At 68.0% G+C, this 53299-nt stretch carries 45 protein-coding genes and 1 tRNA gene; 18 read left to right on the top strand and 28 right to left on the bottom strand.

From position 1 onward, the window contains the following. Both G6045_RS09680 and G6045_RS41360 read right to left on the bottom strand, forming a co-directional pair. On the bottom strand, positions 1 to 1223 hold a 1223-nt coding region (locus G6045_RS09680), incomplete at its 3' end, for a hypothetical protein (protein ID WP_165331449.1). A gap of 269 nt (positions 1224 to 1492) precedes the next feature. Then, on the bottom strand, positions 1493 to 1621 hold the full coding sequence (locus G6045_RS41360; RefSeq protein ID WP_003999697.1) for a DLW-39 family protein: 129 nt from the start codon (positions 1619 to 1621) through the stop codon (positions 1493 to 1495). 395 nt (positions 1622 to 2016) lie between these two features. Between G6045_RS41360 and G6045_RS09670 the strand changes: the two genes are divergently transcribed. Continuing rightward, on the top strand, positions 2017 to 2415 hold the full coding sequence (locus tag G6045_RS09670) for a DUF6344 domain-containing protein (protein WP_165331447.1): 399 nt from the start codon (positions 2017 to 2019) through the stop codon (positions 2413 to 2415). An 893-nt stretch (positions 2416 to 3308) separates the two neighbouring features. On the opposite strand, the gene G6045_RS09665 is transcribed toward G6045_RS09670, so the two are convergent. The 9 genes from G6045_RS09665 to dnaA all read right to left on the bottom strand — a co-directional run bounded on the left by G6045_RS09665 (position 3309) and on the right by dnaA (position 16151). Beyond that, a tRNA-Ile gene (locus G6045_RS09665) sits at positions 3309 to 3382 on the bottom strand. Between the two features lie 100 nt (positions 3383 to 3482). After that, on the bottom strand, positions 3483 to 4130 hold the full coding sequence (locus G6045_RS09660; RefSeq protein ID WP_165331446.1) for a DUF3566 domain-containing protein: 648 nt from the start codon (positions 4128 to 4130) through the stop codon (positions 3483 to 3485). Between the two features lie 17 nt (positions 4131 to 4147). After that, on the bottom strand, positions 4148 to 6766 hold the full coding sequence (gene gyrA / locus G6045_RS09655; RefSeq protein ID WP_165331445.1) for a DNA gyrase subunit A: 2619 nt from the start codon (positions 6764 to 6766) through the stop codon (positions 4148 to 4150). Between the two features lie 38 nt (positions 6767 to 6804). Further along, on the bottom strand, positions 6805 to 8859 hold the full coding sequence (gene gyrB, locus G6045_RS09650; RefSeq protein ID WP_165331444.1) for a DNA topoisomerase (ATP-hydrolyzing) subunit B: 2055 nt from the start codon (positions 8857 to 8859) through the stop codon (positions 6805 to 6807). Between the two features lie 346 nt (positions 8860 to 9205). Beyond that, a complete protein-coding gene (locus G6045_RS09645; protein ID WP_165331443.1) occupies positions 9206 to 9772 on the bottom strand; it encodes a DUF721 domain-containing protein in 567 nt (188 codons plus the stop codon). Next, complete coding sequence (gene recF / locus G6045_RS09640) at positions 9769 to 10890, bottom strand: DNA replication/repair protein RecF (protein WP_165331442.1); 1122 nt, start codon at positions 10888 to 10890, stop codon at positions 9769 to 9771. The genes G6045_RS09645 and recF overlap by 4 nt, the downstream gene beginning before the upstream one ends. A 72-nt stretch (positions 10891 to 10962) precedes the next feature. Continuing rightward, positions 10963 to 11847 (bottom strand): phosphogluconate dehydrogenase (NAD(+)-dependent, decarboxylating), encoded by an 885-nt coding sequence (gene gnd, locus G6045_RS09635; protein ID WP_165331441.1) that lies wholly within the window; start codon positions 11845 to 11847, stop codon positions 10963 to 10965. A 116-nt stretch (positions 11848 to 11963) separates the two neighbouring features. Next, positions 11964 to 13094 (bottom strand): DNA polymerase III subunit beta, encoded by a 1131-nt coding sequence (gene dnaN / locus G6045_RS09630; RefSeq protein ID WP_165331440.1) that lies wholly within the window; start codon positions 13092 to 13094, stop codon positions 11964 to 11966. A gap of 906 nt (positions 13095 to 14000) precedes the next feature. Further along, complete coding sequence (gene dnaA / locus G6045_RS09625) at positions 14001 to 16151, bottom strand: chromosomal replication initiator protein DnaA (protein WP_165331439.1); 2151 nt, start codon at positions 16149 to 16151, stop codon at positions 14001 to 14003. A gap of 469 nt (positions 16152 to 16620) precedes the next feature. Here dnaA and rpmH point away from each other — a divergent pair, with 469 nt between their 5' ends. From rpmH to G6045_RS09580, 9 genes are all read left to right on the top strand, one after another. Further along, positions 16621 to 16758 (top strand): 50S ribosomal protein L34, encoded by a 138-nt coding sequence (gene rpmH, locus G6045_RS09620; protein WP_165331438.1) that lies wholly within the window; start codon positions 16621 to 16623, stop codon positions 16756 to 16758. A 19-nt stretch (positions 16759 to 16777) separates the two neighbouring features. Further along, a complete protein-coding gene (rnpA, locus tag G6045_RS09615) occupies positions 16778 to 17164 on the top strand; it encodes a ribonuclease P protein component (protein WP_165331437.1) in 387 nt (128 codons plus the stop codon). After that, a complete protein-coding gene (gene yidD / locus G6045_RS09610) occupies positions 17161 to 17469 on the top strand; it encodes a membrane protein insertion efficiency factor YidD (protein ID WP_052578308.1) in 309 nt (102 codons plus the stop codon). The genes rnpA and yidD overlap by 4 nt, the downstream gene beginning before the upstream one ends. Before the next feature lie 3 nt (positions 17470 to 17472). Beyond that, complete coding sequence (gene yidC / locus G6045_RS09605; protein WP_165331436.1) at positions 17473 to 18765, top strand: membrane protein insertase YidC; 1293 nt, start codon at positions 17473 to 17475, stop codon at positions 18763 to 18765. 14 nt (positions 18766 to 18779) lie between these two features. Beyond that, the gene (locus G6045_RS09600; protein WP_165331435.1) at positions 18780 to 19295 is read left to right on the top strand and encodes a Jag family protein; all 516 of its coding nucleotides are present in this window, start codon (positions 18780 to 18782) and stop codon (positions 19293 to 19295) included. Between the two features lie 118 nt (positions 19296 to 19413). After that, on the top strand, positions 19414 to 20169 hold the full coding sequence (gene rsmG / locus G6045_RS09595) for a 16S rRNA (guanine(527)-N(7))-methyltransferase RsmG (protein WP_165331434.1): 756 nt from the start codon (positions 19414 to 19416) through the stop codon (positions 20167 to 20169). A 302-nt stretch (positions 20170 to 20471) separates the two neighbouring features. Further along, the gene (locus G6045_RS09590; RefSeq protein WP_235967747.1) at positions 20472 to 21515 is read left to right on the top strand and encodes a ParA family protein; all 1044 of its coding nucleotides are present in this window, start codon (positions 20472 to 20474) and stop codon (positions 21513 to 21515) included. Then, on the top strand, positions 21515 to 22606 hold the full coding sequence (locus tag G6045_RS09585) for a ParB/RepB/Spo0J family partition protein (RefSeq protein WP_165331432.1): 1092 nt from the start codon (positions 21515 to 21517) through the stop codon (positions 22604 to 22606). Before G6045_RS09590 ends, G6045_RS09585 begins: the two co-directional genes overlap by 1 nt. 304 nt (positions 22607 to 22910) lie before the next feature. Next, positions 22911 to 23528: a GNAT family N-acetyltransferase gene (locus G6045_RS09580; RefSeq protein WP_165331431.1), complete on the top strand. Its 618-nt coding sequence runs from the start codon at positions 22911 to 22913 to the stop codon at positions 23526 to 23528. A gap of 99 nt (positions 23529 to 23627) precedes the next feature. Here G6045_RS09580 and trxA read toward each other — a convergent pair whose 3' ends face one another. From trxA to G6045_RS09545, 7 genes are all read right to left on the bottom strand, one after another. Continuing rightward, positions 23628 to 23975: a thioredoxin gene (trxA, locus tag G6045_RS09575; protein ID WP_165331430.1), complete on the bottom strand. Its 348-nt coding sequence runs from the start codon at positions 23973 to 23975 to the stop codon at positions 23628 to 23630. Between the two features lie 43 nt (positions 23976 to 24018). Beyond that, positions 24019 to 24981, bottom strand: coding sequence for a thioredoxin-disulfide reductase (trxB, locus tag G6045_RS09570; RefSeq protein WP_165331429.1), 963 nt, complete (start codon positions 24979 to 24981; stop codon positions 24019 to 24021). 184 nt (positions 24982 to 25165) lie between these two features. Next, positions 25166 to 26047: an anti-sigma factor family protein gene (locus G6045_RS09565; RefSeq protein ID WP_165331428.1), complete on the bottom strand. Its 882-nt coding sequence runs from the start codon at positions 26045 to 26047 to the stop codon at positions 25166 to 25168. Next, a complete protein-coding gene (sigM, locus tag G6045_RS09560) occupies positions 26044 to 26766 on the bottom strand; it encodes an RNA polymerase sigma factor SigM (protein WP_165331450.1) in 723 nt (240 codons plus the stop codon). Before sigM ends, G6045_RS09565 begins: the two co-directional genes overlap by 4 nt. Before the next feature lie 50 nt (positions 26767 to 26816). Continuing rightward, the gene (locus G6045_RS09555; RefSeq protein WP_165331427.1) at positions 26817 to 28523 is read right to left on the bottom strand and encodes a protein kinase family protein; all 1707 of its coding nucleotides are present in this window, start codon (positions 28521 to 28523) and stop codon (positions 26817 to 26819) included. A gap of 130 nt (positions 28524 to 28653) precedes the next feature. Further along, complete coding sequence (gene murJ / locus G6045_RS09550; RefSeq protein ID WP_165331426.1) at positions 28654 to 30978, bottom strand: murein biosynthesis integral membrane protein MurJ; 2325 nt, start codon at positions 30976 to 30978, stop codon at positions 28654 to 28656. 47 nt (positions 30979 to 31025) lie between these two features. Then, positions 31026 to 33410, bottom strand: a complete 2385-nt coding sequence (locus tag G6045_RS09545) for a DUF6049 family protein (RefSeq protein WP_165331425.1) — start codon at positions 33408 to 33410, stop codon at positions 31026 to 31028. Positions 33411 to 33554: 144 nt separating this feature from the next. On the opposite strand from G6045_RS09545, the gene G6045_RS09540 reads away from it, so the two are divergent. Next, complete coding sequence (locus G6045_RS09540) at positions 33555 to 35021, top strand: CCA tRNA nucleotidyltransferase (RefSeq protein WP_165331424.1); 1467 nt, start codon at positions 33555 to 33557, stop codon at positions 35019 to 35021. Positions 35022 to 35138: 117 nt separating this feature from the next. Here G6045_RS09540 and G6045_RS09535 read toward each other — a convergent pair whose 3' ends face one another. The 4 genes from G6045_RS09535 to G6045_RS09520 all read right to left on the bottom strand — a co-directional run bounded on the left by G6045_RS09535 (position 35139) and on the right by G6045_RS09520 (position 38962). Further along, on the bottom strand, positions 35139 to 35642 hold the full coding sequence (locus tag G6045_RS09535) for an LppU/SCO3897 family protein (protein ID WP_165331423.1): 504 nt from the start codon (positions 35640 to 35642) through the stop codon (positions 35139 to 35141). Between the two features lie 114 nt (positions 35643 to 35756). Next, entirely contained in the window at positions 35757 to 37019 is a 1263-nt protein-coding gene (locus tag G6045_RS09530; RefSeq protein ID WP_165331422.1) for an MFS transporter, read from the bottom strand. Between the two features lie 137 nt (positions 37020 to 37156). Then, entirely contained in the window at positions 37157 to 38239 is a 1083-nt protein-coding gene (locus G6045_RS09525) for an inositol-3-phosphate synthase (protein ID WP_165331421.1), read from the bottom strand. A gap of 45 nt (positions 38240 to 38284) precedes the next feature. Beyond that, positions 38285 to 38962, bottom strand: a complete 678-nt coding sequence (locus tag G6045_RS09520) for a PadR family transcriptional regulator (protein WP_165331420.1) — start codon at positions 38960 to 38962, stop codon at positions 38285 to 38287. A gap of 393 nt (positions 38963 to 39355) precedes the next feature. Here G6045_RS09520 and G6045_RS09515 point away from each other — a divergent pair, with 393 nt between their 5' ends. Together G6045_RS09515 and G6045_RS09510 are read left to right on the top strand one after the other, a co-directional pair. After that, a complete protein-coding gene (locus G6045_RS09515) occupies positions 39356 to 42025 on the top strand; it encodes a transglycosylase domain-containing protein (RefSeq protein ID WP_165331419.1) in 2670 nt (889 codons plus the stop codon). Positions 42026 to 42154: 129 nt separating this feature from the next. Further along, the gene (locus G6045_RS09510) at positions 42155 to 43717 is read left to right on the top strand and encodes a glycosyltransferase family 87 protein (RefSeq protein WP_165331418.1); all 1563 of its coding nucleotides are present in this window, start codon (positions 42155 to 42157) and stop codon (positions 43715 to 43717) included. An 83-nt stretch (positions 43718 to 43800) separates the two neighbouring features. Here the strand turns inward: G6045_RS09510 and G6045_RS09505 are convergent, their stop codons facing one another. The 3 genes from G6045_RS09505 to G6045_RS09495 form a co-directional block, all read right to left on the bottom strand. Then, on the bottom strand, positions 43801 to 44832 hold the full coding sequence (locus G6045_RS09505) for an alanine racemase (protein ID WP_165331417.1): 1032 nt from the start codon (positions 44830 to 44832) through the stop codon (positions 43801 to 43803). Between the two features lie 141 nt (positions 44833 to 44973). Continuing rightward, complete coding sequence (locus G6045_RS09500; RefSeq protein WP_165331416.1) at positions 44974 to 46095, bottom strand: lipid II:glycine glycyltransferase FemX; 1122 nt, start codon at positions 46093 to 46095, stop codon at positions 44974 to 44976. Between the two features lie 161 nt (positions 46096 to 46256). Further along, the gene (locus G6045_RS09495) at positions 46257 to 46574 is read right to left on the bottom strand and encodes a hypothetical protein (protein ID WP_165331415.1); all 318 of its coding nucleotides are present in this window, start codon (positions 46572 to 46574) and stop codon (positions 46257 to 46259) included. A gap of 293 nt (positions 46575 to 46867) precedes the next feature. On the opposite strand from G6045_RS09495, the gene rpsF reads away from it, so the two are divergent. The 4 genes from rpsF to rplI all read left to right on the top strand — a co-directional run bounded on the left by rpsF (position 46868) and on the right by rplI (position 48600). Continuing rightward, positions 46868 to 47158: a 30S ribosomal protein S6 gene (rpsF, locus tag G6045_RS09490; protein ID WP_006604399.1), complete on the top strand. Its 291-nt coding sequence runs from the start codon at positions 46868 to 46870 to the stop codon at positions 47156 to 47158. 73 nt (positions 47159 to 47231) lie between these two features. Continuing rightward, entirely contained in the window at positions 47232 to 47840 is a 609-nt protein-coding gene (locus G6045_RS09485; RefSeq protein WP_165331414.1) for a single-stranded DNA-binding protein, read from the top strand. A 58-nt stretch (positions 47841 to 47898) separates the two neighbouring features. Beyond that, the gene (gene rpsR, locus G6045_RS09480; protein WP_006381652.1) at positions 47899 to 48135 is read left to right on the top strand and encodes a 30S ribosomal protein S18; all 237 of its coding nucleotides are present in this window, start codon (positions 47899 to 47901) and stop codon (positions 48133 to 48135) included. Positions 48136 to 48153: 18 nt separating this feature from the next. Next, positions 48154 to 48600 carry a 50S ribosomal protein L9 gene (gene rplI, locus G6045_RS09475; protein WP_165331413.1) on the top strand — a complete coding sequence of 149 codons (447 nt, stop codon included), beginning with the start codon at positions 48154 to 48156 and terminating at the stop codon, positions 48598 to 48600. Between the two features lie 175 nt (positions 48601 to 48775). On the opposite strand, the gene G6045_RS09470 is transcribed toward rplI, so the two are convergent. Then, positions 48776 to 50113 carry an MATE family efflux transporter gene (locus tag G6045_RS09470; RefSeq protein ID WP_165331412.1) on the bottom strand — a complete coding sequence of 446 codons (1338 nt, stop codon included), beginning with the start codon at positions 50111 to 50113 and terminating at the stop codon, positions 48776 to 48778. 459 nt (positions 50114 to 50572) lie between these two features. Between G6045_RS09470 and dnaB the strand changes: the two genes are divergently transcribed. Beyond that, complete coding sequence (dnaB, locus tag G6045_RS09465) at positions 50573 to 52045, top strand: replicative DNA helicase (protein WP_165331411.1); 1473 nt, start codon at positions 50573 to 50575, stop codon at positions 52043 to 52045. Positions 52046 to 52066: 21 nt separating this feature from the next. On the opposite strand, the gene G6045_RS09460 is transcribed toward dnaB, so the two are convergent. Then, positions 52067 to 52432 carry a VOC family protein gene (locus tag G6045_RS09460; protein WP_165331410.1) on the bottom strand — a complete coding sequence of 122 codons (366 nt, stop codon included), beginning with the start codon at positions 52430 to 52432 and terminating at the stop codon, positions 52067 to 52069. Position 52433: 1 nt separating this feature from the next. Continuing rightward, entirely contained in the window at positions 52434 to 53018 is a 585-nt protein-coding gene (locus G6045_RS09455; RefSeq protein ID WP_165331409.1) for a TetR/AcrR family transcriptional regulator, read from the bottom strand. Positions 53019 to 53299 lie beyond the last annotated feature (281 nt).

Raw genomic sequence — 53299 nt, 5'->3', positions numbered from 1 at the left:
TAAGAGACAGGCACCAGCGCCGTGCCCAGACCGATCCCCACCGCGGCCACGGCCTGCATCCCGCCGTCCCGCCCGGTGCCCTGCCCGACGCCTCCGGCCTGTCCGTCCTGGCCCTCGACCTGGAAGATCCCCGGATCACCGGCGTACGGCGGCCCGTCCGAGGCCGCCCCTTCCACGCCGACCCGCAGCGTCACATCCAGCGGCTTGTCCCCGTACTTCTCCGCAAGCTCCGGACTCAGCGTCACCTGCAGGTAGTACGCCCCCGCAAAACGCATCCCCTTGACCTTGGGAGCGGACGCAAGCCGGTTCTCGTACGCCACCGCCGGCACCCCCTCGAGCGCGGCCGTGACCCCCGTACCGCTCAAAGTGGGCTGCTCGGCGGTCACTTCCGCCCGGGCGGGATTGTGCAGCCCGAGCCGCAGCGCCGCCCCGACCGCCCCCTTGCCGCCCGTCCCGGTGAGCTCCGCTTCGGCCGCGAGCCGCTGCCCCCAGTCGACAGGCACCTTGTAGAAGAGCGTCCGCCCGGGCTCGACCCGCCCCCGCCAGGCACCCGCCCCGATGGCGGCCGCGTCATGGAAGCTCGTACCGCCCTGCCGCTCCTTCGCCGTCCCCTCCGGCAGCGAACCGGCCCCCGGCGCGGCCGCCGAAGGCGTGGCGCTCGGTGACGCGCCTTTCAGCGCGGGCTCGTTGACGAAGTCCAGCTCCAGGTCCCAGGACTCGCGCGAGGCCGCTCTGCCACCCTCCTCGCGCCCGACGACCACGGTGTACGTCCCGGCCGCCTGGCACCGCGTACTGCCCTGCTCGACCAGCCGCTCCACGGAGGCCACCAGCGGCCGCGGATAGTCGGCGGACCCGAACCCACTGGAGTCGGACCCGCACCGCCCGCCGTCCGCGTTCTCGAGCCACAGCTCGAGGCCGTCCCCGAAGGCCACCCGGTCATCGAGCCGGGGCAGCGCCACCGCCGAGACATACGCGGCCGAGCCGGCATCGAGCTCAACGCGGTAGTGCAGCTTCTGCCCGGCGGCGATGGTGCTGCGATACGTCTCGTCGGCGGCCAGCGTCGGAGCCCCGCCCGGCCCGCTCGCGCCCTCGACGTTCCGCGTCCCGTCCGGGAAGCCGTACGGATAGGGTTCCGCGGCTGCCGTCTGCGTGTGCAGCACCACCGCGGCGCCCAAGGCCACCGCCACTACCGCCGTACGTCTGCTGCCACGCCGCATCGTCACCGTGCTCCTCGTCTTCGCCCGGGCCGGTCTCATCCTGCCGCGACGCCCACGGCACTGTCAGCGCATGCCGAAGCACCGCCGGCAGATCGGCCCTGCACCCGGCCCGTTCACATGCGCAACCGAAAGATTCACTCAAGCGAACAAAAGGGACAGTCAGTGACCACGAGAGAACGGCTCGTAGTCACACTGAGCACACAACTGCACACCACGCAACACAAAGCCCCGGCCGCAAGCTGCGACCGGGGCAAGTGCAAAGAGACGTATATGGCTCACGAACCGGTGGGCACGGAGTCAGTCGCCTCCGTCCACAGATCCTGCTCGGCGCGATCCGCCTGGATCTGGCGGTACACGAGGAGCCCGCCGATGGCGGCCAGTGCGACCAGGAGAAGCTTCTTCACCGCGCTACCTCGTCTTTCCTTGACGTAGGGGACCTTCTGGCGCCCGACTATACACACCGGGGATGGCCGCCCGACGCCCTCATGGCGCACCCAACTCCCGCCCTCCACACCGCAGTCGACCTGCGAAAGAGCCCTGCCGAAGCCGGCGGGGACACCCCCGCGCCACCTTGTGACGTTCGCCGCTTTCACCCCTCGCGGGGGCAAAAGCGCACTCTCGGGGACCAAAAGGGCCCGCATGACTCCGAACGGGTGGTGTTAATCCGAAGATCGGCGAATCACGGCGGCGGCTCCCCCACTCCGAGTCCTGCGTACACATCATGAGGAAAGTACGCAAATCGTCCGACCCGAACGGGGACGGACGACCGCTCGACCGACCGATCCGAAAGGGAAAAATCATGGCTGCCACCAAGGCCACGCGTCTGTGGTCCGCGCTCGTCAGCGCGCTTCTCGCGTTCTTCGCCTCCCTGGGGCTCATCACCACCCAGGCCGCCGCGGCCGTACCGCAGCAGACCGACGCCGGCAACCCGGCGACGAGCACCCCGGCCGCGCACCCCGTGCCGGCCCCGCTCGCCGCGCGACCGTACGACCTGTCGCTACCGCCGACGATGAAGCAGCGCATCCGCGCCGAAGCACACGGCAGCTCGCCCTCGTCCCGCAGCTTCAAGATCCCCCGCGCCGAAGCCCGCCACCGGGCCGACACCCGTGAGCCGCACCTGCTGAACGAAGAGACTGCGGCCGGCACGTACGAGACGAACTCGGCAGCCGGCCACCTGCAGCACCACAGCAGTGACTGACGACTGAAGCTCGAATCGCTGCCGTTGACGTCAGCTACTGATGTCGGCCGTAGCCGAGGGACTTGACGGCGAGAAATGGGGAAGGAAAGTCACTTCCCCTGAGAAGTGCAAAGAAGTACAAAGAGGACGGCTCAGCAGAACGAGCCCCCGGCCCTCGGGCCGGCGCGGACCTTGTTCAGCAGCCTGGTGAACCACTTGGCAACAACTGGCCGGACCGCGGGTGGCCTTCACCCTCGTAGCAGTACCGGCCCTGATCTTCGTCACCGCTCGCGAAGCTCAAGAACGCAGAGCGATACGAAGCGCCGCCCCAGAGAACGTACGCAGGCAGGGAGAAGCAAGACCTGAACGACCGACCCCCGTTGTGCCGACATCCGCTCACCAGAGCAATGCGCCAAGCGGTACGCAGCCCTTCCAGCTCATTACGAGGAAAGGGCCGCCCCACCGCTCCCGGTAGCCCGGCCTCACCGAGGCTGCGCTCCACCTGATCGAAGGCGCTTGTAGCAGCACGGCACAGCACGCTGCCCGGCTGACGACCGGACCACAGCACGGTCCCCGAGACCGTCCGTCACCTCGGAACCCGACGCGCGCCTCCGTTTCCGCCGGCACCAGCCCGGCGACGCCACGGAGGAAGCCCTCGGGCGCACCGGTGACGCACGACGCGACGTCAACGTCCGCTGATCGGCTAGCGCCTGCGCCTCCTCTGGACCCAGACGACTGCCAGAGCGACTACGGCGACCGCGGTCAACAGGATCGCTTCAAGGACCACGGTGCTTCCGGCTGAGAACACGAGCATTCACCACCTCGGCGCAGTGTCTTGGTTCCAGACGGCCACTGATGTCAGCCGTAGACGTCAAAGACCCCCAGTCATGATCGACTGAGGGTCTTCTCGTATGTGGGGCTAACAGGATTTGAACCTGTGGCCTCATCCTTATCAGGGATGCGCTCTAACCAACTGAGCTATAGCCCCGCCGCGCTTTGCGGGGGTGTGTCCCGCGCGCTGACCTCTGAAGATTAGCGCACGACGCGCCCAGTCCCAAAATCGATAGAACCGGCCCAGCTGGAGGCGACTACTCGTCCTCCGCGAGCGTGAGCTCGATGCCGCCCACGAAACCGGCGGAGAGGTTGTAGATGAACGCTCCGAGCGTGGCGAGCGCCGTGGCGAGGACCACATCGATCACCGCGATGATCGAGGTGAACATCAGAACCCGGGGCAGGGAGAGGAACGCCTGAAGGTCGAAGCCGTTCGACTCGTTGGACCCCGTGGCCTCCGAGATCGTCCCGCCGACCGTGGAGAAGACGCCCATGGCGTCCATGACCATCCACAGGACGGCCGCAGCGACGATCGTGCAGATGCCCAGGGCGATGGAGAGCAGGAAGCTGACCTTCATCACCGACCACGGATCGGCCTTCGCGACCCGCAGCCGCGCCTTGCGCGTGCGCGGCGTCGTACGTGCGCCGGTCCGCGCACGGCGTACGGCACCCTCGGGAGGCGCCGGGTAGGCCTGCGGCGGGTGATAGGGACCGGCCGGCCCGTTCGGCTGACGCTCACCGGGCAGGGGCCCGGCGGCGTACTCGGACTGAGGCTCGGAGGCGTATGCCTGGGGCCCTCGCGTATCCGTCACTGTCCCCCCCTGCGCTGCGTGCTCAGACTCGGCGGGGCCACGGCCGCCTTCCGGTCCGGGTCCGTTCTTTCCGGCGCCCGTGGCTCCACTCACGTCCTGCACTCCTCGCGCTACTCGGTCTCGGGCGCCGTGCCCTCGTCCGTGCCGGCGGCCGTCTCACCCTCGGCCGACTCGGCCGACACAGCCGACTCGTCGTCGGCCCCGTCGACTTCCTCCGCCTCGCGCCCGGCCTCGGCGTTACGAGCGATACCGACCACGGCATCGCGCTTGCCCAGGTTGATCAGTTGGACGCCCATGGTGTCACGGCCCGTCTCCCTGACCTCGTTGACTCGCGTACGAATCACACCGCCGCCCAGGGTGATGGCGAGGATCTCATCGAGCTCCTCGACCACCAGCGCGCCGACGAGCGAGCCACGGTCCTCCACGATCTTGGCGGCCTTGATACCCAGGCCGCCGCGACCCTGGACGCGGTACTCGTCGACGGCGGTCCGCTTCGCGTACCCACCATCGGTTGCGGTGAACACGAACGTACCGGGCCGGACGACATTCATCGAGAGGAGTTCATCGCCTTCGCGGAAGCTCATTCCCTTGACGCCCGAGGTCGCGCGGCCCATCGGGCGCAGCGCATCGTCCGTTGCGGTGAACCTGATCGACTGGGCCTTCTTGCTGATGAGCAGCAGATCGTCCTCGGCGGAGATCAGCTCGGCGCCGATCAGCTCGTCGTCCGAACCGTCGTCCGTCTCACGCAAGTTGATGGCGATGACACCGCCCGAACGAGGCGAGTCGTAGTCCTTGAGCGAGGTCTTCTTGACCAGGCCCGACTTGGTCGCGAGGACCAGGTAGGGGACCGCGTCGTAGTCCCGGATCGCCAGGATCTCGGCGATCTGCTCGTCCGGCTGGAAGGCCAGAAGATTTGCCACGTGCTGACCGCGCGCGTCACGGCCCGCATCGGGCAGTTCGTACGCCTTCGCCCGGTACACCCGGCCCTTGTTGGTGAAGAACAGCAGCCAGTGGTGCGTGGTGGAGACGAAGAAGTGGTCGACGATGTCGTCTTCCTTGAGCTTCGTCCCGCGTACGCCCTTGCCGCCGCGCTTCTGCGAGCGGTAGTCCTCGGTCTTGGTCCGCTTGATGTAGCCGCCGCGGGTGATCGTGACGACGATGTCGTCCTCGGCGATCAGGTCCTCCATGGACATGTCGCCGTCGAAGGGCACCAGGGCGGAGCGGCGGTCGTCGCCGAACTTGTCGACGATCGCGGCCAGTTCCTCGCTGATGATCTGGCGCTGGCGCTCGGGCGAGGCGAGGATCGCGTTGTACTCGTTGATCTTCGCCTGGAGCTCGTCGTGCTCGGCGACGATCTTCTGGCGCTCCAGGGCGGCGAGCCGGCGCAGCTGCATCTCGAGGATGGCGTTGGCCTGGATCTCGTCGATCGAGAGCAGTTCCATCAGGCCCGTACGCGCGATGTCGACCGTGTCGCTGCGCCGGATCAGCGCGATGACCTCGTCGATGGCGTCCAGGGCCTTCAGCAGGCCGCGCAGGATGTGGGCGCGCTCCTCGGCCTTGCGCAGCCGGAACTTGGTGCGCCGGACGATGACCTCGACCTGGTGCGTCACCCAGTGGCGGATGAACGCGTCCAGGGAGAGGGTGCGCGGGACGCCGTCGACCAGGGCCAGCATGTTGGCGCCGAAGTTGGTCTGCAGGTCCGTGTGCTTGTACAGGTTGTTCAGGACGACCTTGGCGACCGCGTCGCGCTTGAGCACGATCACGAGGCGCTGGCCCGTACGCGAAGAGGTCTCGTCGCGGACGTCGGCGATGCCGCCGACCTTGCCGTCCTTCACGAGGTCGGCGATCTTCTGCGCGAGGTTGTCCGGGTTGACCTGGTACGGAAGCTCCGTGACCACCAGGCACTGGCGGGCCTGGATCTCCTCGACCGCGACGACCGCGCGCATCGTGATGGAGCCACGGCCCGTGCGGTACGCCTCCTCGATGCCCTTGCGGCCGACGACGAGGGCGCCGCTCGGGAAGTCGGGGCCCTTGATGCGCTCGATCAGCGCGTCCAGGAGCTCCTCGTGGGAGGCCTCGGGGTTCTCCAGGTACCACTGGGCACCGGCCGCGACCTCGCGCAGGTTGTGCGGCGGGATGTTGGTGGCCATACCGACCGCGATACCGGCGGAGCCGTTGATCAGCAGGTTCGGGAAGCGGGCCGGCAGGACGGTCGGCTCCTGGGAGCGCCCGTCGTAGTTGTCCGTGAAGTCGACGGTCTCCTCGTCGATGTCGCGGACCATCTCCATCGACAGCGGCGCCATCTTGCACTCGGTGTAGCGCATGGCGGCCGCCGGGTCGTTGCCCGGGGAGCCGAAGTTGCCGTTGGAGTCCACCAGCGGCATCCGCATCGACCACGGCTGCGCGAGGCGGACCAGCGCGTCGTAGATCGAGGTGTCGCCGTGCGGGTGGTAGTTGCCCATGACGTCGCCGACGACGCGGGCGCACTTGTAGAAGCCCTTCTCGGGCCGGTACCCGCCGTCGTACATCGCGTACAGGACGCGGCGGTGGACGGGCTTCAGACCGTCCCGTACGTCCGGCAGCGCGCGGGACACGATGACGGACATCGCGTAGTCGAGGTAGGAGCGCTGCATCTCCGTCTCGAGCCCGACGGGCTCGATGCGCATCGCGACTTCGCCCTCACCGGGGAGGCCGGAATCAGAAGAAATGGGAGCTGTCTCGTCGGCCATGGCCGTTCAAGATCCTTTCGAAGCGGTACGTGACCGACTCAGATGTCGAGGAAGCGGACGTCCTTGGCATTGCGCTGGATGAACGAGCGGCGTGCTTCCACGTCCTCGCCCATCAGGACCGAGAACAGGTCGTCGGCCTGCGCGGCGTCGTCCAGCGTGACCAGGCCGAGCACGCGGTGCTCCTGGTCCATGGTCGTGATGCGCAGCTCCTCGGCGTTCATCTCACCGAGACCCTTGAAGCGCTGGACCGAGTCGTCCTTGATGCGCTTGCCGGCCTGGCGGCCGAGCTCGATCAGGGCGTCGCGCTCGCGGTCCGAGTACGCGTACTGGAAGTCGTCCCGGGTCCACTTGATCTTGTAGAGCGGCGGGCGCGACAGGTAGACGTGACCCGCCTCGACCAGCGGCCGCATGAAGCGGAACAGGAAGGTCAGCAGCAGGGTGTTGATGTGCTGGCCGTCGACGTCGGCGTCCGCCATCAGGATGATCTTGTGATAGCGGAGCTTCTCGATGTCGAAGTCCTCGTGGACTCCGGTGCCGAAGGCCGAGATCAGCGCCTGGATCTCCTGGTTCTGCAGGATCTTGTCGATCCGCGCCTTCTCGACGTTGAGGATCTTGCCTCGGATCGGGAGGATCGCCTGGTACTGCGGGTTACGGCCGGACTTGGCCGAACCGCCGGCGGAGTCACCCTCGACGATGAAGATCTCGCACTTGGCGGGGTCGTTCGACTGGCAGTCGGAGAGCTTGCCCGGCAGCGAGGCGGACTCGAGCAGCCCCTTGCGGCGGGTGAGGTCACGCGCCTTGCGGGCCGCCACGCGCGCGGTGGCCGCGGCGATGGACTTGCGGACGATGTCCGCGCCCTCGTTGGGGTTGCGGTCCAGCCAGTCGGCCAGGTGCTCGTAGACCGCCTTCTGTACGAAGGTCTTGGCCTCGGTGTTGCCCAGCTTGGTCTTGGTCTGGCCCTCGAACTGCGGCTCGGCCAGCTTGACCGAGATGATCGCGGTCAGACCCTCGCGGATGTCGTCACCCGTGAGGTTGTCGTCCTTCTCACGGAGCAGCTTCTTGTCGCGCGCGTACTTGTTGATCAGCGAGGTCATCGCGGCCCGGAAGCCCTCTTCGTGGGTACCGCCCTCGTGCGTGTGGATGATGTTCGCGAACGAGTAGACACCCTCGCTGTACTGCGAGTTCCACTGCATCGCCACTTCGAGCGACAGCGCCTTGTCCGAGTCCTCTGCCTCGAGGGAGATGATCGTGGGGTGGATCATCTCGCCCTTGCGCGAGTTGAGGTACTTCACGAAGTCGACGATGCCGCCTTCGTAGTGGTACGTGACCGACATGGCCTGGCCGTCGTCCGCGGCGTCGGCGGTGTCCGCGCCGGTCACGGCCTTCGCCGACTCGCGCTCGTCGGTGAGCTTGATCGTCAGGCCCTTGTTGAGGAAGGCCATCTCCTGGAAGCGCCGCGACAGCGTCTCGAAGGAGTACTCGGTGGTCTCGAAGATGTCGGGGTCGGCCCAGAACGTGACCGCGGTGCCGGTGTCCGTCGTGGCCTCGTGGCGCTCGAGCGGCGCGGTCGGGGCACCCGCCTTGTACTCCTGCGTCCAGCGGTAACCGTCCGTCTTGATCTCGACGGCGAGCTTGTGCGACAGCGCGTTCACCACGGAGACGCCGACACCGTGCAGACCGCCGGAGACGGAGTAGCCGCCGCCGCCGAACTTGCCGCCCGCGTGCAGCACGGTCAGTACGACCTCGACGGCCGGCTTCTTCTCGACGGGGTGGATGCCCACGGGGATGCCACGGCCGTTGTCGATCACGCGCACCGCGCCATCGGCGAGGATCGTGACGTCGATGGTGTCCGCGTGGCCGGCGAGCGCCTCGTCGACCGCGTTGTCGACGACCTCGTACACAAGGTGGTGCAGACCGCGCTCACCGGTCGAGCCGATGTACATACCCGGTCGCTTGCGGACCGCGTCCAGACCCTCGAGGACGGTGATGGCGCTGGCGTCGTACACATTCGCGTTCGCGCCGGCGTCGGTGAGGGGGATGTTCTCGTTGGGGTTGCCGGAATCGGCCACGAAGCGCCCTTTCTGGCACAGCACAAGCCAAGCTCCCGGCACATTGTCGGGAGCGGCTGCGTCGTTCGTATAAGACGGCGTTCCTCCCGCGCGCGCGTCGCGTGTGGTGCGCGTGCCGCGAGAAGACGTGAAGCAGCGTTCTGGCCCCGGACCCCCGAAGGGGCGGGATTGTCTCCCAGTCTACCGGTAGCGCGGACAGTGATGGGGGTTTGCTGGCCCTTGAGTCCGCATGTGCCGCCCTGAACCGGTCTCGCCCGACTCCCCATATGCGGAACGGGGCTCCAAGAGGCTCACGCGGGCGCTCAGCGCTTCGGGCTGTCAACCCTCCACTACGGTGAGGGACGGGTCGGGTGTACGGCATGCGTACGACCTAGCCGTACGTATCGCCGGGGCCCGTGCTGCCGGGGGCGCGCAAGGGTCCGTAGCGCCGCGGGGGGCCGCCGGGACCGAGCACTTTGATGAGGCGGACGGTGCCCTGGCCGAGGTCCTGGTTGAGCCGCGCGACCAGCTGCGGGGCGAGCAGACGCAGCTGCGTGGCCCAGGCGGTCGAGTCGCACTGGACGGTCAGGACGCGCTCGGCGTCATCGTCGTCATACTTCAGCGGAACACAGTGCTTGGCGAGGTCGTCGCCGACGATCTGCGGCCAGCGGCCCATCACCCCGCCGACAGCGGCCGGGGTCTCCCAGCCGCGCTCGGTGATCAGGCGATTGATCGCGGCGCCGAGGGGGAGCGGGTCGCGGCCGTCGGCCCGGGCGCCGGACCTCAGCCCGCCGCCCCGCCTGGCCTGCTTCTTCTGCTGCGCCTCGGCGCCGCGCGCGCGGGCCTGCTCCTTGGCGGCGCGCAGGGCGACGCGGGCGAGGTCGATGCCGCTGGGTTCGGCGGGCTTCTTCGGCTCGGGGGCCTCGGAGCCTGAATCGGCGCCCGATTCGGAGGTCATACGCGGGTCACCTCACCCTGCGATACGGCGTAGCGCACGCCGGCCAGCACATCCGGTACGTCGTCCTCGACCGCGGCCGTCACCAGGACCTGCTCACCGGGGGCGACCAGCTCGGCGAGCCGTTCGCGGCGCCGGGTGTCCAGCTCGGCGAAGACGTCGTCGAGCACGAGCACCGGCTCGTTGCCCTCGGCGCGCAGCAGGTCGTACGAGGCCAGGCGCAACGCAAGGGCATACGACCAGGACTCGCCGTGGCTCGCGTACCCCTTCGCGGGCAGCTCGCCGAGTCCGAGCAGCAGATCGTCGCGGTGCGGTCCGACGAGGGTCACGCCGCGCTCGATCTCCTGCTTACGGACGCCGACGAGCGCGGCGAGCAGCTGCTCGTACAGCTCCTCGCGGCCGGTCCCCGAGCCTTCGGCGGACGGCTTGTACTCGAGCACCAACGGGCCGCCGCCGGGCGCCAGTTGCTCGTACGCCTTGTCGGCGAGCGGCTGCAATGCGGCGATCAGGTCGAGCCGCTGGGCCAGCAACTCGGCGCCCGCGCGGGCCAGATGCTGGTCCCATACGTCGAGTGTGGACAGGTCCATGGAGCGGCCGCCGTGCCGGCGGGCCATGGCGGCGGACTTGAGCAGGGTGTTGCGCTGCTTGAGCACCCGGTCGTAGTCGGAGCGCACTGCGGCCATACGCGGGGAGCGGGCCGTGACCAGCTCGTCCAGGAAGCGGCGGCGCTCACCGGGGTCGCCCTTCACCAGGGCGAGGTCCTCGGGAGCGAACAGGACCGTGCGTACTATCCCCAGCACATCGCGCGGTCTGACCTGCGAAGACCTGTTGATACGCGCCCGGTTGGACCTGCCGGGGTTCAGCTCGAGCTCGACCAGCTGCTGCCGCTCGCCCTGACGGACCTGGGCGCGGATGACGGCGCGCTCGGCCCCCATCCGTACGAGCGGGGCGTCCGAGGAGACTCGGTGGCTGCCGAGAGTCGCCAGGTACCCGACGGCCTCCACCAGGTTGGTCTTGCCCTGCCCGTTGGGGCCCACGAACGCGGTGACGCCCGGGTCGAGCGGAACCTCGACCCGGGCGTAGGAACGGAAGTCGGCCAGCGACAGATGCGTGACGTGCATGGTGTGTGCCGACCTCCCCCGGCTGCCTCACTCGGCTGCCTCAGTCCCGGACAGCCGTGCACAGGCTGTGGATCAGTGCTCGCTCTTGGACTCGACGGCGTGGCCGCCGAACTGGTTGCGCAGCGCCGCGATCATCTTCATCTGCGGCGAGTCGTCCTGGCGCGAGGCGAAGCGGGCGAAGAGCGACGCGGTGATCGCGGGCAGCGGTACGGCGTTGTCGATGGCGGCTTCCACCGTCCAGCGGCCCTCGCCGGAGTCCTGCGCGAAACCGCGCAGCTTCTCCAGGTGCTCGTCGTCGTCCAGCGCATTGACGGCGAGGTCGAGCAGCCAGGAACGGATGACCGTGCCCTCCTGCCACGAGCGGAAGACCTCACGTACGTCGGTGACCGAGTCGACCTTCTCCAGGAGCTCCCAGCCCTCGGCGTAGGCCTGCATCATCGCGTACTCGATACCGTTGTGAACCATCTTCGAGAAGTGGCCGGCACCGACCTTGCCCGCGTGCACCGAGCCGAAGTCGCCCTCGGGCTTGAGCGCGTCGAACACCGGCTGGACCTTCGCGATGTCCGCGGCGTCGCCGCCGTACATCAGCGCATAGCCGTTCTGCAGACCCCAGACGCCGCCCGAGACACCGCAGTCGACGAAGCCGATGCCCTTGGCCGCGAGCTCCTCGGCGTGCTTCTCGTCGTCCGTCCAGCGCGAGTTGCCGCCGTCGACGACGACGTCGCCCGGCTCGAGCAGCTCGCCGAGCTCGTCGATGGTGGACTGGGTCGCGGCCCCGGCCGGGACCATCACCCAGACCACGCGCGGACCCTTCAGCTTGCCCACAAGCTCCCGCAGGCTGTGGACATCCGCGACGTCCGGGTTGCGGTCGTATCCGATGACGGTGTGGCCTGCGCGGCGGATGCGCTCGCGCATGTTGCCGCCCATCTTGCCGAGACCGACGAGACCGAGCTCCATCAGGTGTTCCTTTTAAGTCGCGTGGTGGGTTTTCGTGCTTTCGTACCTACGTCCGAGCTTAAGCCCGGACGTAGGTACCCACCTGCGGGGCCCCTGGGGCGCCCGATTCCCGTACGTCAGCCGCTGAGGCGGACCGGCATGATCAGGTACTTGTACGCGTCGTCCGCCTCGGCGTCCACGGCCGGCTTGCCGCTGAGCAGCGCGGGCTTGGTGGACGTGGTGAAGCTCAGCTGCGCGGCCGGCGAGTCGATGGCGCTGAGGCCGTCGAGCAGGAACGTCGGGTTGAACGCGATGGAGATGTCGTCGCCGTCGAGCTGGGCGTCGACCCTTTCCACAGCCTGTGCGTCGTCGCTGGAGCCGGCCTCCAGGATCAGCACGCCCTGCTCGAAGCTGAGACGCACCGGGGTGTTGCGCTCGGCGACCAGGGCCACGCGCTTGACGGCCTCGACGAACGGGGCGGTCTCGATGATCGCGACCGAGTTGAACTCCGTCGGGAAGAGCGTCTTGTACTTCGGCAGATCGCCTTCGAGCAGCCGGGTCGTGGTGCGCCGTCCTGCGCCCTCGAAACCGATCAGACCCTCGCCCGAGCCCGAGCCGGACAGCGCGATGGTGACGCTGTCGCCGCTGGTGAGCGCCTTGGCGGTGTCCAGGAGGGTCTTGGCGGGCACCAGGGCGACCGCGGAGGCGTCCGGCACCTCGGGCTTCCACAGGAACTCGCGGACCGCGAAGCGGTAGCGGTCGGTGGACGCCAGCGTGACGGTGTCGCCCTCGATCTCGATCCGCACACCGGTGAGCACCGGCAGCGTGTCGTCACGGCCGGCGGCGATGGCCACCTGGGCCGCGGCGGAGGCGAAGACCTCACCGGGGACGGTGCCGGTCGCCGAGGGCATCTGCGGCAGCGCCGGGTACTCCTCGACGGGGAGGGTGTGCAGCGTGAACCGCGAGGATCCACAGACCACCGTCGCCCGTACACCGTCTGTGGAAATCTCCACCGGCCGGTTGGGCAGTGCCCTCGTGATGTCGGCGAGCAGCCGGCCCGAGACCAGGACCGTGCCCTCCTCGTCGACCTCCGCGTCCACCGAGACGCGGGCCGAGACCTCGTAGTCGAAGCCGGAGAGGCTCAGCGCGCCTTCCTCCGCCTTCAGCAGAAGGCCCGCCAGGACCGGCGCCGGCGGACGGGCAGGGAGGCTGCGTGCCGCCCAGGCCACCGCCTCCGCGAGTACGTCGCGCTCTACCCGGATCTTCACCGTAAGCCGCCTCCTGCTGACGCCTGGCTGCTCGCCCTGCTGGTCTGTCGTCGCTGTCTGAGTGGTTGGCCCGTCCCCAAGGTGGGGAGAACGCCGGGGACCAGTCTGACGCACCGCACTGACAGCTGGTGCCTGTCGGGGTCAAGTCGTGACGGGCGGGCAGAGGTCGACGCGCCTCGAGTTGTGCACAGCCCCCACTTCAAATCGATTCCAGCCCTCTCTCTACTTGGTCGTAGTAGTAGGGGCTGTGGAAACCGTGGATAACCTCGTTTTCGCAGGTCAGGGCCCAAATTTTGTCCACCGTGCCTGTGTACGGCGCCCGTGGATAACCCCGGTGAACTGTGGACGGCGGAAAGTTCTGCACACCTGATGCACAGCCAAGGGCCACTTCTCCCCAGCGTCGTCCCCAGCTTTACCCAGGTTGCCCACAGGCCAACCTGGCACCTTTGTGTGACGCCTTTCACTCGACCCGGTGAGATGGCGCGTTGCGTTGCCGAACAGTGGACAGGCGTGTGGAGAAGCTGGGGACAAGTGCCCGATCCCTGTGGGCAGCCGGTGGACAACTTCATCAACAGCCTGTGGGCAGAGGATTCATCCACAGTCTGTGGAGATCCGTTGTCCACGAATCCACAGGCCCCTGACCTGGGTTGATGACCTGTCACCAGCCTGGCCTGTGGACACAATCTGGACAACTCGGCAGTCCCCAGGGTGTGGACGGGCATTTCTTCGCACTTCTGTGGAGAAACAGTCCTGCACAAGGGCTATTCGAACAGCTGCGAGCGGCCGGGGAGTTCGCGTCGGCGCCTGTGGCGTGCCGATTGCGTACGGGAAGAGGCCCGCAGACGACGAGAAGCGCCCCGGGAACCGTGTCCCGGGGCGCTTCTGAGGGCCGTAACTCTGGCGCTGTCAGCCGTTCTTGATGCGGTTGGTGAGCTCGGTGACCTGGTTGTAGATGGAGCGGCGCTCAGCCATCAGCGCGCGGATCTTGCGGTCCGCGTGCATCACGGTCGTGTGGTCGCGGCCGCCGAACTGCGCGCCGATCTTCGGCAGCGAGAGATCGGTGAGCTCGCGGCACAGATACATGGCGATCTGCCGCGCGGTCACCAGGACCCGGCTGCGCGACGAGCCGCACAGGTCGTCCACGGTGAGCCCGAAGTAGTCGGCGGTGGCGGCCATGATGGCCGTCGCCGTGATCTCCGGAGCCGAGTCCTCGCCGCCGGGGATCAGGTCCTTGAGCACGATCTCGGTCAGGCCGAGGTCCACCGGCTGCCGGTTCAGCGAGGCGAAGGCGGTGACGCGGATCAGCGCGCCCTCGAGCTCACGGATATTGCGCGAGATCCGCGAGGCGATGAACTCGAGCACCTCCGGCGGGGCGTTGAGCTGCTCCTGCACCGCCTTCTTGCGCAGGATCGCGATACGGGTCTCCAGCTCGGGCGGCTGGACGTCCGTGATCAGGCCCCACTCGAAGCGGTTGCGCAGCCGGTCCTCCAGGGTGACCAGCTGCTTGGGCGGCCGGTCGCTGGAGAGCACGATCTGCTTGTTCGCGTTGTGCAGCGTATTGAAGGTGTGGAAGAACTCCTCCTGCGTCGACTCCTTGTCCGCGAGGAACTGGATGTCATCGACGAGCAGGATGTCCATCTCGCGGTACCGCTTGCGGAAGCTGTCGCCCTTGCCGTCGCGGATCGAGTTGATGAACTCGTTGGTGAACTCCTCCGAGCTCACGTACCGCACCCGCGTACCGGGATAGAGGCTGCGCGCGTAGTGCCCGATGGCGTGCAGCAGGTGCGTCTTGCCGAGGCCCGACTCCCCATAGATGAACAGGGGGTTGTACGCCTTGGCCGGCGCCTCGGCGACGGCGACCGCGGCCGCGTGCGCGAAGCGGTTCGAGGCACCGATGACGAAGGTGTCGAAGAGGTACTTCGGGTTCAGGCGCGCGGTCGGCTCACCGGGCCCGGTGGCCGGCGCGGGCTGCGCGGCGAGCGGGCCGGGGGCGCCGCTGGGTGCCGAACCGCCTCGGCCGCCCGAGTTGTTCCCCATGCCGGGGCGCTGCTGCTCGTATCCCTGCTGGCGCTGCTTCTCGTACAGGCCGCGGTCGCTGTCGTACGAAGGGCGGTCGGAGTCGTACGACGGGCGTTCGGAACGGTAGCCGCGCGGCGGCTGCGGGGAGCCGTAGGGATCGCGTTCGGGGTAGCCGTCGCGCTCCGGGTAGCCGTCCCGGTCGGGGGCCTTGTAGCTGTCCCGGTCCTGGGAGTTGTACGGCTCGCGCTCCGGCGATCCGTACGTGTCGCGTTCGGGGAAGCCGAGGCGCGGCTGCTGCCAGCCGTAGTCGTCCTGCTGTCCTGGCCGCGGCCAGGCGCCGGGCTCGCGGCGCTGGTAGTCGGGGTAGGCCGGGCGGACCGTGGGAAGCGGGTCGTTCTGCTGTTCGTCGTGGCGGGGGCCCTGGTCGGGGCCTTCGTGCCGGGCGCCTTCGTGCCGTCCCTCGTCGCGACGGCCGTCGTCGCGGTGTCCTTCATCCCGGTGGCCGTCATCCCGGTTGTCACGGCTATCCCGGTTGTCACGGTTATCCCGGCTGTCCCGGTTGTCGCGGGCGTCACGACGTCCGTCGTCCCGGCGGCTTTCGTCGCGCCGACCGTAGTTCTCGTACGGCGGGGTGTTCGGGCCGTTCTGCCCGCGCGGGCCCATCCCGGGGAAAGCGCCCGGGAGTTCAGGCTCCTCGAAACGCTCCGGCGGCTGCGGCGCCGGGGACGACGGGGATGTGAGCGGCAGTTCGCCCATCGACTCGTCGACCGTGATCGCGATACGGATCGGCCGGCCGCACTCACGGCTCAGCGTCTCGCTGACGATCGGGGCGAGCCGCCCCTCGAGCCGGTTCTTCGCCATCTCGTTCGGTACGGCGAGCAGCGCCGTGTCCGCGACGAGCGCCAGGGGCTGGCAGCGCCGGATCCACTGCACATCCTTCGCCTCGACCCCTTGGCCGTGCCCGTCGCGCCCCTCGCCGAGCAGCTGTTCCAGCACGCGTGGCCAGACTGCGGCAAGATCGGCAGGTACGTCAGCCACAGGGCACGCTCTCTCACGAGTTCACGATGTCCCACGAAGGTGTGGTTCTGCGGGACTGGTGTGTACGGGGTTACGGCGGGAAAATCCGGGTCGGTCCTCCCACGATCCTGGATGGAATCGGCTCGGATGGGTGGGACGGGGCGAAGCCGGGTGGGTTCGGGTCAATCCGAGTCCAGCCACGGTAGTCAGGGCGACGGCTGCGGTTCAAGTTGTTGTCCACAGCCTGTGCACAGTGTCGGTCCCCGCCGGCCCTCCGCACTGATCCTTTGCTGGTTTGACCGGATGGCGTAGCCCCGCGTACCGTAACCAGGTCGAGTTGTCGATGGCTGCTGCCGCCTGCCTCCGATGGGCGTAGATCACGCGAGTGATCACTAAGCGGTGCACTCGGGCGTAATCGCGAGCTACTCGTGGGCGCACGGTGACAGCCAGGCGACATCGCCCACCCGATTGATTTCTCTGGAGCCCCCGAGTGAGCAAGCGCACCTTCCAGCCGAACAACCGCCGCCGCGCCAAGACCCACGGCTTCCGCCTGCGGATGCGTACCCGTGCCGGCCGCGCCGTCCTGGCGTCCCGCCGCAGCAAGGGTCGCAGCCGCCTGTCGGCCTGATTCCGCAGGTCATGACGTCGTGCTGCCTACCGAGCATCGGCTGAGGCGGCGCGAGGACTTCGCGACCGCGGTACGCCGGGGACGCCGGGCTGGACGCCCGCTCCTCGTCGTCCATCTACGCAGCGGTGCTGATCTCTATAAAGACGGGGACCCGCACGTGGCTGGGGAGAGCACTCCCCCGACGCGTGCGGGTTTCGTCGTGAGCAAGGCCGTGGGCGTGGCGGTCGTACGCAACAAGGTGAAGCGCCGCCTCAGGCACCTGGTGCGCGAACGGCTGAGCGAGCTGCCCCCCGGTAGCCTGGTAGTCGTACGAGCGCTGCCCGGAGCGGGTGACGCCGACCATGCACAGCTGGCCCGGGACCTGGATGCCGCGCTCGCGCGGCTTCTGTCAGGGGGCGCGCGATGAAATATCCACTGCTGGCTTTGATCAAGCTGTACCAGTGGACCATCAGCCCACTCCTCGGGCCGGTGTGCAAGTACTACCCGTCGTGCTCCCACTACGGCTTCACGGCCATCGACCGGCACGGCGCGATCAAGGGAACAGGGCTCACCGCCTGGCGCATCCTGCGCTGCAACCCGTGGTCGCACGGTGGTGTCGACCATGTACCACCGCGCAAGCGGCCGCGATGGCACGAAATGCTGCGCAACGCCTGGCGCAACCGGGGCGGAAAGGCCCCCACCGAGACTCCGTCCCACGCTCAAGGAGCCTGATTAGTGGACACGATTGCCAGTCTTTTCAGCTTTATCACCACACCTGTCTCGTGGATCATCGTCCAGTTCCACTCGCTGTACGGGAAGATCTTCGGTCCCGACACGGGCTGGGCCTGGGGTCTGTCCATCGTGTCCCTGGTGATCCTGATCCGTATCTGCCTGATCCCGCTCTTCGTGAAGCAGATCAAGGCGACTCGTGGCATGCAGACGCTGCAGCCCGAGATGAAGAAGATCCAGGAGCGCTACAAGAACGACAAGCAGCGCCAGTCCGAAGAGATGATGAAGCTGTACAAGGAGACGGGTACCAACCCGCTCTCCTCGTGCCTTCCGATCCTGGCGCAGTCCCCGTTCTTCTTCGCCCTGTACCACGTGCTCAACAGCATCGCGACGGGCAAGACGATCGGCGCGATCAACGAGCAGCTGCTTGACAGCGCCCGTCAGGCCCACATCTTCGGTGCCCCGCTGGCCGCCAAGTTCACGGACAGCGCCGCGAAGCTCGCGGACCTGGACGCGACGGCCACGAACGTCAAGATCGTCACCGCGATCATGATCGTCCTGATGTCGGCCTCGCAGTTCTTCACGCAGCGCCAGCTGATGACGAAGAACGTCGACATGAGCGTGAAGACGCCGTTCATGCAGCAGCAGAAGATGCTGATGTATGTCTTCCCCGTCATGTTCGCCGTCTTCGGTATCAACTTCCCCGTCGGTGTCCTCGTCTACTGGCTGACCACCAACCTGTGGACCATGGGCCAGCAGATGTACGTCATCCGCCAGAACCCCACCCCGGGCAGCAAGGCGCAGGCCGCCTTCCTGGAGCGTCTGCAGACCAAGCTGGTGAAGAACGGCGGCGAGAAGCTTCGCCGCGGTGAGAAGAACATCATCAAGGCGATCGTCGCCAAGGGCCGCGACCGCAATGACAACGAGCGCAAGTTCATCAACGGTCTGAGCAAGGCCGGTCTGGCCGCCAGCGCCGAGGGTTTGGTGGCGAAGAGCGAGAGCTCCGTGGCGGTGCTCGACGGTGATGACGAGTCGCCTTCGTCCGGACAGCCCAAGCGTCAGCAGCCCAAGCGTCAGTCCAAGTCGCAGCGTCAGTCCGCCGCCGCTCAGCAGGCGGCGAAGAGCGACGAAGAGGCCAAGACCTCGCTGACGAAGTCCGATGACGCGCAGGACGCCAAGCCCAAGACCTCTGCCAAGCCGGCCGCTGCCAAGCAGCAGCCCTCCGCCGGTGCCCGCAGCAAAGCCAAGTCCGGACAGCGCAAGGGCCCGCAGCGGCCCAAGCACCCGTCCAAGAAGTAAGAAGGAGTTCTTCCGTGACGGACGGCACCATCACCGAGGCCGCCGCCGAGGCCGGCGACACCCTCACCCGCCTCGAGCAGGAAGGTGAGATCGCAGCGGACTACCTCGAGGGTCTGCTCGACATCGCCGATCTCGACGGCGACATCGACATGGACGTCGAGGCCGACCGCGCCGCCGTGTCGATCATCAGCGACGCCGGCGGCCGCGACCTGCAGAAGCTGGTCGGCCGCGACGGCGAGGTCCTCGAAGCGCTCCAGGAGCTGACCCGGCTCGCGGTCCACCGCGAGACCGGTGACCGCAGCCGCCTGATGCTGGACATCGCCGGCTACCGGGCGAAGAAGCGTGCCGAGCTCTCCGAGATCGGTGCCAAGGCCGCGGCCGAGGCGAAGAGCTCCGGCGAGCCCGTGAAGCTCAAGCCGATGACGCCGTTCGAGCGCAAGGTCGTGCACGACGCGGTCAAGAGCGCCGGTCTGCGCAGCGAGTCCGAGGGCGAGGAGCCGCAGCGCTTCGTCGTCGTACTGCCTGCCTGATCGGTCCCTCGGCCTGATCGGTCCTGCGGTTTTCCCGGCCCCGTCTGTTCGCAGACGGGGCCGGTCTTTGTCAGCCTGATAGTGAGCCCCTGAGCGCGGCCAGCGCGTCAGCACGGTATTGCGGTACGGAAGGACGGTTCCCGTGACGGAGACGTCAGAGGTCCCCTCGTCAGAGCTCCCCCCGGCTCCCGAGCAGGCCCGAGCGGTCTTCGGCGAGCGCTTCGACGACGCCGTCCGGTACGCGGAGCTGCTCGCCGACGCCGGCGTCAAGCGCGGCCTGATCGGCCCCCGCGAGGTGCCCCGCCTGTGGGAGCGGCATCTGCTGAACTGCGCGGTGCTCTCCGAGGTGGTGCCGGAAGGCGTCACGGTCTGCGATGTCGGCTCCGGTGCCGGCCTGCCGGGCATCCCCCTGGCGCTGGTCCGCGAGGACCTCAAGATCACGCTCCTCGAGCCGCTCCTTCGCCGTACGAACTTCCTCACCGAGGTCGTCGAGCTGCTCGGCCTCGACCATGTGACGGTCGTCCGTGGACGCGCCGAGGAGGTCCTGGGCAAGCTGCCGCCTGTGCATGTCGTCACAGCCCGCGCCGTGGCGCCGCTCGACCGGCTCGCCGCATGGGGCGTGCCGCTGCTTCGGCCGTACGGCGAGATGCTGGCGCTCAAGGGCGACACCGCCGAGGAGGAGCTCAACGGCGCCAAGGCCGCGCTCGCCAAGCTCGGTGCCGAGAAGACCTCGGTGCTGCAGGTCGGCGAGGGCATTGTGGACCCGCTCTCCACGGTCGTACGGGTCGAGGTCGGCGAGAGCCCGGGCGGTGTGCGCTTTGCGGCGAAGCGGGCGAAGGCGGCGCGTGTGGGGCGCTCTCGGCGTCGACGCTGAAGCCGGCGCTGACGTAAAAGTGTGATCGGTTGACGTTTTGGCGCGCTGATCCGTCCTGATGACGAGCCATAGGCCACACAAGCTGCCAAACGTACGCACGTCGGAGTGTCGTGCACTGCGGTTCGCGGCGCCTCGGCATCGTGTTTCACGTGAAACGTCGCTCACTGCTCCACGGGATCATCAGCCGCAGCCGTAGTGCCGCGCCTCGTGATCGCAAACCCCCCGAGAGGGGGATGGAGTTCTCCACAACGGAGGATTCATCCACAGAAGACCGGGCCTCGCTGGTTCACGACCCCGAAGGCATGGGAGGCTCTGTTCATTGCGAGCCTGAAGTCGAGGAGAGTGAAGCCTTGCGGTCCGACGCCAACATCGCGGGACCGATGACCGATCCGGTCCCCGGTCCCCGTACCGAGTCAGCAGGGGAGGATGTTTCACGTGAAACACCGTCCCCGATGGACGACACTCCGATTGGTCGTGCTGCCCAACTGGCGGTCGAGGCCTTGGGCCGAGCCGGCGAGGGGCTGCCACGCCCTGAGCAAACACGTGTCATGGTCGTCGCCAACCAGAAGGGTGGCGTCGGCAAGACCACGACCACGGTCAACATGGCCGCTTCGCTTGCCCTGCACGGGGCCCGTGTCCTGGTGATCGACCTGGACCCGCAGGGCAATGCCTCCACGGCACTCGGTATCGACCACCACGCCGAAGTCCCCTCCATTTACGACGTGTTGGTGGAGAGCAAGCCGCTCTCCGAGGTCGTCCAGCCCGTGCCGGATGTGGAAGGTCTCTTCTGCGCTCCCGCCACCATCGATCTCGCCGGTGCGGAGATCGAGCTGGTGTCCCTCGTGGCGCGGGAGAGCCGGCTGCAGCGGGCCATCCAGGCCTACGAGCAGCCGCTGGACTACATCCTCATCGACTGCCCGCCCTCGCTCGGCCTGCTCACGGTCAATGCGATGGTGGCGGGCAACGAGGTACTCATCCCGATCCAGTGCGAGTACTACGCGCTGGAGGGGCTCGGCCAGCTGCTGCGTAACGTCGATCTCGTACGAGGGCACCTCAACCCCGCCCTTCACGTCTCGACGATCCTCCTCACCATGTACGACGGCCGGACCCGCCTTGCCTCCCAGGTGGCGGACGAGGTGCGCAACCACTTCGGCAATGAGGTGCTGCGGACGAGCATTCCCCGGTCGGTGCGTATCTCGGAGGCCCCGAGTTACGGACAGACGGTCCTGACTTACGATCCGGGTTCCAGCGGTGCGCTCTCGTACCTCGAAGCCGCCAGGGAAATGGCCCTGCGCGGTGCGGTCGTGGGTGCACAGAACGAACAGAGCATGGCGGAGGGGATTTAGTGAGCGAGCGACGTAGAGGACTGGGGCGCGGACTTGGCGCGCTGATTCCCGCGGCTCCTACTCCGGAGAGCTCTTCGGCCGCGAATGGGGCGTCGTCGCCCTCCGCGGTGCCGGTGCTCACCGCGGAGCGCGGGGTGGCCGCTGCCAAGGTGGCCACGCTGCCGCCGGGCAATGTTTCACGTGAAACGGAGCCGCCGTTCGAGGTCGAGAGCGTCGGCATCGAGCCGCAGCAGGTAGCTGGTGCCCACTTCGCCGAGGTGCCGCTGGACTCGATCACGCCCAACCCGCGCCAGCCGCGTGAGATCTTCGACGAGGACGCCCTCGCCGAGCTCGTGACCTCCATCAAGGAAGTCGGGCTCCTCCAGCCGGTTGTCGTTCGGCAGTTGGGCCCCGAGCGCTACGAGCTCATCATGGGTGAGCGGCGCTGGAGGGCCTCCCGTGAGGCGGGCCTCGAGCGGATTCCCGCGATCGTGCGCGAGACGGAGGACGAGAAGCTCCTCCTGGACGCCCTTCTCGAGAACCTCCACCGGGCGCAGCTGAACCCGATCGAAGAGGCCAACGCGTACGAGCAGTTGCTGAAGGACTTCAACTGCACGCACGACCAGCTGGCCGACCGGATCGGGCGCTCGCGTCCCCAGGTCTCCAACACCCTGCGTCTGCTGCGGCTCTCACTGGCCGTACAGAAGCGCGTGGCGGCCGGTGTGCTCTCCGCCGGCCATGCGCGTGCGCTGCTGTCCGTGGAGGACACGGAGGAGCAGGAGCGTCTCGCGTACCGGATCGTGGCCGAAGGACTCTCGGTGCGTTCCGTGGAAGAGATCGTCCAGCTGATGAGCGCCGACCAGAAGAAGGCGCCCAAGAACAAGGGCCCTCGGGCTGGAACGCGCCTTTCGCCGGCGCTCACCAGCCTTGCGACCCGGCTGTCGGATCGCTTCGAGACCCGGGTGAAGGTCGACCTGGGGCAGAAGAAGGGCAAGATCGTCGTCGAGTTCGCCTCGATGGAGGATCTGCAGCGGATCCTCGGCACGCTCGCCCCTGGAGAAGGGCCCGTCCTTGAGGGCTCCCTGCCGGAGGACGACGAATCCGAGAGCTGATCCCAGCCTGTCCTGAAGAGCGAGCCGTGTCCGGAATGTTCGGAACACGGCTCGCTCTTTGCTTTATAGGCGTTTCGCGGCAATCGCAGGGTGGATACGATGCGATCGGGTATCGCGCATCCACCCGACAGCACCTCAGGGAGAGGGAGGCGGGGGCCATGCGTACGGTGAGCCGCACCGGGTTGGTGACCGCGGGACTTGGCCTGGGGGCCGTCGGCGGATTCGTCGGCAGTCTGCTCAGGGAACGGAGCGCGCTCACCGCAGCACGAGTCGCGGCAGGCGAAGGAAGTGAGGAACTGCCTTCATGGGGCGTCGGCTCGTACCGCTCACGCTGGACAACCTCCCGGACCTTCCCAAGCGCTGCCGATCATGCGTCTTCTGGGAACTGGATCCGGTCAGCGGCCAGGCCGCGGTAAGGGCAGGAACCCCGGAGCTGGAGAAGGAAGCCTGGATCTCCGCCGTGCTTCTGGAGTGGGGCTCCTGCGGTCGTGTGGTCTACGTCGACGAGGTCCCGGTGGGCTTCGTTCTCTACGCGCCGCCGGCTTATGTGCCCCGCTCGACCGCTTTCCCGACGAGCCCTGTGGCGCCGGATGCCGTGCAGCTGATGACCAGTTGGATCACCCCCGGATATCAGGGGCAGGGCCTGGGTCGGGTCATGGTGCAGACCGTCGCCAAAGATCTGTTGCGCAGGGGCTTCAAAGCCATAGAGGCTTTCGGGGATGCCCGTTGGAAGGAGCCGGCGTGTGTGCTCCCCGCCGACCATCTGCTCGCGGTGGGCTTCAAGACGGTGCGTCCGCATCCGGTGCATCCGAGACTGCGTCTGGAGCTGCGTACGACGCTCTCGTGGAAGGAGGACGTCGAGCTGGCCCTCGACCGTCTCCTCGGCGCCGTGCAGAAGGAGCCGGCGCTGCGGCCGCTGTGAATCGTCCGCAGCAGTTCCACGAAACAAGGGCCGCCCCGAAGGGCGGCCCTTGTTTCACGTGAAACATCGTCCTGCTGTGACGCCTCAGGACTGCGGCGGTCAGGCCTTGGTGGCCTCGTCGCCGATGAAGTCCTCCAGGTCGCGCACGATCGCGGCCTTGGGCTTGGCGCCGACGATGGTCTTGGCGACCTCGCCGCCCTGGTAGACGTTGAGCGTCGGGATGGACATGACGCCGTACTTGGCGGCCGTCGCCGGGTTCTCGTCGATGTTCAGCTTGACGATCTCGATCTTGTCGCCATGCTCCGCGGCGATCGCCTCGAGCGACGGGGCGATCTGGCGGCACGGACCGCACCAGGCGGCCCAGAAGTCCACCAGTACGGGCTTGTCGCTCTTGAGCACGTCCTGCTCGAAGGAGTCGTCGGTCACGTTCTTCAGGGTGCCGGCCACGCTGGGCTCCTTAACTCGGTACTGCGGTGGGGGAGGTTGAGGTTCAGACGGTCGCCGCGGCGGCGGTCTCGTTGTCCGCGAGGGCAGCGAGGAAGCGCTCGGCGTCCAGGGCGGAGGAGCAGCCGGTGCCGGCCGCAGTGATCGCCTGACGGTAGGTGTGGTCGACGACATCGCCGGCCGCGAAGACGCCCGTGAGGTTCGTCCGCGTGGAGGGAGCGTCCACCTTCAGGTAGCCCTCCTCGTCCAGGTCGAGCTGGCCCTTGAAGAGCTCGGTGCGCGGGTCGTGGCCGACCGCGATGAACAGACCCGTGACAGGCAGCTCGGAGGTCTCACCGGTCTTGGTGTTGCGCAGGGTCAGACCGGAGAGCTTCTGCTCACCGTGGATCTCGGCGACCTCGCTGTCCCAGGCGAACTTGATCTTCGGGTCGGCGAACGCGCGCTCCTGCATCGCCTTGGACGCCCGCAGGGAGTCACGGCGGTGCACGATCGTCACGGCCTTGGCGAAGCGCGAGAGGAAGGTCGCCTCCTCCATCGCGGTGTCGCCACCGCCGACCACGGCGATGTCCTGGTCCTTGAAGAAGAACCCGTCGCACGTGGCGCACCAGGAGACACCGCGGCCCGACAGCGCGTCCTCGTTCGGCAGACCGAGCTTGCGGTGCTGGGAGCCGGTCGTGACGATTACGGCCTTGGCGCGGTGCACCGTGCCGGCCGTGTCGGTGACGGTCTTGATGTCACCCGTGAGGTCGACGGCCACGACGTCGTCCGGGATCAGCTCGGCGCCGAAGCGCTCCGCCTGGCCGCGCATGTTGTCCATGAGCTCGGGGCCCATGATGCCGTCCTGGAAGCCCGGAAAGTTCTCCACCTCGGTGGTGTTCATCAGCGCACCACCGGCGGTGACGGCGCCCTCGAACACGAGCGGCTTCAGCGACGCGCGCGCCGTGTAGAGCGCCGCCGTGTAACCGGCGGGCCCGGAGCCGATGATGATCACGTTACGGACGTCGCTCACGGGTTGATTCCTCGTCTCTGCGGACTGACTGCCTACTGCCTCAGGGGAGTCCTACCGGGACTCTCACCCCACCCAACGGATCCTACGGGGCTTGCATTCCCGCCATGACCGCGTACGGGGTGTGTTCCTGAGTCAGGGCCTCCGCGGAGCCTTGAGTTCCGTGGCGCGCAGGCGTGGGCGAGCGTCAGTTCCGCGGGAAGGAGGTCTCGAGCAGAACCTTGCCCGTGGCCGTGGACTGGTCCTCCTTGAGGCACGCGGCGTCCACCACATAGGCGGAGACACGGGTCGTCTGCGAGGCGTGCGGGAGCACCACCAGATAGGCCGGCGCACCCTTGTACGTCCCGTCCTCCGCGGCCAGGGGTTCCTCGTCGCGGGCGATGGCCCGGGCGATGCACTCCGGAACTCCCGGGACGTCCTTGGTCCTGGGCGTGGTGGGAGTCTCACCCGAGGTGGAGTTCGCTCCGACGGAGGCCGACTCGGCGCTGGTCCGAGAAGCCACCAGGGTTGCCACACGCGTCTTGAGGTCGCCCCCGGAGAACTTCTCCGTGGCTTGCGTGCCCGGCCCTTGGTCACTGCCGTCCGGCAGGAACACGAGCGTGCCGATTCCGACGGCGGCAACGGTGGCGAGGGCGCCGAGCGCGGCGACCGCCCCACGGCGGCGTCGTCGTGGCGCATTGCTTCGCCCCGGGCCCGTGGCTCCTCGCGGATGGCCTCCAGGGCGCTGCGAGGGCGATGTTTCACGTGAAACATCGGCTGACGCGTCTGGCGCGGGTGCTGTTTCACGCTCGCTGTGGCTCTGCGTTTCACGTGAAACATCGAGCAGTACTTCTGTCGCCAGCGCCGCATCGATCCGCGCGGCCACCTCGTCCGGCATACGCGTCTCCGTCGGCAGCGTGCCGAGCAGAGCGCGGATCTCCTCCAGTGAGGCCTGCACATCGGCGCACAGGACACAGTCTTCGAGGTGCCGACGTACCACAGCAGAGCGTGAGGCCGGCAGCAGTCCTTCGGCGAGATCGGAGAGCTCCGAGACTTCCGGGTGCTCGGCCGTGCCGGTCGTGGATGTCACGCTCGCCCACCTCCGCCCTTCACGGCTGCTGAATCGCCCGTTCCCGTATCCCGTGCTTCTGCTGCCGGTGGGACGGATGTCCCCTCGGTCCGGTTCCTTCCGGACTCCGGCTGCTCGGTGATTCTTTCGCCGCCGTCTCTCGAGGGGCCTGCGTCGCGGTCCCTCTCGGTGCCGACCCGCAGATGGCTGAGGAGGGGCAGCAGACGCGCTCTGCCGCGGGCGCAGCGGCTCTTCACGGTGCCGGTGGGCACATCGAGGATCCGTGCGGCCTCGGCCACGGGATAGCCCTGCATATCCACCAGGACGAGCGCGGCCCGCTGATCGGCCGGAAGTGTGCCGAGGGCCTCGATCAGTTCACGGTGCAGATCCTGGCGCTCGGCCGGGGCCGCGGCCGACTCATGCGGCTCGAGCAGCTGCTCCAGGCGCTCCGTGTCGTCGACCGGTGAGGTCTTACGGGAAGCGGCCTTGCGCGCACGGTCCAGACAGGCGTTGACCGTGATGCGGTGCAGCCATGTGGTGACCGCGGACTGTCCTCGGAAGGTGTGTGCGGCGCGATAAGCGGAGACCAGCGCGTCCTGCACCGCATCCGCGGCTTCCTCACGATCCCCCAGCGTGCGCAGCGCGACAGCCCACAGGCGGTCCCGATGGCGCCCGACGATCTCCCCGAACGCCTCCGGGTCCCCGGCGACATGGCGGGACAGGAGGTCCTTGTCGCTCATGTCGCCGTAGCCGGCGTCGTGCACGTGGAACCCCCTCCCCCCGGAGAACCTCAGCCGCTGAACTTCACGTCCGTGATGCCCTGCTTGTAGCCGGCGTTGCTGTAGCCGTCGCGCTCCGCGTGCGGCAGTGCCGTCAGCCAGAGGACGACGTACCGCGTCTTCACCGGGTCCTTGGCCTCCACCTTGGCAGAAGTGCTCTGGGTTTTGGTCTTGGTCCCGATCTGCTTCAGGCCCTCCACCGAACCGGGTGACAGCGAATCCGCCGCGTAGAGCGAGACGGCGGTGTGGTCGCCTCCGAAGCGGAGCTTTATCGAAGCCGCCGAGACGTTCTGCTCCGAGCCGAGGTCGTACACGATGCCGACACCGGGCTTTATCTTCATCTCGGGGCCGTCGAGGAAGGACTTGGTCCGCCAGTACGAGGACGTGTCACCGTCGTAGGTCTTGCCGACCTCGCCGGGAGCCTGTGCGCTGCCCGAGACGACGAGTTCCTCGGCGTCCTTGATGCTCAGCGGCTTCGGTGCCGCTTGCTTGCCGTCGCCGTTCTCCTCGGACTGCTGGCTGGTGCCGGGGTCACCCGAGCCGCCGCGTTCCATCAGAGCGTCCGCGAGCTGCCAGCTGCCGAGGCCGAGGGCGGCGATCAGCAAGGCGGAGACGCCCCACTTGAGGGCCTTGCCGGTACGGCCCTCAAGCGGCTGCGGCGGTGCGGGCACGGGCTGAGTTGCACCGAGCAGCTGCGCACGGCCGTAGCTGCCCTGCTGGTACGTCGTGCGCTGGTACTCAGGAGCGGCGGTGAACGCCGGCTCCGGCGGCTTGATCCGGGGCAGCTCCGCGACCGCCTTGGCAAGCTCCTCCGGAGTGGTGCAGGGCTGCTCCAGGCGCGAGGCGGTGGCCCCGTCGTTCACCAGGGCGCGCATCGCGAGCTCGGACAGGCCCCGGTGGACGCCGGCGCGCACCTGGTCCGGGGCGATCCGTCCCGCGTCCTTGGGGAGCCCGCTCAGGCCGTAGGCGTCGACCTCGTACGGCCAACGCTGGGTCAGCGACGCGTAGAGCAGTGCACCGATCGCCTCGGTGTCGTCACGCTGCGGGGTGTCGGACTTGATGCCGCGCAGCGCGGCGTTCACGGCGAGACCCCGGATGCGGTACTGCCCGGTGGAGCTGCGCAGGACGGCGCTCGGCGTCAGGCGCAGATGGGCGAGCCCTTCGCGATGAGCCGCTGCCATGGCCTGGGAGAGCTGGCTGACGAGCTGGTACGCGTCATGCGGCTCAAGCGGTCCGGCGGCGAGCAGGGAGGTCAGCTCGGTCGCGTCGGGCAGCCACTCGTGCACGACGTAGACGAGGTCGTTCTCCTCGACCGCGTCCAGGACCTGGACAAAGCGCGGGTCGCCGAGCAGTGCCGAGGAACGCGCCGCCGAGAGGACGGAGCGGGCGCGCGGGTGGTCGGCGGGCAGGAGATGGACCCCGACGGCCCGGCGCAGCTTCTCGTCCACGGCGCGCCAGCTGCTGAATCCGTCCAGACGAGTGACGCACTCTTCGAGGCGATAGCGTCTGGCGAGCTTGTGACCGCTGTGCAGTTCGGGGGTGCGGACCTGGGGCTGCGTAGCCGCGTCCGCGTTCTGGGTGTGCTGGGTGCCTTCGTCGGCAGCCTTGTGCTCGTGCTGCTCCGCCTCGTCGGCCGTGGTCTGGTCCGCCTGCGTGGTCAGCGGTTCGTCCCCGCCGCCTGCTGCCACGTCGACGGCAGCCGTGCTCCGTTCCGCCACCGTCGTTCCTGCCTCCCCATCCGTTGCACGCTGTCCGACGTCAAGCCCAATTGTGCCCACACTCCGACGCTATGCACGACACGCGGGTACCGCCGAGGGTTGCCCCTCAGCGGTCCGGTTCTTCGAATGTTCAGCGACCGAGACGTCCGCGGACCATTCCGACCATCGCGTTCATCTCCTCGATCCGCATCCGGCGGGCGGCCACGAAGAACACTCCGAGCAGTACGGCGAAGCCGACGATCAGCGCGGTGAGCGAGCCGAGGGCACCATTGCCCAGGGCCTGCATGATCGCGTACCCAGCGGCGCCGCCGAGAATCGCGGCCGGCACGGATGCGATGCCGAGACGGGCATAGGTACGCAGAATGTGGGAGCCGTCGAGGTCCCCGCCGAGCTTCGCGCGCAGTCGCTTCCAGGCGACGCCCACGCCGATCGCGTAGGCCAGTCCGTACGAGGCGGCCATACCGGTGACGGCCCAGCGGTCGGGCAGCAGGAAGTAGCAGGCAGTGGAGGCGACCGCGTTGACCGCGGCCACGATCACCGTGTTGTAGAAGGGCGTCCGCGTGTCCTCGTACGCGTAGAAGGCACGCAGGACGACGTACTGGACGGAGTACGGGATGAGGCCGAGGCCGAAGGCCATGAGCATGTAGCCCATGGAGGTCGCGGCGCTGCCACCCGCCGAGCCGAACATCAGGGTGCACATGGGCACGCCGAGGGCCACGAAGGCGAAGGAGATCGGGACGATCGCGACGGCCGTGGTGCGCAGGCCCTGGGAGATGTCGTCGCGGACCGCGCCGGTGTCGTTCTCGTGCGCCGAGCGGGAGATCCGCGGCAGCAGAGCGGCCATCAGGGAGACGGTGATGATCGCCTGCGGGAGGCCCCAGATCAGCTGCGCGTTGGCGTACGCGGCGAAACCCGTGCCGTCCTTGAAGCTGCCCGAGGCGGTGGCGAGCTGCGTGACGACGATCGCGCCGGCCTGGTTGGCCAGGACGAAGAAGATGGTCCACTTGGCGAGCTTGGCGGCCTTGCCGAGGCCCTGGCCCTTCCAGTCGAAGCGCGGCCGCAGCTTGAAGCCGGCCTCCCGCAGATACGGGATCATCGCGAGCGCCTGGACCACCAGGCCGAGGAGTACGCCGACGCCCAGGAGGCGGACTGCCTCCGTCGGGATGGAGTCGACCGTCATCCTGCTGGTCTCGGCCGTGCCGTACACCCACAGGAACATCGCCAGGGTGGCGATGATGATCACGTTGTTGAGGACCGGGGTCCACATCATCGCGCCGAACCTGCCGCGCGCGTTGAGGATCTGGCCCATCACCACGTGGATGCCCATGAAGAAGATCGAGGGCAGGAAGAAGCGGAGCAGGGTGACCGCGACATCGTTCGCGGCGGGGTTGTTCGCCACCTCGACCGACAGCGCGCGGATCAGCAGCGGCGCGCAGAACATGCCCGCGAGGGTCAGGGCACCGAGCGCCACCATCACCAGCGTCAGCAGACGGTTGGCGTAGGCCTGGCCGCCGTCCTCGTCGTCCTTCATCGCGCGGACGAGCTGCGGTACGAAGACCGAGTTCAGACCGCCGCCGATGGTGAGGATGTAGATCATCGTGGGCAGCTGGTACGCGACCTGGAATGTGTCGGCGAGCAGACCGAGGCCCAGTGCCGACGCGATCAGGATCGAGCGTACGAAGCCGGTCAGACGCGAGACCATCGTGCCCGCGGCCATCACGGCGCTGGACTTCAGCAGCCCCGAGGCACGGCCGCCCTTGGGCGCCGCTGTGGCGGCCGGTGGAGGCGGCGGGGGCGAGGCCGGGGCAGGGATCAGAGGGTCGGGGCCTGGGCGGCCGGGAACGCCGCTCTGCGGTGCGCCGTAGCCGTGCTGCTCGCCGCCGGGGTGGCCGGGCTGCGTGCCTTCGTACTGGCCGTGCTGGTCGCCGCCGTACTGAGCGTGCTGGTCGCCGTTCGGCGCCTGCTGGTCACGGTAGAGCCCGCCGGTCCCCTGCTGGTCCCGGTACAGATGCGCGAAGGCGTCCGGTGCGGAGCGCTCCTCGCCCGCCTGCGTCACGAGATCGTCCACGCCCACGAACTGTGTCGTGCGCACGTCGTCGCCGTACGGGAACTGGCGGGACAGACCGTCCGGCTCGGGTGCCGGGGTCTGGGCCCAGACGCGCGGGTCCGGCGCGTACTGCGCGGCGGGGGGCGGGGCGTAGAGCTGCTGCGGGTCCGGATAGGTGCCCGGAGGCGGCGGAGGGTGCGAGGCGCGGTCGTAGAGCGCCTCGGTCACCGGGTCCTGCGCGGAGAGGTCCTGCGCACGGTACGGGTCCTGGTCGTAGGCGTCCTGGACGTACAGGTCCGGAGCGGGCTGCTGCATTTCCGGGGTGGGCTGCCCGGGCGGGAACTGCCCGCCGGTCGGATCGCCGCCGCTCGCGCCCTGGCCGCGGTCACCGTCGTACGGCGCGTTCATGCTTACCCCACCTCATCGGTCCCACGGCCCACCGGCCACATCATCGCTCAACGGTCCACTCTCTCACCCGTCCCGGACGGGTCCGTGCTTTCCGTGGAGGTGTCCGGTGTCGGGTCACTCGGCTGCTCCGGTTCCGGGCCGCCCTCGTCCGGGCCTGCGCCGTCGTCGGTGCCGTTGTCCGTGCCGTCGTCGGGGCCGTCCGAGGAGCCGCCGTCCTGTTCCTCGGCCCGGCGGGCGACGATCCGCTTGCGCCGCTGGTACATCCGGAACCCTGCCAGGACCAAGAGGAGGAAGCCACCGGCGATCACCGCGAGGACCGTCGCCGGCACCTCGGTGACCTTGACGGTGAACGGCACAGGATCGCCGTACTCCTTGCCGTCCGCGGTGACGAGCTGGGCGACCACGTCGACCGGTCCGCTGGCGTTGGCCGTGGTGGAGAACTTCAGCGACTGGGCATGGCCCCCGGCGACCTCCACCTCCTGCTCGGCGTACCTCTCGCCGTTGATCTTCAGGCGGTTGGGCTTCGTCGAGGTCAGGCGGACCCGGAGGTTCTCGACGCCTTGGGCGAGGTTGTTCTGCACGGTGACGGGGATGGTCGCGCTGCGGCCGGAGAGCTTGGCTTCCGACTTCTTGATCAGGGCGACCCCGCCGGTGAGGTCGTCGAGATACTTGAGGACGCTCTTGCGGTAGGTGTGGGCTTCTTCCGGCAGGCCGCGCCACGAGGTGGACAGCGCGCGGTCGATGGCCCGGCCGAACGGGACGACGACCCGCTCGGGGCGGGTCAGGATGACCTTGAAGTCATTGAGCTGACTCTGGATCTTCCTGATCTCGTCGAAGCCCGACAGCGGCATCTCCTGCTTGCGCAGAGCGGCCGGGTACGCGTCGGCGGACGGCACCTCGGTGGTGGCGCCCGGGTCCGGCTTCTCCTTCGCCGCGCTGATCAGGTTCTCGGACTGCGACCAGCCGCCCGCATCCTGTGCCCTGATCGCGGTGGCCATCGTCATGGCCTGTGCGGTGGTGGGCATGCGCTGCGGGGCGACCACGATGCTGCGCTGCTTCTCGGGGTCCTGAAGGTTGATCATCAGGCTCTGGGCCAGGAACTGCTGTGTGGCGAGCGTGGACTTCTCCGCGCTCGTCATATCGCCCTGGAAGGCCTTGGAGAGCCGGGAGTCCGCGACCACGGCCGTGGTGCCGTCACCGATGGGGCGGGCGGCGCTCGGCGTATAGGGGAGGTTGCCCGTCTCCTGGAAGCTGTCGTTGCGCGCGATCACGTTGCTCGCGCCGGCCGACGTGGCCGTGTTGACGATCTTCGGGTCGACGGCGCCCTCGGCCGGCCAGGCGAAGTCGGTGTTCGGCTTGATGTGCAGCAGGGTCTCGAGCGTCTTCACGGCCGCTTCGGTGGCGTCCTTGAGATGACCGAGCGACTCCGTCCCGCCGCCGTGCGCCATGGACGCGAGATCGGGGTCGGCGAAGGGGAGGGCGACGACCTTCTCGTCCTGCACGGCCTTGATCAGGGAGTTCAACCAGTTCCGGGCGATCTTCTGGTTGTCCTCGTCGCCCGCGACGACCGTGTCGTCGGGGCCCTGCACGTTGTACGGCTGCGCCATCAGCGCCGCGGACGCGACGAGATCCGGGTCGATGACCCAGGTGACGGGGAGGGTGCTGCCCTCGGAGACCATCCGCTCCAGGCGCCCGCCTGGAGCGATCTCCTTGATCAGGCTCTCGTCCTTGAAGACCGGGGTCTGGTTCGCGTCCGAGGCCGACTCGGCGGTCAGATGCGTACGGGAGATCAGCGGCCACATGTAGCTGACCTTGGTCTGCGTGTCGGCACCATCGGGCTGCCAGGGCAGGAAGGTCCGCTCGATTCCGAGGATCTGGTTGAACTGGGACTCGGTACGGCCGGTCAGCGCGACGCCGAGCTGATAGACACCTTCGCCGTCGAGGTCGAGCTCCTTGACGGGGATGCTGAGCCGGAAGTCCTGGGTGCCGTGGGGCGCGATCTTCTTGAACTTCTGCAGATACTCGTCGCCGCCGACCACCAGGCCCTCGGCGCCCGTCACCGTCCCCCCGTTCTTGGCGGCGGAGTCGATCTGCGTACGGCTGCTCAGCGACTGGCCCAGGCGCAGCGCCAAGGAGGCGTCGGTGACCGTCTGAGCGCTGTTGTTCTCGAGCTTGCCCGTGATCGTCAGGGTGTCGCTCTCGGACGGGATCTGGGGCTCGAAGGAGTTGATCGCCACGGAGACGGTCTCGGGGCCCGTGGGCTCCGCCTTCACCGCTGCCGGCTGTCCGCTCGCCACCTCCGCGGCCGCACCGGCCGGCTGCGCGAGCAGCCCGGCCAGCAGAGGCAGTCCCACCAGGGAGGCTGCTGTGCGCCGCAGCCACCGGCGGGCAGGTGAGGGAGTCATCCCCTGGAAGTCTGCCGCCTCGGCCACGCGCTCGCCCGTCCCTCGTCGTCGTCAGTGGTCGTCTTTCTGCGTCCCCGCATGGTAACGATGCGAACTGTGGCCGAGTGCCGGGGACTGCTCCACATGAAACCGGGAAGCCTGGGCGGTCGCGGCCACGTACCCTTTTCTGTTGTGCCGAACGCCAATGAAGACAACCTCAATGCACTGAGCCAGGTGCAGCGCCGCGCAGTGAGTGAACTGCTGCGGGTGTCCCCTGTCGCCGACGATCTCGCGCGCCGCTTCCAGGAGGCCGGGTTCACACTCGCGCTGGTCGGCGGCTCGGTGCGGGATGCGTTGCTCGGACGGCTCGGCAACGACCTGGACTTCACCACCGATGCCCGCCCCGAGGACGTACTGAAGATCGTGCGGCCGTGGGCGGACGCCGTCTGGGAGGTCGGGATCGCCTTCGGCACGGTCGGCTGCCAGAAGAAGGGGAAGGCCGGTGACGTCGAGCAGGACTTCCTGATCGAGGTCACCACGTACCGCTCCGAGGCGTACGACCGGACCTCTCGCAAGCCCGAGGTCTCCTACGGCGACTCGATCGAGCAGGATCTCGTACGCCGGGACTTCACCGTCAATGCGATGGCCGTCGAGCTTCCCGCGAAAGAGTTCGTCGACCCGCACGGCGGCCTCGAGGACCTTGCCGCGCGTGTGCTGCGGACGCCCAGCACGCCCGAGGAGTCCTTCTCGGACGACCCCCTGCGGATGATGCGGGCCGCGCGTTTCGCCGCACAGCTGGACTTCGAGGTGGCGCCCGAGGTGGTCGCCGCGATGACGGCCATGGCGGACCGCATCGAGATCGTCTCGGCCGAGCGCGTACGGGATGAGCTCAACAAGCTGATCCTCTCCGCGCACCCGCGCAAGGGACTCACGCTGCTTGTCGACACCGGCCTCGCCGACCATGTGCTGCCCGAGCTGCCGGCGCTGCGTCTGGAGCGCGATGAGCACCACCGCCACAAGGATGTCTATGAGCACTCGCTGACGGTTCTCGAGCAGGCGATCGCGCTGGAAGAGGACGGTCCCGATCTCACGCTGCGGCTTGCGGCGCTGCTGCATGACATCGGCAAGCCGAAGACGCGGCGCTTCGAGAGCGACGGCCGGGTCTCGTTCCACCACCACGAGGTGGTCGGCGCGAAGATGACAAAGAAGCGGATGCTCGCGCTCAAGTACTCCAACGAGCTGGTGAAGGACGTCACCCGGCTCGTGGAGCTGCATCTGCGCTTCCACGGCTACGGCACCGGCGAGTGGACGGATTCGGCTGTACGTCGGTATGTACGCGATGCCGGACCGCTGCTGTCGCGGCTGCACAAGCTGACGCGCTCCGACTGCACGACGCGGAACAAGCGCAAGGCCGCGGCGCTTTCGCGGGCGTACGACGGTCTGGAGGAGCGGATCGCGCTGCTCCAGGAGCAGGAGGAGCTGGACTCGATCCGGCCCGATCTGGACGGCAATGACATCCAGGAAGTGCTCGGGGTCGGCCCGGGCCCGGTGATCGGGCAGGCGTACAAGTTCCTGCTGGAGCTGAGGCTCGAGAACGGGCCGATGGAGCGGGATGCGGCGGTGGCTGCGCTCAAGGAGTGGTGGGCCACGCAGGGCTGAGGCTCGGAGCCAGTGAGAACGGGGTCATGTTTCACGTGAAACATGACCCCGTTTCACACACTGATGGGCGCGATGTTTCACGTGAAACATCGCGCCCATCAGTGTGCGGGGTGTGGGTTACTTGTTGTCGCCCAGGCAGAGCACGAAGGAGTCCGAGCCTTCCTGCCACGTCAGGGTCGCGGTGGTCTTGTCCTGGACCGACGTGCAGGCGAGGCTGGCCAGCGTCGAGCCGTCCGCCTTCTTCAGGACGGTGTGCGTGGCCTTGGAGTCGGAGCAGTCGAGCTTCTCGACGGAGGCGTTGCTGTCCGTGCCCTTGTTGCGCAGGCAGTCGCCGACCGCCAGCTTCTCGGCGTCATCCCCACCCACAACGAGGTACGCGATACCGGCCACGAGCAGACCTGCGATCGGAAGGCCGAAGCGCAGCACCTTCTTCAGGCCGCCGCCGCGAGGCGCCGGAGGCGGGACAGGCGCGCCACCCTGATTGAAGTAAGGGGAGGGCTGCTGAGGGACCCCCTGCGGAGCCGTCGGCTGGCCGTACGGGTTTCCGCCCTGCGGCTGCTGGCCATAGGGGTTCTGCCCCTGGGCGAACGGGTTCTGGCCCTGCGGCGGCGGAGTGGTCACGTGGGGGTCCCCCTCGAACGAGTGCCTATTGGCGTGGAATTGACGCTCGTGAAGTTATCGGGAACCGGTGACAACTCTGAAGCCCAGAGAGGCTCTGTGGCACTGATGTGACACTTACTGCACCTCATATCGGTACATGGCGGCTGTAGTTGCCGCGTAGAGCAGCGCGACCGTGACCACCAGCGTCACCGACTTGCCGTCCGGCGGCAGGATCAACGCCGCCACGGCCGCCGCGCCCACGAACGCCACGTTGAACAGCACGTCGTAAACGGAGAAGATCCGGCCACGGAAGCCGTCGTCCACCGCGGCCTGCACGGTGGTGTCCGTGGCGATCTTCGCGCCCTGCGTGACGAGCCCCAGGACGAAGGCGGCGACAAGTATCGGCGCGGGGGCGAACGGCAGCCCAAGTGCCGGTTCCAGTACGGCTGCCGCGCCCGCACAGGCCACGATCCACCCGGCCGGCCCGAGCCGCCCCACTGCCCAGGGGGTCATCACGGCCGCGGCGAAGAAGCCCGCGCCCGACACCAGGACCGCGACCCCGAGCAGGGCGAGCCCTTCGGATTCGCGGGAGGTCCATGCGTACCGGCAGAGCATCAGCACCATCACGGAGAGCGCGCCGTAGCAGAACCGCATGGCGGTCATCGCCGCCAACGCCCGTGCCGCAGGCCGTCGTTCGGGCTCGAGCAGATGTCGTATGCCGGCGGTCAGCCCTCGCACAGTGGAGGCCACCGCGGCGCCGATGCGGGGCTGCACCAGAGAGGGCTCGGGGCCGAGGAGGTCGCGCGTGAACCGTATGGCGACGAGGGCCGAGCAGAGGTAGAGGACGGCGCCGAGCAGCACCACCGCCGCATCGGAATCGGCGACGAGGATCCGTACGACGAAAGCGAGGCCGCCGCCCGCGGTGGCCGCCAGGGTGCCGGCCGTAGGGGAAAGGGAGTTGGCGATGACGAGGCGCTCGCCGTCGACGACACGGGGCAAGGCGGCCGAGAGGCCGGCCAGGACGAAGCGGTTCACGGCGGTGACGCAGAGGGCCGAGGCGTAGAAGAGCCAGTCCGGGACGCTCAGCAGGATCAGCACGCCGGTGACGCAGGCCAGGCATGCGCGGAGCAGGTTCCCGTAGACGAAGACCTGGCGGCGCGGCCAGCGGTCGAGCAGGACGCCCGCGAACGGGCCGATGAAGGAGTACGGAAGCAGCAGCACGGCCATGGCGGAGGCGATGGCCGCGGCCGAGGTCTGCTTCTCCGGTGAGAAGACGACGTACGTGGCGAGCGCGACCTGGTAGACCCCGTCGGCGCCCTGGGAGAGGAGTCGTACGGCGAGCAGGCGGCGGAAGTCCCGGAAGCGCAGCAGCATGCGCAGGTCACGTACGACGGCCATGGTCACAGCCTCACACAAGGAGAAGGCCCCCGGTTCGCAGAATGTGTGCGAACCGGGGGCCTCAACAGCCCTCAGGGGATGGGTGTTTCACGTGAAACAGATGGATGTTTCACGTGAAACAGTCGCGGAGCCTGGGCTCAGCGCTCGACCTCGCCCTTGATGAACTTCTCGACGTTCGCGTAGGCCTCGTCGTCGAAGTACTGAACCGGCGGGGACTTCATGAAGTACGAGGACGCCGACAGGATCGGGCCACCGATGCCGCGGTCCTTGGCGATCTTCGCGGCGCGCAGGGCGTCGATGATGACACCGGCCGAGTTCGGGGAGTCCCAGACCTCGAGCTTGTACTCGAGGTTCAGCGGAACGTCGCCGAACGCGCGGCCCTCGAGGCGGACGTACGCCCACTTGCGGTCGTCGAGCCACGCGACGTAGTCGGACGGGCCGATGTGCACGTTCTTCTCGCCGAGCTCACGGTCGGGGATCTGCGAGGTGACGGCCTGCGTCTTGGAGATCTTCTTGGACTCGAGGCGGTCGCGCTCGAGCATGTTCTTGAAGTCCATGTTGCCGCCGACGTTGAGCTGCATGGTGCGCTCGAGACGGACACCGCGGTCCTCGAAGAGCTTCGCCATCACGCGGTGCGTGATGGTGGCGCCCACCTGCGACTTGATGTCGTCACCGACGATCGGCACGCCGGCCTCGGTGAACTTGTCCGCCCACTCCTTCGTACCGGCGATGAAGACCGGCAGAGCGTTGACGAACGCGACCTTGGCGTCGATGGCGCACTGCGCGTAGAACTTCGCAGCGTCCTCGGAACCGACGGGCAGGTAGCAGACGAGGACGTCGACCTGACGGTCCTTGAGGATCTGGACGACGTCGACCGGGGCCTCGTCGGACTCCTCGATGGTCTGTCGGTAGTACAGGCCCAGGCCGTCGAGGGTGTGACCACGCTGGACCTGGACGCCGCTGTTCGGGACGTCGCAGATCTTGATCGTGTTGTTCTCGCTCGCGCCGATGGCGTCCGCCAGGTCGAGGCCGACCTTCTTGGCGTCCACGTCGAACGCGGCCACGAACTCCACGTCACCGACGTGGTAGTCGCCGAACTGCACGTGCATCAGACCCGGGACCTTGGCGTCCTTGTCGGCGTCCTTGTAGTACTCGACGCCCTGCACGAGCGAGGCGGCGCAGTTGCCCACGCCGACGATGGCTACGCGAACCGAACCCATTCCGGTTGCTCCCTGTGTGTACGAGGTGAGGCCCACTCACGGACCTCACTTGCTGGTGTCGTCGGACGGATCCGGCCGGGTACTGCCCCCGTGCCGGGGCAGGCCGCCCGTCTCTCCTGATGTGTCCTGCTGAGCGCCGCTCCCGGGCGCGGACCTGCGGTCCCGTCCCGCTCGCTCGCTCTCGATGAGCTCGTTCAGCCAGCGCACTTCGCGCTCCACGGACTCCATGCCGTGCCGCTGCAGCTCGAGTGTGTAGTCGTCCAGGCGCTCGCGGGTGCGGGCGAACGAGGCGCGCATCTTCTCCAGGCGCTCCTCGAGCCGGCTGCGGCGGCCTTCCAGGACGCGCATGCGTACGTCTCGCTCCGTCTGTCCGAAGAAGGCGAAGCGGGCGGCGAAGGTCTCGTCTTCGTACGCATCCGGGCCGGTCTGCGAGAGCAGTTCCTCGAAGCGTTCCTTGCCGTCCGCCGTCAGCCTGTAGACGATCTTGGCTCGGCGGCCGGTGAGGGATGCCGCGAGGGCGTCCTCCGGAGTGCTGCCCGGTTCCTCGATCAACCAGCCGTTGGCGACCAGCGTCTTGAGGCAGGGGTAGAGCGTCCCGTAGCTGAAAGCCCGGAAGACCCCCAGAGACGTGTTGAGTCGCTTGCGCAGCTCATAGCCGTGCATCGGAGATTCCCGGAGCAGTCCGAGGATGGCGAACTCGAGGATGCCTGAGCGCCTGCTCATACCTCGCCACCTCCGTACATTCCGGGTCCCCAAGGACTCTTTATGCCGTGCTGATGTATCGAGTCGATACATCAGCACGATAGAACGGCCCTCGGGATGCGACAAGAGGGGGGTGGGTGAACGGCGTCACATCACTGATTCACAGCAGGCAAGTTGCCTGATTTGGGGTGAACTTCAGGACCTGGCGGGTTTTGACGGTGCGTAGTCTGTGCGCCATGCATTTCACCGAGAGCCACGAGACCCACGAGGGTCGGGGGACGCCTGTGGACGTCGTGGCACCGGATGCTGTGCGGATGAGCCCGGGGAGGGGCCTGTCCGTACTACGGGGGGACTGGAACTCACCTGCCGCCTTCAGGCGTGGGGTACCACGCCTGCCCGAGGAGTAGTCGTTCGATGAGCGAGCACCGTCGCAAGCCTCCGCAGTCGCACGGTGGTGGACGTGCAGCGGCACGGCGCGGCATGACAGGTTCGTCAGGCCGGCGCGCAGCGCCGCGGGGATCGTCTGGATCCTCTTCCTCGTACGGGGCTTCGGCCTCGTCGGGTATGTCGGGTACATCTGATACGTCCGGTGAGGATCGCCCCTGGGGCGGCCGGGCCGAAGCGCGGCGAGCCGCGCAGCGCTCCACGGGTGTCGGCGGCGGCGGTGGCCGGCGTCGGGCGCCCGAGGGCGGTGGCCGCGGTGGTCATGGCGGCGGTGGCGGCCGGCGTGGCGGCTCCGGCGAGGCCGGAGGGCCGGGGCGTGGCCGGGGCCGTTACGAGCCGGGCAAGAAGCGTTGGGTCGACTATCCGCGGTCGGACCGCGACGGCCTGAAGCGGTTCGTGCCGTCCTGGAAGCAGGTCACGGGCTGCCTCATCGGCTTCTTCGGGATGATGGTCGCGGCCGCGGGCATCGCCTACTCGATGGTGGAGATCCCCAAGGTCGACAAGGTCGCCAACAACGAGAGCAACGTCTTCTACTGGGACAACGGCAAGCAGATGGCGTCGACCGGCGGTAAGGAGAACCGCCAGATCGTCGACATCGATCAGATCCCCACCGAGATGCAGAACGCGGTGATCGCCGCGGAGAACGCCAGCTTCAGGACCGACAGCGGCGTGGACCCGATGGGTATCGCCCGCGCCGCGTTCAAGATGGCCACGGGCGGCGAGACGCAGGGTGGTTCGACCATCACCCAGCAGTTCGTGAAGAACACCTACCTGGACCAGAGCCAGACGGTCTCCCGTAAGGCCAAGGAGCTCTTCATCTCCATAAAGGTCGGTACGCAGATGTCGAAGGACGACATCCTGGCCGGCTATCTCAACGCCGCCTATTACGGGCGTAACGCCTACGGCATCCAGGCCGCCTCGCAGGCCTACTTCGGCAAGAACTCCCTCGATCTGAGCCTCAGCGAGAGCGCCTTCCTCGCCTCGGTCCTCAAGGGCCCGAACCTCTACAACCCCGATGGTGGTGTGGGACCCAGCGCGACCAAGCAGCTCAACGAGAAGCGGGTCGAGGCGCGTTGGAAGTGGACCCTCGACCGCATGGTGGAGGTCGGCAAGCTCAGCCAGGCGGAACGGGACAAGGTCACCGAGTTCCCGACGATAGTGGAACGTAAGTCGCCGCTTGCCGGGCAGACGGGGTATCTCCTCGACATCGCGAAGCAGGAAGCCGCGAAAAAGATGGAGATCTCGATCGAGAACCTCGACAAGGGCGGCTACAAGATCTACACGACCTTCAACGAGAAGAAGGTCAAGGCCCTGGAGAACGCGGTCGACAAGACCCGCAAGGAACAGGGCAAGCGCATGGACAAGCTGGTCCAGTTCGGCGGCTCCTCCATCGACCCGAAGAGCGGCCAGATCAAGGCGGTGTACGGCGGGGCCGGTTACGACAAGGGCTATTACGTCAACAACGCGCGCACCACGGGTGTGCCGGTGGGGTCGACGTGGAAGCCGTTTGTGCTGGCTTCGGCGATGGAGGACGGGACGCAGGAGAGCGGCGGGGAGGGCATCTCCCCGATGAGCCGCTACCTCGGTGACGACAACACCATCATCAAGGACCAGAACGGCGACCCGATCCCGAACGGCAAGGGTGGGCCCTTCCGTCAGCAGAACGAAGAAGACGGCAAGAAGTACGGGCTCGTCACGTTGAAGTTCGCGATGGAGAAGTCCATCAACGTGCCGTTTGCGCAGCTGGGTATCGACGTCGGGTTGGACACGACCCGCAAGACGGCAAGGGCACTGGGAATCCCGGAGAACAGCTTCGACACGGGCAACATGGACAACGTCTCGTTCTCGCTGGGTACGTCCACGCCGGATGCGGTCGCTTTGTCCAGCGCGTACGCGACCTTCGCGGCCGAAGGGGAGCACTACGAGCCGTACTCCGTCACCAAGGTCGTCAAGGACGAGACGGAGCTGGACGGGTTCCAGAAGCCCACGGGCAAGGATGCCCTTGACCCGGATGTCGCCAACGGCGTCACCGAGGTCCTGGAGAACGTCGTCCAGAACGGTACGGCCAAGCGCATCGCCGACATCGGCTTCCCGGCCGCCGGCAAGACCGGTACCACCGACGACAACCTGTCTGCGTGGTACGCCGGTTACACGCCCGAACTCTCCACGGCGATCGGTGTGTTCCGCTCCGACCCCGAGGAGGGCAAGCTGCTCCGTATCACCGGCGACGCCGGTGACTCGATCCACGGTGGTGAGGTGCCCGCGCAGGTCTGGAAGGACTACATGCTCGAAGGCACCGAGGGCGAGGATCACGGCGAGTTCACTGACGCCCCCGAGATCGGCGAGATCGTCGGCAAGCCGACCCCGTCGCCCACGCCGACGCCGAGCGAGGATGTCGACCCCGACCCGAAGCCGTCGCATGGGAAGCCTGAGCCTTCGCCGTCGATCGATCCCTCCCCGTCCTGCGCCGACTGGGACCTCATCTGCCAGTCCAGTGGCGGCCAGAACGGCGGTCAGGACGGTGGTCAGGACACCGGAGGCACCACCGGCGGCGAATCCTCACCGCCGCCCACCACCGAGGAACCAACCGGCGGTAATGGCAACGGCAATGGGAACGGTTGGTTCGGAGGAACCGGGTAGGCCACTCAGGCCGGTGTGTTTCACGTGAAACACACCAAGGCGACCGTTTCACGTGAAACACGGGCCGCCGCACCTCAGGGTGCGGCGGCCCTCGCCGTATCCACGGCGCCGTACGGCAGGATGAACCCCATGACGAGCACGAGCCCGAGCCCGCGCACAGGACCCGGCAGGGACCCCGCTGAGGAGCCGGTGGCGCCGACACGGCAGGACGAGGTCGCCGCGGCCGGCAGTGAGCTGATCGGCGGTCCGCTCGGCCGCAGAGCGCTGTTCGGGGGCCACTGGTGGACTCCGGTGCGCATCATCGCGCTCATCGCCATCGGGATGTTCGCGCTCGGCATGGTGCAGAAGCTGCCCTGCTACAACGGCGGCTGGTTCTTCGGCGCAGGCGCGCAGTACACCCACGCCTGCTACTCCGACATCCCGCACCTCTTCCAGGGGCGCGGCTTCGCCGAGGATCTCGTCCCGTACTTCGACCGCATCCCGCGCGATATCTCCGGCGGTATGGAGTACCTCGAATACCCCGTGCTGACCGGGGTGTTCATGGAGGTCGCGTCCTGGATCACCGGTGTCCCCACCGACTCCACCGACACCCTGCAGTACCGCGAGCAGGTCTACTGGCTGGTCAACGCCGGCATGCTGATGGTCTGCGCCGTCGTCATCGCGGTCTGTGTCGCCCGTACACACCGGCGCCGGCCCTGGGACGGGCTGCTCGTCGCGCTGGCCCCCGCGGGCGCGCTCACGGCGACCATCAACTGGGATCTGCTCGCGATCGCGCTGACCGCCGCCGCGATGCTCATGTGGGCGCGTGCGCGTCCGCTGGCCTTCGGCGTGCTGCTCGGTCTGGCGACCGCGGCCAAGCTCTATCCCGTGTTCCTGCTGGGGCCGTTGCTGCTGCTGTGCTGGCGGGCAGGGCGTTGGCGGGAGTTCGGGATCGCCTTCGCGGGTGCGGCAGGCGCCTGGCTGGCGGTGAACCTGCCGGTGATGATCGGGGCCTTCGACGGCTGGGCGAAGTTCTACACGTTCAGCCAGGAGCGCGGGACGGACTTCGGCTCGTTCTGGCTGATCCTGCAGCAGCGGATGGATACCCCGCTCAGCACCGAGACCGTCAACACCCTGGCCACGCTGCTGATGGTGGCCTGCTGCGGGCTGATTGCCGCGCTCACGCTGACGGCACCGCGCAGGCCGCGCTTCGCTCAGCTCGCCTTCCTGGTGGTGGCGGCGTTCATCCTTACCAACAAGGTCTATTCACCGCAGTACGTGCTGTGGCTGATCCCGCTCGCTGCACTTGCCCGGCCCCGTTGGCGTGACTTCCTGATCTGGCAGGCCTGCGAAGTCATGTACTTCCTCGGGATCTGGATGTACCTCGCGTACACGACGAGCGGCGACAAGCACCAGGGGCTGCCGGAGGAGGGCTATCAACTGGCCATCCTGCTGCACCTCCTGGGCACGCTGTACCTCTGCGCCGTCATCGTCCGCGACATCCTGATGCCCGAGCGCGATCCCGTACGCAAGGACGGCTCGGACGACCCCTCGGGCGGCGTCTTGGACGGGGCCACGGATGTCTTCGCCCTGGGCCGGGCGGCACATCCGCCGAGGCATGCGGCGCACGGGACCGATGGGACGTATGTGCAATGGGGCGTGGAGAGCCCCGGGCCCGCTCTGGGCGGTGCGGTTCAGGAGAGTTCGCCCTGAGCGAACGGCTTGGCTGTACGTACGCCGAAGGGGCGCCCGCAACCGGAGTCGGGGCGCCCCTTCGGCGTACGTACAGCGGTGGCTCAGCGGTCGACGAGCCGGTCGAACTGCGTCGTGGTGTGCCGGAGATGGGCCACCAGCTCCTCGCCCACCTTGGGCTCCTGGGAGTCGCTCGGCACGAACAGGATCGAGACCTGCATGTGCGGCGGCTCGGCGAACCAGCGCTGCTTGCCGGACCAGACGAACGGCGAAAGGTTCCGGTTGACGGTGGCCAGGCCCGCACGGGCGACGCCCTTGGCGCGCGGCATCACACCGTGCAGCGCCTTGGGTGCCTCGAGGCCCACACCATGTGAGGTACCGCCGGCGACGACCACGAGCCAGCCGTCGGAGGCGGCCTTCTGCTGGCGGTAGCCGAAGCGGTCGCCCTTGGAGACGCGCGTGACGTCCAGGACCGCGCCGCGGTACTCCGTGGCCTCGTGGTCGCCGAGCCACAGGCGCGTGCCGATACGGGCGCGGAAGCGGGTCTGCGGGAACTGCTGCTGGAGACGAGCCAGTTCCTGCGCGGACAGGTGGCTCACGAACATCGTGTGCAGCGGGAGGCGGGCCGCACGCAGCCGGTCCATCCAGCCGATGACCTCCTCGACGGCGTCCGAGCCGTCGGTGCGGTCCAGCGGCAGGTGGATGCCGAAGCCCTCGAGGCGCACGTCCTCTATGGCCGCGTGCAGCTGGCCGAGCTCGTGCTCGCCGACGCCGTGCCGCTTCATCGAGCTCATCACCTCGATGACGACGCGCGCGCCCACCAGGCCGTGCACGCCCTCGACCGAGGAGACGGAGCGGATCACGCGGTCCGGCAGCGGCACCGGCTCCTCGCCGCGACGGAACGGGGTGAGGACGAGCAGGTCGCCGCTGAACCAGTCTTTGATCCGGGCGGCTTCGTACGTGGTGCCGACGGCGAGCATGTCAGCGCCGAGCCGGGTCGCCTCCTCGGCGAGCCGCTCGTGGCCGAAGCCGTAGCCGTTGCCCTTGCAGACGGGGATCAGACCCGGGAACTGTTCGAGCACCTGCTTGTGGTGTGCCCGCCAGCGCGCGGTGTCGACGTAGAGCGTGAGCGCCATGGCCGGTACCCGGAACCTTTCTCGTGCCTGCGGTGTATCAAAGGTATGAGAGCTCATTGTGCTCGGTCGGCCGCGTTGCCGACTCGATACGTGAAATCAGCGGGGCGGCCTGTGGCATGCCCGTCGGTCCGGGCTGCCGGTTCAGCGGCGCGACATGTAGATGTCGAGCGCCTTGTGAAGCAGCTTGTTGAGCGGGAAGTCCCACTCGCCGACGTACTCGACGGCCTCGCCGCCCGTGCCGACCTTGAACTGGATCAGGCCGAAGAGGTGGTCGGTCTCGTCGAGCGAGTCGGAGATGCCGCGCAGGTCGTAGACGCTGGCGCCGAGCGCGTAGGCGTCGCGGAGCATCCGCCACTGCATCGCGTTCGAGGGCCGGACCTCACGGCCGATGTTGTCGGAGGCGCCGTAGGAGTACCAGACGTGACCGCCGACCACGAGCATCGTCGCGGCCGCGAGGTTCACCCCGTTGTGCCGGGCGAAGTACAGCCGCATCCGGTTGGGGTCTTCGGAGTTGAGAGCCCGGAACTGCTGCTGGAAGTAACTGAGCGGCCGCGGGCGGAACTTGTCGCGGATCGCGGTGATCTCGTACAGGCGCTGCCACTCGGCGAGGTCCTCGTAGCCGCCCTGGACGACCTCGACGCCGGCCTTGTCGGCCTTCTTGATGTTGCGGCGCCACAGCTGGTTGAAGCCCTTCTGGACGTCTTCCAGGGAGCGGCCCGCGAGCGGCACCTGGAAGACGTAGCGGGGCTGCACATCACCGAAGCCGGCGCCGCCGTCCTCGCCCTGCTGCCAGCCCATACGGCGGAGCTTGTCGGAGACCTCGAAGGCGCGCGGCTCGATGTGGGTGGGCTCGATATCGCGCAGGCGCTTGACGTCCGGGTTCTGGATACCGGCCTTGATCGCGGGGGCGTCCCACTTCCGGATCACGACCGGCGGGCCCATCTTCACGGAGAAGGCGCCCTGCTGCTTGAGGTGGGCGAGCATCGGCTTCAGCCACTCGTCCAGGTTCGGGGCGTACCAGTTGATGACCGGGCCCTCGGGCAGATACGCGAGGTAGCGCTTGACCTTGGGGAGCTGGCGGTAGAGGACCAGGCCCGCGCCGACGAGCTCCCCGGTCTTGTCGTCGAACCAGCCCAGGTTCTCCGAGCGCCACTCGCTCTTCACGTCTGCCCACGCCGGGACCTGGCAGTGGCTCGCCGACGGCAGGCTCTGGATGTATGCCAGATGCTGCTCGCGGCTGATGGTCCTCAGGGACAGGCTCATGCGGGGCGCTCCTCGGCTGGGGTGTCCCCCGGAGTGAAGGGGGTCCGGCTCTCGCGCCGAAGCCTACTGCGCCAGGAGAGCGCCTCTTATGGCCGCATGCCGACTCGGCCCGTCCGCGTGGAGGTCCGGAGGGGCCGAGGCCGGGATATGGGGAGTGGAGGTCAGCCGCCGACCACGCCGCCGAAGAGTCCGCCGTGGGCCATACCCAGGAAGAAGCCGACCGCCGCGGCGCCGAGCCCGATGATCAGCAGGGTCCGCTCGCGGGTCGTCTCCGAGATGAACTGCCCGTAGGCACCCGTGAGGATCCCGATGAGACCCGTCCAGGAACTGAGCAGATGGAGGTTGTGGAACATCGCGGAGACGAAGGCCGTGATGCCGAGCACCAGGGTGATCGCGAGCAGCGTGTCCTGGAGCGGATGGGGCTTGCCGTCGGTCGCGAAGAGAGAGGTCGCGGTGTTGGGTCGCATTGCCTGTGCCATGGGAGGCACCTCCTGGCATGAGCTGGCGCATCGTAGCGCCGTGGACACCCGATGTGTACAGATTGCGTCTCCTTACCACCGGATTTCAACCGGAGAGGGGGAGGCAGGTACTCTGTAACGTCTGCACCGGTGTCTGCCCAGGTCCACTGGGCCCCCATGGCCGTCTTCCCGCTCCTGCGGGGCCTGATTGTCAGTGGCGGCTGATTTACTCGGAGACGTCGTTGCAACACGCATCACAACCCTCCTGCCACGGAACGACCGTGGCCGCTGAGTCCAAAGGAGGTGGGTTACACATGCGTCACTACGAAGTGATGGTCATCCTCGACCCCGATCTCGAAGAGCGTGCCGTTTCGCCGCTGATCGAGAACTTCCTCTCCGTCGTCCGTGAGGGCAACGGAAAGGTCGAGAAGGTCGACACCTGGGGCCGTCGTCGTCTCTCGTACGAGATCAAGAAGAAGCCCGAGGGCATCTACTCGGTCATCGACCTGCAGGCCGAGCCTGCGGTCGTCAAGGAGCTCGACCGACAGATGAACCTGAACGAGTCGGTCCTCCGGACCAAGGTCCTCCGCCCCGAGACCCACTGAACTTCCGGTTCAGCGGTATCGGGATCTGAGTAGCAGCAAGCAGCCAGCAGCAACCCGCCGAGAGGTATCCCCCATGGCAGGCGAGACCGTCATCACGATCGTCGGCAACCTTGTCGACGATCCCGAGCTGCGCTTCACCCCCTCCGGTGCGGCGGTCGCGAAGTTCCGTGTCGCGTCCACTCCCCGCATCTTCGACAAGCAGACCAATGAGTGGAAGGACGGCGAAGGCCTGTTCCTGACCTGCTCGGTCTGGCGTCAGGCGGCGGAGAACGTCGCGGAGTCGCTTCAGCGAGGCATGCGCGTCATCGTGCAGGGCCGGCTGAAGCAGCGGTCCTACGAGGACCGTGAGGGCGTCAAGCGCACGGTCTACGAGCTGGACGTCGAGGAAGTCGGCGCCAGCCTCAAGACTGCTACGGCCAAGGTCACCAAGACCAGCGGCGGCGCCCGTCAGGGCGGCGGCGGTGGCGGTGGTTACGGCGGTGGCGGCGGCCAGCAGGGCGGCGGCAACTGGGGCGGTGGCTCCGGTGGCGGTCAGCCTCAGGGCGGCGGAGCTCCCTCCGACGACCCCTGGGCGACCAGTGCGCCGGCCGGTGGCGGTCAGCAGCAGGGCGGCGGCGGTGGCGGCTGGGGCGGAAGCTCCGGCGGCTCCGGTGGCGGCTACTCGGACGAGCCCCCCTTCTAGGCCTCACGGCCAGAGGTTGGGGCTTACCCAAACTTCTTGATCACACAGGAGAAACACCATGGCGAAGCCGCCTGTGCGCAAGCCTAAGAAGAAGGTCTGCGCTTTCTGCAAGGACAAGGTCCAGTACGTGGACTACAAGGACACGAACATGCTGCGGAAGTTCATTTCCGACCGCGGCAAGATCCGTGCCCGCCGCGTGACCGGCAACTGCACGCAGCACCAGCGTGACGTCGCCACGGCAGTCAAGAACAGCCGTGAGATGGCGCTGCTGCCCTACACGTCCACCGCGCGATAAGGGAAGGGTGACCGAACAATGAAGATCATCCTCACCCACGAGGTCTCCGGCCTCGGCGCTGCCGGCGACGTCGTCGACGTCAAGGACGGCTACGCCCGCAACTACCTGATCCCGCGGAAGTTCGCTATCCGCTGGACCAAGGGTGGCGAGCAGGACGTGGCGCAGATCCGCCGCGCTCGCAAGATCCACGAGATCCAGACCATCGAGCAGGCCAACCAGGTCAAGGGCCAGCTCGAGGGCGTCAAGGTTCGCCTTGCCACGCGCTCCGGCGACGCCGGTCGTCTCTTCGGTGCCGTGACCGCGGCCGACATCGCTTCGGCGATCAAGGCTGCCGGTGGCCCCGACGTCGACAAGCGTCGTATCGAGCTGGGCGCGCCGATCAAGGTGCTCGGTGCCCACGAGGCGTCCGTGCGTCTGCACCCCGAGGTTGCCGCCAAGGTGACCATCGAGGTCGTCGCCGCGTAACGCTGCGCTGGCTTTCAGCGTGTGGAGGGGCCGTACCCGTTTCGGGTGCGGCCCCTTCCGCTGTGTGGTGGCCCGTTCCGGTGGGTGTTTCACGTGAAACGTCTGCCGCGGGGCTTCGCCCCGAACCCTGCATCCGAACTTCGTTCGGATCTCCTCAAACGCCGGAGGGGCTGACTTACCGCGTGGCGCCCGTGACGATCCACCTGCCCGAGCGGGTGCGGGTCCACAGGGTCAGCATGCGGACGGCCATCATCAGGGTCATCGCCAGCCAGAGCGCCGTCAGGCCGCCACCGAAGACGGGGACGAGCAGGGCGACCGGGGTGAAGACGGCCAGAGTGACGAGCATGGCCCGGGCCAGATACGGCCCGTCGCCCGCGCCCATCAGCACACCGTCCAGGATGAAGACGATCCCGCAGATCGGCTGGGAGACGGCCACCACGATCAGCGCCGGCAGTGCGGCGTCATGGACCGTGGTGTCGCCGGAGAACAGCGGCAGGATCAGCGGGCTGGTCGCGACGACCAGGAGCCCGAGCGCGATTCCGGACGCGATCCCCCACTGCACCATCCGCCGGCAGGCACCTCGGGCGCCTTTCTCGTCGCCCGCGCCCAGATAGCGGCCGATGATGGCCTGGCCCGCGATGGCGATGGCGTCCAGGGCGAAGGCCAGCAGGCTCCACAGCGACAGGATGATCTGGTGCGCCGCGATCTCGGCGTCACCCAGGCGGGCGGCCACCGCGGTGGCGATCATCAGGATCGCGCGCAGCGACAGCGTACGGATCAGCAGCGGCGCTCCGGCCTGGGCGCAGGCCCGGATCCCGGCGGCGTCGGGCCTCAGCGAGGCACCATGGCGGCGCGCTCCGCGCACCACGACGACGAGATAGGCGGCCGCCATTCCGTACTGGGCGAGGACCGTGCCCCAGGCGGAGCCGGCGATGCCGAGGTCGGCGCCGTAGACGAGGCCCACGTTGAGGGCGGCGTTGGCGGTGAAGCCCCCGATGGCCACGTACAGCGGGGTCTTGGTGTCCTGCAGTCCGCGAAGGACGCCTGTCGCGGCGAGGACGATGAGCATCGCCGGGATGCCGATCGCGGAGATCCGCAGATATGTGATGGCGTAGGGCGCCGCGGTGTCGGAGGCGCCGAGCAGGTCGACGATCGCGGGAGCTGTGGGCAGGACGACGGCCAGGGTGGCGACGCCGAGGAGTATCGCCAGCCAGATGCCGTCCATGCCCTGGCGGATCGCCGACGGGAGGTCTCCGGCGCCGACTCTGCGGGCGACGGCCGCCGTGGTGGCGTACGCGAGGAAGACGAAGATGGCGACGGCGGTGAGGAGCAGGCTCGAGGCGACGGCCAGACCGGCCAGCTGAGCGGTGCCGAGATGACCCACGATGGCGCTGTCCACCATCACGAACAGCGGCTCGGCGACAAGCGCGCCGAACGCCGGGACGGCGAGCGCGATGATCTCGCGGTCGTGTGCCCGGCGGGCAGCCTTGGGGGTCGGGGGAGCCTGTGTCATGAGCACCAATCTAATCTTCCACAGGTAATGGATGCAAGCAGCTAGCAGTCATTACATCGCCGCTGGTCGGGCGGATCGTGGCGCACTGTTTGTTCTGATCTTGGTCCGACTGGGGAAGTTTTTTCTCTGCACAGCGGGTGGACAAGGAAACTGCAGGTCAGAAGCTGTTTGTGGAAGACCTTGAGGGCTTGTTCACAGGACTGTCCACCGGCCCGTGCACAGGATTGGCGGGGTTCTCCACAGCATCGGGTCCACTATCCACAGTGCCTGTGGATAACCAGATTGGCTGACGGTGCTGAGGGCCCTACCGTGGTGCGGCGCCCGCGTCTGTTCTCCTGCCTCGAAAACCCTGTGGATCTCTCGCGTCAGAAGCGGAGTCGGGCCTCTTTTTTGTCAGTGTCGTGCCGTAGGAATGAGGGCATGGCGAGGTCCGCTCGGCGGACGGGAGGAGGTGGCCCGGTGAGTATCTCCGAGCCCTTGGACGACCCGTGGGCCGACAGCGGTCCGGGTGATCGTCTGCCCGCCTCCCGTCAGCGTGCCAACGGTGGCCGAGGTCGCGATGAGCAGCATGAGCGCGGTCGCGACAGCGGTTGGGACGGTGGTTCGGCCTTCGAGCGTGTACCGCCGCAGGATCTCGACGCGGAGCAGTCGGTGCTCGGCGGCATGCTCCTGTCCAAGGACGCGATCGCCGACGTCGTCGAGGTCATCAAGGGCCATGACTTCTACCGGCCCGCGCACGAGACGATCTTCACGGCGATCCTCGACCTCTATGCCAAGGGCGAGCCGGCCGACCCGATCACGGTCGCGGCCGAGCTGGTCAAGCGCGGCGAGATCACCAAGGTCGGCGGCGCTCCGTATCTGCACACGTTGGTGCAGACGGTCCCGACCGCGGCCAACGCCGAGTACTACGCGGAGATCGTCCATGAGCGCGCGGTCCTGCGCCGCCTGGTCGAGGCCGGCACCAAGATCACGCAGATGGGATACGCGGCGGACGGCGATGTCGACGAGATCGTCAACAGCGCCCAGGCCGAGATCTACGCCGTCACAGAGCAGCGCACCAGCGAGGACTATCTGCCGCTCGGCGACATCATGGAGGGCGCGCTCGACGAGATCGAGGCGATCGGCTCCCGTAGCGGGGAGATGACCGGTGTGCCCACCGGATTCAGCGACTTCGACTCGCTGACCAACGGTCTGCACCCGGGCCAGATGATCGTCATCGCGGCCCGTCCCGCGATGGGTAAGTCCACGCTGGCGCTGGACTTCGCGCGCGCGGCCTCGATCAAGAACAATCTGCCGAGCGTCATCTTCTCCCTGGAAATGGGGCGCAACGAGATCGCGATGCGTCTGCTGTCCGCCGAGGCGCGGGTCGCGCTGCACCACATGCGCTCCGGCACGATGACCGACGAGGACTGGACGCGTCTCGCGCGCCGTATGCCCGAGGTCTCGGCGGCGCCGCTCTACATCGACGACTCACCGAACCTGTCGATGATGGAGATCCGCGCCAAGTGCCGCCGGCTCAAGCAGCGCAATGACATCCGCCTCGTGATCATCGACTATCTGCAGCTGATGCAGTCCGGTGGCTCGAAGCGTTCCGAGTCCCGCCAGCAGGAAGTCTCGGACATGTCGCGAAACCTCAAGCTCCTCGCCAAGGAGCTCGAGGTCCCGGTGATCGCGCTCTCGCAGCTGAACCGTGGTCCGGAGCAGCGTACGGACAAGAAGCCCATGGTCTCCGACCTGCGTGAATCCGGCTCCATCGAGCAGGACGCGGACATGGTGATCCTGCTGCACCGCGAGGACGCGTACGAGAAGGAGTCCCCGCGCGCGGGCGAGGCGGACATCATCGTGGGCAAGCACCGTAACGGTCCGACGGCGACGATCACCGTGGCCTTCCAGGGCCACTACTCGCGCTTCGTGGACATGGCACAGACCTGAGCGTTGGGCTCAACCGGCGCCTTACGCGGGCGACATGACCTCGTACAGGTTGCCCGCCTCGTCCGTGAAGTAGAGGCCGCGGGCGCACAGGGGATGGTCCGTGCGGCCGTTGTCGGGCGTGCGGGGGTCGTTGCCGTACGGGATCGAGGCGCCGCGCAGACGGGCCAGGACGGCGTCGAAGGTCGTGGGGTCGACGTCGAAGGCCAGGTGGTGGCCTGAGGGGCGGTCGACGGTGAGGAAGTCCAGGGTCAGGGAGTCGTTGACGCGGACCGGGGCGAAGTGGCGTTCGGTGCCCGGGTAGTCCAGGCCCATGATGTCGGCGAAGAAGCGGGCCTCACGGCCGTTGTCGTGGGCCTCGACGATGGTGTGGTTGAGGCTGATCGGCATCTCAGGCCTTTCCGGCGTCGGGGGTCAGGGCTCCGTGCAGGAATACGTCGACGAGTTCCGCGATGTCGCCGGCCTCGCCGCCACCCGTGACCTCGGTGAGCAGCAGGCCGAGGAAGAGCTGAGCGGTGCGCTCGGGGGTGAGGCGCAGCGCGTCGCGTTCGGGGGCGAAGAGGTCGGCCAGGGCGTCGCGGGTGGAGGCCATGGCCGCGGCGCGGTCGGGGAGCCGGGGCTGCTCACGGCCGGCCCGGGGCTGAGGCCGTGGGGCGCCCGGGATGTGGAGCGCGCCGAGGACCGCGCCCATCCGGTCCAGATCGGCGCGCAGGGCTTCGGCGGCTTCGGTCAGGCGCTCGGGCAGCGGCTTGGCGAGGTCGATCGCGGCCAGTTCGGCGAGGGTGTTGCCGGGGCCGAGCACCGCGGTCACACAGGCGTCGAGCAGTTCGTCCTTGTCCGCGAAGACCCGGAAGATCGTGCCCTCGCCGACTCCGGCCGCCTGGGCGATATGGCGGGTGGTGACGGCCCGGCCGTAGGCGATGACCAGCGGAATCGTGGCCTGGACGAGCATGGTGCGGCGCTGCTCCGGGCTCATGGCGGGAGCGCGCTTCCTGGCCGGAGGCGGAGGCGGGGTCATGGACTGCCTTTCGGCGAGGCGGCTGTCCTGCCATGGTGCGGAGTGAGTGCTCACTCCGTCAAGCGCCTCGGCCTTCGGGGCCGCTCAGGAGCCGTCGGGACCGCTGCGGGGAAATCGGCTCGACCTCGTCACCGCCGCACGATGAACTGGGCACATGACGTCATCCGGTTTCAGCGCAGACCCCCGTAGCCCCGAAGACCCCCGAGCCGCCTTCGCACCGCTCCTCCCCTCCACCCGCC

This window comes from Streptomyces mesophilus (assembly GCF_011044995.1).
GTDB classification, from domain to species: Bacteria; Actinomycetota; Actinomycetes; order Streptomycetales; family Streptomycetaceae; genus Streptomyces; species Streptomyces mesophilus.
This window is presented reverse-complemented; position numbering and strand designations above follow the sequence as displayed.

What these genes read in the sequence shown, in the direction of transcription:
- gnd (WP_165331441.1), bottom strand. Translation starts at nt 11,847, where the DNA reads ATGGAGCTCGGTCTCGTCGGTCTCGGCAAGATGGGCGGCAACATGCGC.
- G6045_RS09505 (WP_165331417.1), bottom strand. Translation starts at nt 44,832, where the DNA reads ATGGCGCTCACGCTCTACGTCGACACCGCGCGCTGGCGGGCACACCAC.
- G6045_RS09670 (WP_165331447.1), top strand. Translation starts at nt 2,017, where the DNA reads ATGGCTGCCACCAAGGCCACGCGTCTGTGGTCCGCGCTCGTCAGCGCG.
- G6045_RS09455 (WP_165331409.1), bottom strand. Translation starts at nt 53,018, where the DNA reads ATGAGCCCGGAGCAGCGCCGCACCATGCTCGTCCAGGCCACGATTCCG.
- sigM (WP_165331450.1), bottom strand. Translation starts at nt 26,766, where the DNA reads ATGAGCGACAAGGACCTCCTGTCCCGCCATGTCGCCGGGGACCCGGAG.
- G6045_RS09485 (WP_165331414.1), top strand. Translation starts at nt 47,232, where the DNA reads ATGGCAGGCGAGACCGTCATCACGATCGTCGGCAACCTTGTCGACGAT.
- G6045_RS09500 (WP_165331416.1), bottom strand. Translation starts at nt 46,095, where the DNA reads ATGAGCCTGTCCCTGAGGACCATCAGCCGCGAGCAGCATCTGGCATAC.
- rplI (WP_165331413.1), top strand. Translation starts at nt 48,154, where the DNA reads ATGAAGATCATCCTCACCCACGAGGTCTCCGGCCTCGGCGCTGCCGGC.
- yidD (WP_052578308.1), top strand. Translation starts at nt 17,161, where the DNA reads ATGAAATATCCACTGCTGGCTTTGATCAAGCTGTACCAGTGGACCATC.
- G6045_RS09590 (WP_235967747.1), top strand. Translation starts at nt 20,472, where the DNA reads ATGGGAGGCTCTGTTCATTGCGAGCCTGAAGTCGAGGAGAGTGAAGCC.
- G6045_RS09515 (WP_165331419.1), top strand. Translation starts at nt 39,356, where the DNA reads ATGAGCGAGCACCGTCGCAAGCCTCCGCAGTCGCACGGTGGTGGACGT.
- G6045_RS09470 (WP_165331412.1), bottom strand. Translation starts at nt 50,113, where the DNA reads ATGACACAGGCTCCCCCGACCCCCAAGGCTGCCCGCCGGGCACACGAC.
- gyrA (WP_165331445.1), bottom strand. Translation starts at nt 6,766, where the DNA reads ATGGCCGACGAGACAGCTCCCATTTCTTCTGATTCCGGCCTCCCCGGT.
- G6045_RS09580 (WP_165331431.1), top strand. Translation starts at nt 22,911, where the DNA reads ATGGGGCGTCGGCTCGTACCGCTCACGCTGGACAACCTCCCGGACCTT.
- murJ (WP_165331426.1), bottom strand. Translation starts at nt 30,978, where the DNA reads ATGAACGCGCCGTACGACGGTGACCGCGGCCAGGGCGCGAGCGGCGGC.
- rpsF (WP_006604399.1), top strand. Translation starts at nt 46,868, where the DNA reads ATGCGTCACTACGAAGTGATGGTCATCCTCGACCCCGATCTCGAAGAG.
- G6045_RS09525 (WP_165331421.1), bottom strand. Translation starts at nt 38,239, where the DNA reads ATGGGTTCGGTTCGCGTAGCCATCGTCGGCGTGGGCAACTGCGCCGCC.
- rpsR (WP_006381652.1), top strand. Translation starts at nt 47,899, where the DNA reads ATGGCGAAGCCGCCTGTGCGCAAGCCTAAGAAGAAGGTCTGCGCTTTC.
- G6045_RS09460 (WP_165331410.1), bottom strand. Translation starts at nt 52,432, where the DNA reads ATGCCGATCAGCCTCAACCACACCATCGTCGAGGCCCACGACAACGGC.
- G6045_RS09495 (WP_165331415.1), bottom strand. Translation starts at nt 46,574, where the DNA reads ATGGCACAGGCAATGCGACCCAACACCGCGACCTCTCTCTTCGCGACC.
- recF (WP_165331442.1), bottom strand. Translation starts at nt 10,890, where the DNA reads ATGCACGTCACGCATCTGTCGCTGGCCGACTTCCGTTCCTACGCCCGG.
- G6045_RS09510 (WP_165331418.1), top strand. Translation starts at nt 42,155, where the DNA reads ATGACGAGCACGAGCCCGAGCCCGCGCACAGGACCCGGCAGGGACCCC.
- G6045_RS09530 (WP_165331422.1), bottom strand. Translation starts at nt 37,019, where the DNA reads ATGGCCGTCGTACGTGACCTGCGCATGCTGCTGCGCTTCCGGGACTTC.
- G6045_RS09520 (WP_165331420.1), bottom strand. Translation starts at nt 38,962, where the DNA reads ATGAGCAGGCGCTCAGGCATCCTCGAGTTCGCCATCCTCGGACTGCTC.
- G6045_RS09645 (WP_165331443.1), bottom strand. Translation starts at nt 9,772, where the DNA reads ATGACCTCCGAATCGGGCGCCGATTCAGGCTCCGAGGCCCCCGAGCCG.